Annotated in this window: 50 protein-coding genes and 1 pseudogene (1 of these 51 cut by a window edge); 19 read left to right on the top strand and 32 right to left on the bottom strand. The window is 71.3% G+C overall.

What is annotated here, in order from left to right; all coding sequences use genetic code 11:
• Together B082_RS0104160 and B082_RS0104165 are read left to right on the top strand one after the other, a co-directional pair.
• Positions 1-407, top strand: partial view of an MOSC domain-containing protein gene (locus B082_RS0104160; RefSeq protein WP_018550559.1) — the 3' portion only. It extends 274 nt beyond the left edge of the window; only the last 407 of its 681 coding nucleotides appear in the window; the start codon falls outside the window, past its left edge; it ends in the stop codon at positions 405-407.
• 60 nt (positions 408-467) lie between these two features.
• A complete protein-coding gene (locus tag B082_RS0104165; protein ID WP_018550560.1) occupies positions 468-1,241 on the top strand; it encodes an SDR family NAD(P)-dependent oxidoreductase in 774 nt (257 codons plus the stop codon).
• A gap of 55 nt (positions 1,242-1,296) precedes the next feature.
• Here B082_RS0104165 and groL read toward each other — a convergent pair whose 3' ends face one another.
• The 10 genes and pseudogenes from groL to tsaB form a co-directional block, all read right to left on the bottom strand.
• Entirely contained in the window at positions 1,297-2,919 is a 1,623-nt protein-coding gene (groL, locus tag B082_RS0104170) for a chaperonin GroEL (RefSeq protein WP_018550561.1), read from the bottom strand.
• A gap of 102 nt (positions 2,920-3,021) precedes the next feature.
• Positions 3,022-3,330 (bottom strand): co-chaperone GroES, encoded by a 309-nt coding sequence (gene groES / locus B082_RS0104175; protein WP_018101172.1) that lies wholly within the window; start codon positions 3,328-3,330, stop codon positions 3,022-3,024.
• A 217-nt stretch (positions 3,331-3,547) separates the two neighbouring features.
• Positions 3,548-4,567 carry a polysaccharide deacetylase family protein gene (locus B082_RS0104180; protein ID WP_420707666.1) on the bottom strand — a complete coding sequence of 340 codons (1,020 nt, stop codon included), beginning with the start codon at positions 4,565-4,567 and terminating at the stop codon, positions 3,548-3,550.
• 101 nt (positions 4,568-4,668) lie between these two features.
• A complete protein-coding gene (locus B082_RS0104185; protein WP_018550563.1) occupies positions 4,669-5,034 on the bottom strand; it encodes a hypothetical protein in 366 nt (121 codons plus the stop codon).
• Positions 5,035-5,131: 97 nt separating this feature from the next.
• Positions 5,132-5,797, bottom strand: coding sequence for a hypothetical protein (locus tag B082_RS0104190; RefSeq protein ID WP_018550564.1), 666 nt, complete (start codon positions 5,795-5,797; stop codon positions 5,132-5,134).
• 43 nt (positions 5,798-5,840) lie between these two features.
• Positions 5,841-6,313: pseudogene (locus B082_RS37755) on the bottom strand (VOC family protein).
• A 63-nt stretch (positions 6,314-6,376) separates the two neighbouring features.
• A complete protein-coding gene (locus B082_RS0104200; protein WP_018550565.1) occupies positions 6,377-6,661 on the bottom strand; it encodes a hypothetical protein in 285 nt (94 codons plus the stop codon).
• Positions 6,658-7,764 carry a tRNA (adenosine(37)-N6)-threonylcarbamoyltransferase complex transferase subunit TsaD gene (tsaD, locus tag B082_RS0104205; protein ID WP_018550566.1) on the bottom strand — a complete coding sequence of 369 codons (1,107 nt, stop codon included), beginning with the start codon at positions 7,762-7,764 and terminating at the stop codon, positions 6,658-6,660. The genes B082_RS0104200 and tsaD overlap by 4 nt, the downstream gene beginning before the upstream one ends.
• Positions 7,764-8,315, bottom strand: coding sequence for a ribosomal protein S18-alanine N-acetyltransferase (gene rimI, locus B082_RS0104210; RefSeq protein ID WP_018550567.1), 552 nt, complete (start codon positions 8,313-8,315; stop codon positions 7,764-7,766). The genes tsaD and rimI overlap by 1 nt, the downstream gene beginning before the upstream one ends.
• Positions 8,312-8,959 carry a tRNA (adenosine(37)-N6)-threonylcarbamoyltransferase complex dimerization subunit type 1 TsaB gene (gene tsaB / locus B082_RS0104215; protein WP_018550568.1) on the bottom strand — a complete coding sequence of 216 codons (648 nt, stop codon included), beginning with the start codon at positions 8,957-8,959 and terminating at the stop codon, positions 8,312-8,314. Before tsaB ends, rimI begins: the two co-directional genes overlap by 4 nt.
• Before the next feature lie 206 nt (positions 8,960-9,165).
• Here tsaB and B082_RS0104220 point away from each other — a divergent pair, with 206 nt between their 5' ends.
• Positions 9,166-9,708, top strand: a complete 543-nt coding sequence (locus B082_RS0104220) for a hypothetical protein (protein ID WP_018550569.1) — start codon at positions 9,166-9,168, stop codon at positions 9,706-9,708.
• 65 nt (positions 9,709-9,773) lie between these two features.
• On the opposite strand, the gene B082_RS38790 is transcribed toward B082_RS0104220, so the two are convergent.
• The 9 genes from B082_RS38790 to B082_RS0104265 all read right to left on the bottom strand — a co-directional run bounded on the left by B082_RS38790 (position 9,774) and on the right by B082_RS0104265 (position 19,004).
• Entirely contained in the window at positions 9,774-9,983 is a 210-nt protein-coding gene (locus B082_RS38790) for a hypothetical protein (RefSeq protein WP_106435457.1), read from the bottom strand.
• 130 nt (positions 9,984-10,113) lie between these two features.
• Positions 10,114-10,662: a tRNA (adenosine(37)-N6)-threonylcarbamoyltransferase complex ATPase subunit type 1 TsaE gene (gene tsaE / locus B082_RS0104230; RefSeq protein WP_018550571.1), complete on the bottom strand. Its 549-nt coding sequence runs from the start codon at positions 10,660-10,662 to the stop codon at positions 10,114-10,116.
• Positions 10,663-10,688: 26 nt separating this feature from the next.
• Positions 10,689-11,897 carry an alpha/beta fold hydrolase gene (locus tag B082_RS0104235; protein ID WP_018550572.1) on the bottom strand — a complete coding sequence of 403 codons (1,209 nt, stop codon included), beginning with the start codon at positions 11,895-11,897 and terminating at the stop codon, positions 10,689-10,691.
• A gap of 67 nt (positions 11,898-11,964) precedes the next feature.
• On the bottom strand, positions 11,965-13,128 hold the full coding sequence (alr, locus tag B082_RS0104240; RefSeq protein WP_018550573.1) for an alanine racemase: 1,164 nt from the start codon (positions 13,126-13,128) through the stop codon (positions 11,965-11,967).
• An 85-nt stretch (positions 13,129-13,213) separates the two neighbouring features.
• The gene (locus B082_RS0104245) at positions 13,214-13,600 is read right to left on the bottom strand and encodes a DUF488 domain-containing protein (RefSeq protein ID WP_018550574.1); all 387 of its coding nucleotides are present in this window, start codon (positions 13,598-13,600) and stop codon (positions 13,214-13,216) included.
• A 42-nt stretch (positions 13,601-13,642) separates the two neighbouring features.
• Positions 13,643-15,109, bottom strand: coding sequence for a bifunctional ADP-dependent NAD(P)H-hydrate dehydratase/NAD(P)H-hydrate epimerase (locus tag B082_RS0104250; RefSeq protein ID WP_018550575.1), 1,467 nt, complete (start codon positions 15,107-15,109; stop codon positions 13,643-13,645).
• Between the two features lie 47 nt (positions 15,110-15,156).
• The gene (locus B082_RS0104255) at positions 15,157-15,525 is read right to left on the bottom strand and encodes a holo-ACP synthase (protein ID WP_018550576.1); all 369 of its coding nucleotides are present in this window, start codon (positions 15,523-15,525) and stop codon (positions 15,157-15,159) included.
• Positions 15,526-15,553: 28 nt separating this feature from the next.
• Positions 15,554-17,401 (bottom strand): glutamine--fructose-6-phosphate transaminase (isomerizing), encoded by a 1,848-nt coding sequence (gene glmS, locus B082_RS0104260; protein WP_018550577.1) that lies wholly within the window; start codon positions 17,399-17,401, stop codon positions 15,554-15,556.
• Positions 17,402-17,522: 121 nt separating this feature from the next.
• Entirely contained in the window at positions 17,523-19,004 is a 1,482-nt protein-coding gene (locus B082_RS0104265) for an MFS transporter (RefSeq protein ID WP_018550578.1), read from the bottom strand.
• A gap of 125 nt (positions 19,005-19,129) precedes the next feature.
• Between B082_RS0104265 and B082_RS0104270 the strand changes: the two genes are divergently transcribed.
• The 8 genes from B082_RS0104270 (at position 19,130) to B082_RS0104305 (ending at position 27,267) form a co-directional block, all read left to right on the top strand.
• Entirely contained in the window at positions 19,130-20,113 is a 984-nt protein-coding gene (locus B082_RS0104270) for an Lrp/AsnC family transcriptional regulator (RefSeq protein WP_018550579.1), read from the top strand.
• A 316-nt stretch (positions 20,114-20,429) separates the two neighbouring features.
• The gene (locus tag B082_RS0104275) at positions 20,430-21,224 is read left to right on the top strand and encodes a cupin domain-containing protein (protein WP_018550580.1); all 795 of its coding nucleotides are present in this window, start codon (positions 20,430-20,432) and stop codon (positions 21,222-21,224) included.
• A gap of 49 nt (positions 21,225-21,273) precedes the next feature.
• Complete coding sequence (locus tag B082_RS0104280; protein ID WP_018550581.1) at positions 21,274-21,828, top strand: DJ-1/PfpI family protein; 555 nt, start codon at positions 21,274-21,276, stop codon at positions 21,826-21,828.
• A complete protein-coding gene (locus B082_RS0104285; protein WP_018550582.1) occupies positions 21,828-22,583 on the top strand; it encodes an HAD family hydrolase in 756 nt (251 codons plus the stop codon). Before B082_RS0104280 ends, B082_RS0104285 begins: the two co-directional genes overlap by 1 nt.
• Before the next feature lie 162 nt (positions 22,584-22,745).
• Positions 22,746-23,963: an MFS transporter gene (locus B082_RS35560; RefSeq protein ID WP_018550583.1), complete on the top strand. Its 1,218-nt coding sequence runs from the start codon at positions 22,746-22,748 to the stop codon at positions 23,961-23,963.
• A 35-nt stretch (positions 23,964-23,998) separates the two neighbouring features.
• On the top strand, positions 23,999-24,982 hold the full coding sequence (locus tag B082_RS0104295) for a hypothetical protein (RefSeq protein ID WP_018550584.1): 984 nt from the start codon (positions 23,999-24,001) through the stop codon (positions 24,980-24,982).
• A 16-nt stretch (positions 24,983-24,998) separates the two neighbouring features.
• Complete coding sequence (gene zwf, locus B082_RS0104300) at positions 24,999-26,510, top strand: glucose-6-phosphate dehydrogenase (protein ID WP_018550585.1); 1,512 nt, start codon at positions 24,999-25,001, stop codon at positions 26,508-26,510.
• Positions 26,511-26,580: 70 nt separating this feature from the next.
• Positions 26,581-27,267, top strand: coding sequence for a type 1 glutamine amidotransferase domain-containing protein (locus B082_RS0104305; protein WP_018550586.1), 687 nt, complete (start codon positions 26,581-26,583; stop codon positions 27,265-27,267).
• Positions 27,268-27,339: 72 nt separating this feature from the next.
• Here the strand turns inward: B082_RS0104305 and B082_RS0104310 are convergent, their stop codons facing one another.
• Both B082_RS0104310 and B082_RS35565 read right to left on the bottom strand, forming a co-directional pair.
• The gene (locus B082_RS0104310) at positions 27,340-27,636 is read right to left on the bottom strand and encodes a putative quinol monooxygenase (protein ID WP_037709443.1); all 297 of its coding nucleotides are present in this window, start codon (positions 27,634-27,636) and stop codon (positions 27,340-27,342) included.
• Between the two features lie 329 nt (positions 27,637-27,965).
• On the bottom strand, positions 27,966-28,688 hold the full coding sequence (locus tag B082_RS35565; protein ID WP_018550588.1) for a type 1 glutamine amidotransferase domain-containing protein: 723 nt from the start codon (positions 28,686-28,688) through the stop codon (positions 27,966-27,968).
• Between the two features lie 319 nt (positions 28,689-29,007).
• Here B082_RS35565 and B082_RS0104320 point away from each other — a divergent pair, with 319 nt between their 5' ends.
• The 3 genes from B082_RS0104320 (at position 29,008) to B082_RS0104330 (ending at position 31,692) form a co-directional block, all read left to right on the top strand.
• Positions 29,008-29,685, top strand: coding sequence for a type 1 glutamine amidotransferase domain-containing protein (locus B082_RS0104320; RefSeq protein ID WP_018550589.1), 678 nt, complete (start codon positions 29,008-29,010; stop codon positions 29,683-29,685).
• A gap of 167 nt (positions 29,686-29,852) precedes the next feature.
• Positions 29,853-30,755, top strand: a complete 903-nt coding sequence (locus B082_RS0104325; protein ID WP_026249420.1) for a LysR family transcriptional regulator — start codon at positions 29,853-29,855, stop codon at positions 30,753-30,755.
• A 289-nt stretch (positions 30,756-31,044) separates the two neighbouring features.
• A complete protein-coding gene (locus tag B082_RS0104330; protein ID WP_018550591.1) occupies positions 31,045-31,692 on the top strand; it encodes a dihydrofolate reductase family protein in 648 nt (215 codons plus the stop codon).
• 24 nt (positions 31,693-31,716) lie between these two features.
• Here B082_RS0104330 and B082_RS0104335 read toward each other — a convergent pair whose 3' ends face one another.
• Positions 31,717-32,217, bottom strand: a complete 501-nt coding sequence (locus B082_RS0104335; protein WP_018550592.1) for a DUF4396 domain-containing protein — start codon at positions 32,215-32,217, stop codon at positions 31,717-31,719.
• Positions 32,218-32,377: 160 nt separating this feature from the next.
• On the opposite strand from B082_RS0104335, the gene argG reads away from it, so the two are divergent.
• Positions 32,378-33,823, top strand: coding sequence for an argininosuccinate synthase (gene argG, locus B082_RS0104340; RefSeq protein WP_018550593.1), 1,446 nt, complete (start codon positions 32,378-32,380; stop codon positions 33,821-33,823).
• Positions 33,824-33,939: 116 nt separating this feature from the next.
• On the opposite strand, the gene B082_RS0104345 is transcribed toward argG, so the two are convergent.
• Positions 33,940-34,551 (bottom strand): hypothetical protein, encoded by a 612-nt coding sequence (locus tag B082_RS0104345; RefSeq protein WP_158688855.1) that lies wholly within the window; start codon positions 34,549-34,551, stop codon positions 33,940-33,942.
• Entirely contained in the window at positions 34,539-42,305 is a 7,767-nt protein-coding gene (locus tag B082_RS0104350) for a polymorphic toxin-type HINT domain-containing protein (protein WP_018550595.1), read from the bottom strand. Before B082_RS0104350 ends, B082_RS0104345 begins: the two co-directional genes overlap by 13 nt.
• 519 nt (positions 42,306-42,824) lie before the next feature.
• On the opposite strand from B082_RS0104350, the gene B082_RS0104355 reads away from it, so the two are divergent.
• The 3 genes from B082_RS0104355 to B082_RS0104365 all read left to right on the top strand — a co-directional run bounded on the left by B082_RS0104355 (position 42,825) and on the right by B082_RS0104365 (position 48,154).
• The gene (locus B082_RS0104355; protein WP_018550596.1) at positions 42,825-45,995 is read left to right on the top strand and encodes an FG-GAP-like repeat-containing protein; all 3,171 of its coding nucleotides are present in this window, start codon (positions 42,825-42,827) and stop codon (positions 45,993-45,995) included.
• A gap of 167 nt (positions 45,996-46,162) precedes the next feature.
• A complete protein-coding gene (coaA, locus tag B082_RS0104360; RefSeq protein WP_018550597.1) occupies positions 46,163-47,158 on the top strand; it encodes a type I pantothenate kinase in 996 nt (331 codons plus the stop codon).
• Positions 47,159-47,185: 27 nt separating this feature from the next.
• Positions 47,186-48,154: a DUF389 domain-containing protein gene (locus B082_RS0104365; RefSeq protein WP_018550598.1), complete on the top strand. Its 969-nt coding sequence runs from the start codon at positions 47,186-47,188 to the stop codon at positions 48,152-48,154.
• A 39-nt stretch (positions 48,155-48,193) separates the two neighbouring features.
• On the opposite strand, the gene glmM is transcribed toward B082_RS0104365, so the two are convergent.
• The 4 genes from glmM to B082_RS0104385 all read right to left on the bottom strand — a co-directional run bounded on the left by glmM (position 48,194) and on the right by B082_RS0104385 (position 52,892).
• Entirely contained in the window at positions 48,194-49,552 is a 1,359-nt protein-coding gene (gene glmM, locus B082_RS0104370) for a phosphoglucosamine mutase (RefSeq protein WP_018550599.1), read from the bottom strand.
• A gap of 164 nt (positions 49,553-49,716) precedes the next feature.
• Positions 49,717-50,244: a 30S ribosomal protein S9 gene (rpsI, locus tag B082_RS0104375; protein WP_018550600.1), complete on the bottom strand. Its 528-nt coding sequence runs from the start codon at positions 50,242-50,244 to the stop codon at positions 49,717-49,719.
• Between the two features lie 45 nt (positions 50,245-50,289).
• On the bottom strand, positions 50,290-50,733 hold the full coding sequence (gene rplM / locus B082_RS0104380) for a 50S ribosomal protein L13 (RefSeq protein WP_018550601.1): 444 nt from the start codon (positions 50,731-50,733) through the stop codon (positions 50,290-50,292).
• Positions 50,734-51,263: 530 nt separating this feature from the next.
• The gene (locus B082_RS0104385; RefSeq protein WP_026249421.1) at positions 51,264-52,892 is read right to left on the bottom strand and encodes an ABC-F family ATP-binding cassette domain-containing protein; all 1,629 of its coding nucleotides are present in this window, start codon (positions 52,890-52,892) and stop codon (positions 51,264-51,266) included.
• Positions 52,893-52,950: 58 nt separating this feature from the next.
• Between B082_RS0104385 and B082_RS0104390 the strand changes: the two genes are divergently transcribed.
• A complete protein-coding gene (locus B082_RS0104390; RefSeq protein WP_018550603.1) occupies positions 52,951-53,814 on the top strand; it encodes a hypothetical protein in 864 nt (287 codons plus the stop codon).
• A gap of 10 nt (positions 53,815-53,824) precedes the next feature.
• Here the strand turns inward: B082_RS0104390 and truA are convergent, their stop codons facing one another.
• The 4 genes from truA to rpsK form a co-directional block, all read right to left on the bottom strand.
• Positions 53,825-54,679, bottom strand: a complete 855-nt coding sequence (gene truA, locus B082_RS0104395; protein ID WP_018550604.1) for a tRNA pseudouridine(38-40) synthase TruA — start codon at positions 54,677-54,679, stop codon at positions 53,825-53,827.
• Positions 54,680-54,767: 88 nt separating this feature from the next.
• Positions 54,768-55,244, bottom strand: a complete 477-nt coding sequence (gene rplQ, locus B082_RS0104400) for a 50S ribosomal protein L17 (RefSeq protein ID WP_018550605.1) — start codon at positions 55,242-55,244, stop codon at positions 54,768-54,770.
• 250 nt (positions 55,245-55,494) lie between these two features.
• Positions 55,495-56,517: a DNA-directed RNA polymerase subunit alpha gene (locus B082_RS0104405; protein ID WP_003966937.1), complete on the bottom strand. Its 1,023-nt coding sequence runs from the start codon at positions 56,515-56,517 to the stop codon at positions 55,495-55,497.
• A gap of 138 nt (positions 56,518-56,655) precedes the next feature.
• Positions 56,656-57,060: a 30S ribosomal protein S11 gene (gene rpsK / locus B082_RS0104410; RefSeq protein ID WP_003956432.1), complete on the bottom strand. Its 405-nt coding sequence runs from the start codon at positions 57,058-57,060 to the stop codon at positions 56,656-56,658.
• Positions 57,061-57,108 lie beyond the last annotated feature (48 nt).

Consider the following 57,108-nt stretch of genomic DNA (forward strand, 5'->3'; position numbering starts at 1 on the left):
ACGGCTCGTTCGGCGAGAACCTGACCACGGCCGGACTGCGGGTCAGCGGCGCGCTGATCGGTGAGCGCTGGCGGATCGGTGCCGACCTGGTCCTGGAGGTCACATCGGGCCGGATTCCGTGCCGTACGTTCGCCGGCCACATCGGCGAGGCGCGCTGGCTCAAGCGGTTCACGCAGGCGGCGGCCCCCGGGGCGTACTTCCGGGTCGTCACCCCGGGCTCCGTCCGGGCCGGGGACCCGGTCGAGATCGTGCACCGGCCGGACCACGGGGTGACGGTGGAGCTCCAGTTCCGGGCGGTGACGACCCGGCGCGACCTGCTGCCGCTGCTCCTGCCGGCCGGCGACGCGCTGCACCCCGAGGCGCTGCGGAAGGCGCGCGCCTACGAGGCGGAGCCGGCCGCTTCCTGAGTGCGCGGGGCGGCGAGAGCGCCGTGAACAGCCGATTCCGGATGCTCTAACGTGCCGCGTATGACGACTGCACTGATTACGGGCGCGACCGCGGGCATCGGGGCCGCCTTCGCACGGCGGCTCGCGGCCGACGGGCACAACCTCGTCCTGGTGGCCCGCGACACCGGCCGGCTGCGGGAGCAGGCCACCGAGCTGCACGACCGGCACGGCATCGAGGCCGAGGTGCTGACCGCCGACCTGTCCACGGACCAGGGGATCGGCGCGGTCGAGGACCGGATCGGTGACCGCCTCCAGCCGGTCGATCTCCTGGTCAACAACGCCGGGTTCGGCAACAAGGGCAGCTTCCTCGACGTGCCCATGGCCGACGAGCTGACGATGCTGAAGGTGCACTGCGAGGCGGTCCTGCGGCTGACCTCGGCGGCCGCGGCCGGCATGAAGGAACGCGGCAGGGGCGGGATCGTCAACGTGGCCTCGGTCGCGGCGTTCGTGCCGCGCGGTACGTACGGGGCGTCCAAGGCGTGGGTCGTGCAGTTCACCCAGGGCGCGGCGAGGGACCTGGCGGGTTCGGGGGTGCGGATGATGGCGCTCTGCCCCGGCTTCGTACGGACGGAGTTCCACCAGCGGGCCGGGATGGGCACGGGCAACATCCCGGGCTGGATGTGGCTCGACGCCGACAAGCTGGTGGCCACGGCGCTCGCGGACCTGGCCCGCGGCAAGTCCCTGTCCATCCCCGATCCCCGCTACAAGGCGCTGATGGGGCTGGTGAAGGTGGCCCCGCGCGGGCTGCTCGGAGGCGTGACCTCCCGGACGGGCCGCAAGTACGGGCCCCAGTGACCCACACACGAAAGGCCCGGCACCCCACGAGGGGTACCGGGCCTTTCGCTGTGTACTAGTGGGAGTGGCCGTGGCTGTGACCGGCCTCCGGCTCCTCCTCGGCCGGCTTCTCGACGACCAGGGTCTCGGTCGTGAGCAGCAGCGACGCGATGGAGGCGGCGTTCTCCAGGGCGGAGCGGGTGACCTTGACCGGGTCGATGACGCCGGCCTTCACCAGGTCGCCGTACTCGCCGGTCGCGGCGTTGAAGCCCTGGCCCTTGTCCAGCTCGGCGACCTTGGAGGTGATGACGTAGCCCTCCAGGCCCGCGTTCTCCGCGATCCAGCGGAGCGGCTCGACGGCGGCGCGGCGCACGACCGCGACACCGGTGGCCTCGTCGCCGGTCTTGTCGAGGTTGCCCTCCAGGACCTTGACGGCGTGGACGAGAGCGGAGCCACCACCGGAGACGATGCCCTCCTCGACCGCGGCGCGGGTCGCGGAGATGGCGTCCTCCAGACGGTGCTTCTTCTCCTTGAGCTCCACCTCGGTGGCGGCACCGACGCGGATCACGCAGACACCGCCGGCCAGCTTCGCCAGGCGCTCCTGGAGCTTCTCGCGGTCCCAGTCGGAGTCCGTGGCGTCGATCTCGGCCTTGATCTGGTTGACCCGGCCGGCGACCTCGTCGGACTTGCCGCCACCGTCGACGATGGTGGTGTCGTCCTTGGAGACGGTCACGCGGCGGGCGGTGCCCAGCACGTCCAGGCCGGCCTGGTCGAGCTTGAGGCCGACCTCCTCGGCGATGACGGTCGCACCGGTGAGGGTGGCGATGTCACCGAGCATGGCCTTGCGGCGGTCACCGAAGCCGGGGGCCTTCACGGCGACGGCGTTGAACGTGCCGCGGATCTTGTTGACGACCAGGGTCGACAGCGCCTCGCCCTCGACGTCCTCGGCGATGATCAGCAGCGGCTTGGAGCCACCGGCCTGGATGACCTTCTCCAGGAGCGGCAGCAGCTCCTGGATCGAGCCGATCTTGCCCTGGTGGATCAGGATGTACGGGTCGTCGAGGACGGCCTCCATACGCTCCTGGTCGGTCACCATGTACGGCGACAGGTAGCCCTTGTCGAAGGCCATGCCCTCGGTGAAGTCGAGGTCCAGACCGAAGGTGTTGGACTCCTCGACGGTGATGACACCGTCCTTGCCGACCTTGTCCATCGCGTCCGCGATGAGCTCGCCGACCTGGGCGTCCTGCGCGGAGAGCGCGGCGACGGCGGCGATGTCGGACTTGTCGTCGATCGGGCGGGCGGTCGCGAGGAGCTCCTCGGAGACGGCCTTGACCGCGGCGTCGATGCCCTTCTTCAGGGCGGCCGGGGAGGCACCTGCGGCGACGTTGCGCAGACCCTCGCGGACGAGCGCCTGGGCGAGCACGGTGGCGGTGGTCGTACCGTCACCGGCCACGTCGTTGGTCTTGGTCGCCACCTCCTTCACCAGCTGCGCACCGAGGTTCTCGTACGGGTCGTCCAGCTCGACCTCGCGCGCGATGGTGACACCGTCGTTGGTGATGGTGGGAGCACCGAACTTCTTGTCGATGACGACGTTGCGGCCCTTGGGGCCGATCGTCACCTTCACCGTGTCGGCAAGCTTGTTGACGCCGCGCTCAAGGGCGCGACGGGCGTCCTCGTCGAACTTCAGGATCTTCGCCATGGAGCTGAACTGTCCTCTCGAAACAAGAACTGCGCCCCTGCCGCCCGGCTAGTCATCTCGCTGGGGGCCAGGGGCGCAGAACAGAAGCAAACGGTGAGTGAACTACTTCTCGATGATCGCGAGCACGTCGCGAGCCGAGAGGACGAGGTACTCCTCGCCGTTGTACTTCACCTCGGTGCCGCCGTACTTGCTGTACAGCACGACATCGCCGGTCTTGACGTCGAGCGGAAGGCGCTCGCCGTTCTCGAAGCGGCCCGGACCCACGGCCAGGACGACGCCCTCCTGGGGCTTCTCCTTCGCGGTGTCCGGAATAACCAGGCCGGAGGCCGTGGTCTGCTCGGCGTCGAGCGGCTGGACCACAATGCGGTCCTCAAGCGGCTTGATCGCAACCTTGGAGCTGGCGGTCGACACGATCCGGTCTCCCCCTTCGGAGATCTCACGGGGTTTAACAGTCTTTGGATGGCGACCAGGTGAGCCCGTCGTCGCGGGTGCCGGACCTGCCGGTCGCACAGTACTGCTGGCACTCTCCAGTGGGGAGTGCCAGCACTGAGACTATGACCGTGATTAGCACTCGGTCAAGCGGAGTGCCAATTCACGCCTCTCGTGGCGGATCCGGGCCACGCCCTTCTCACACGTAGTCCTCCAGCCGGGCCACCGCGTACCCCTTGTCCGTGACGGTCTTCATGACGGACCGGATCAGGTCGGGCATGCTGCCCTTCCAGTCCTTCTTGCCCCGGAAGTGGGTGAGGATGATGTCGCCGGGGTGCAGGTCGAGGTCCTCCTCGCGCCACTCCATGTGGTCGGGGAACGCCTCCTCGGCCCAGAGCGGCACGGCGGTGATGCCGCAGGACTTGGCGATCTTCAGGGTGTCGGTGTTGTAGTTGCCGTACGGCGGGCGGAAGAGCCGGGGCCGCTTGCCGAACTGCTTCTCGATGATGTTCTGCTGGTCGCAGATCTCGCGCTTCTGCTCCCCGTAGGAGAGACCGGGCATGTAGCGGTGGTTGAGCGTGTGGTTGTTGAGCGTGACCCCGCGCGCCTCGGCGTCCTTGAAGTACGTGTAGTTGTCGCGCACCAGGTAGTCGCTGAGGAAGGCGCTGTACGGGATGTTCAGCTCCGACATCATCTTCAGCAGCTCGGGGTCCTTGTCGTCACCGTCGTCCATGGTGAGGAAGACGACCTTGTCCTTGGTGGGGACCGTGGTGAAGACCGGCGGCAGCGAGTCGTCCTGGCCCTCGACCTCGAAGCCCTTGCGGGTGGTGATGTGCGGCTTCACGGCGGGCGGTGCGGGCGGCGCGAGCGGGGTGCTCGCCAGGCCCCACTTCTTGGCGGCGACCGCGCGGGCGGCCTGGGCGAGCTTGGCCCGCTCCGCCTGCGCGGCGCGGGTGCCCAGCGCTCCGGCGGCCGGGGCGTCGGCGGGCGCGCCCGGCTGCCCGGCCTGGAGCTTCGCGCCCTGCCCGGTCCCCGTGTCGCCGGCCTCGGCCGCGCAGCCGGAGGCGGCTGCGACGACCAGGAGCGCGGCCAGGACCGCGTGGCCCGGCCGGCGCCGCAGGTGGCCCCGTCCCCGTCGCCCCCGTTGCCGCCCGCCCGTCACCGCACCCGGTCTGCGCCCATTCATGGCCAATTTGTCCTTTTGTCGTACTGGCTGCATGGCGCCGCATATTGCCAGGACGTGAAAGGGCATCGGGCCCGACACCGCCGCCGGGTCCGCACGGTCCCCCCGGGTGGCTCACACGGGGGCGGCCGAATGCGTCACGCGAGATCGGTCAGGTCCTCGGCGTACACCTGGGAGAGGGGCTGAGGGCCGACGTACTGCTGGCAGTTGCACCGGCCCGATTCGAAGCGGACGGGCTTCTTCTGCTCGTCCCAGGCGGTCGGCAGCTCGACCCGCTCATGGCACTTGCCCTGCTTGTCGTGCTTGGCGAGGTGGTGCGTGCAGCCGCAGACGGGCTCGGGCGGCTTGTTGGCGGCCTCGACCGCGAGCCGTTCCTGCCGCCCGGCCTCCAGCAGCTCCAGCCTGCGGGTGTGCCGGTTGCGCAGCGCGGTGCGGATGTTGTCGGCGAGCCAGCCGAAGCCGCCCGTCCAGAAGATGATGAGCACCCACCAGTACCACTCCATGAAACGCCCTCCCCCTGCATCACGTCGGACACGGCGCTATCCGTGTACACGCCAAGACTAGTGCTGCCCGACGCGGCACTGGATCGGATGCCGGGGCTCAGCGGTGTGCGCCGCCGCCCGCGGAGATCAGTGGTCCCGGCGCGGTGCCCCCGGCCAGCGTCCGGAGAATCCAGCGCCGGTGCCAGAAGGCCTTGACGATGCCGATGAGGCCGACGATCCAGGTGAGGAATCCGAGGCCCATGATCAGCGCCATCAGCCCGTAGGTGTCCTGGCCCCGGACCGCTCCGGCGGGCACGACGACGCAGGCGTACAGCCCGAGCGCGCACAGCACGAAGGACGGCAGCAGCCACACCAGGCTCGTGCCCGGCAGCCGGAGCAGGGCGTCCCGGGCCGGGTCCCGGTCCAGCTCGCCCCACCGCTCCAGCAGCCGGCGCACCGCCGTGTCGCGGCGCACCCCGGCCGCGACCAGGACCACCGCGGGCACCAGGCAGGCGGCGCCCATGGCGAACAGGACCACGCCGAAGACGGCGCTGAAGAAGTCGTAGGTGTCCTCGAACGCGATGAGGGCCGTCCCGATCAGTGACCACCCGAGCGCGCCGAGCAGCCCCCACAGCCACAGCAGCCCGAGCCGGCCGGGGCCGATGTGCATCCTGACCAGTACGCCGAGCAGATAGGCCCGGTCGGCGAGCAGCGCCTCGCGGTCGGGCCAGGCGCGTATCTCCACGGGCGGCGGGGGCGGCGGCAGCGCCGAGCGAGGGGGCATGGCCCCGACCCTATCGAGCGTCCCCCCAACTGCCGCGCGGGGTTCAGGCGTTGCGCAGGGCCTCGACGTCGATCCGCTTCATGGCGAGCATCGCCTTCATCGCGCGGGCCGCCTTCTCCGGGTCCGGGTCGGTCAGTGCCTCGCCCAGGCCCGGCGGGACGATCTGCCAGGAGACGCCGAAGCGGTCCTTGAGCCAGCCGCACTGGCTCTCCTGCCCGCCGTCCGAGGTGAGCGTGGTCCACAGCCGGTCCGCCTCCTCCTGCGATTCGCACTCGACGGAGAGGGAGACCGCCTCGGAGAAGGGGAACTCGGGCCCCCGCCGTCGAACGCGACGTACTCGGCGCCTTCGAGCTGGAACCGTACGGTCATCACCGTCCCCTCCTCGCCGGGGGACGCGGCGGTCCAGCGGGTCACCTCCAGCACGCGGGAGTCGCCGCCGATGACGGAGATGTAGTAGTCGGCCGCTTCTTCGGCCCGGTTCTTGTCGAACCACAGGAACGTGGTGACCTTCTGCATGGTCTTCTCCTCACCGAATGGTGCAAAGTGCCGTGCAGGGTAGACCGCGGGCGGGCCCGGAACTCATCGGCCGGGCGCCACCGGACCCAGCGACTCGAAGCGCCAGCGGTGCACCGGGCGGGTGATCAGGGACGCGTCCGGCTCCGGCAGCTCCGGCAGCTCGTCGCCGTACGCCCCGTCCCACCAGGTGATGACCAGGACCCGGTCCTGCGGGGCGCGCAGGAGCTCGCCGCGCAGCGGGGGCCGGGGCAGCTCGGCGGCGCGGGCGCGGGCCCACTCCAGCAGCTCGGCGCCCCGGCCCTCGGTGGCGCGGGCCTCCCACATCAGGGCGGTGGCCGGGGCGCTCATGAGTACAGGTTGTCCTTGCTGACCTCGTGCACGTGGTCGTGGTCGTGGGTGTGGGCGTGGGCGCCGGGGACGTGGGTCTCGGTGACCGGCAGCGAGGAGTCGGCGGACAGGTCCAGGTCGGAGGCGGGCCGGTTGCGGGCCACCATCTCGGCGCCGAGCGCGGCGACCATCGCCCCGTTGTCGGTGCACAGCTTGGGGCGCGGCACGCGCAGCCGGATGCCGGCCCGCTCGCACCGCTCCTCGGCGAGCGCCCGCAGCCGCGAGTTGGCCGCGACGCCACCGCCGATCATCAGGTGGTCGACGCCCTCGTCCTTGCAGGCGCGGACGGCCTTGCGGGTGAGCACGTCCACCACCGCCTCCTGGAAGGACGCGGCCACGTCCCGTACCGGCACGTCCTCGCCGGCCGCGCGCTTCGCCTCGATCCAGCGGGCGACGGAGGTCTTCAGGCCGGAGAAGGAGAAGTCGTACGCGGGGTCGCGCGAGCCGGTGAGGCCGCGCGGGAAGGCGATGGCGGCCGGGTCGCCCTCCCTGGCGAGCCGGTCGATGACCGGGCCGCCGGGGAAGCCGAGGTCCAGCACCCGGGCGATCTTGTCGAAGGCCTCGCCCGCCGCGTCGTCGATGGTCGCCCCCAGGGGCCGCACGTCGTTGGTGATGTCGGGCGCCAGGAGCAGCGAGGAGTGCCCGCCGCTGACCAGGAGCGCCATGGTGGGCTCGGGCAGCGGGCCGTGCTCCAGCTGGTCGACGCAGATGTGCGAGGCGAGGTGGTTGACCCCGTACAGCGGCTTGTTCAGCGCGTACGCGTACGCCTTGGCCGCCGAGACGCCGACGAGCAGGGCTCCCGCGAGGCCGGGGCCCGCGGTGACGGCGATGCCGTCGAGGTCCCGGCCGCTGACGCCGGCCTCCTTCAGGGCGCGCTCGATGGTGGGGACCATCGCCTCCAGGTGTGCCCGGGAGGCGATCTCCGGGACGACGCCGCCGAAGCGGGCGTGCGTGTCGACGCTGGAGGCGACGGCGTCCGCGAGGAGCGTCGTGCCCCGGACGATCCCGACGCCGGTTTCGTCGCAGGAGGTCTCGATGCCGAGTACGAGCGGTTCGTCAGCCATCAGTCAGTCTCTGTTTCTCGTACGTCTTCTCGTACGTCTTCTCGTACGTCTTCTCGTACGTCTTCGTGTACGTCTTCGTGTACGTGGAGGCGCATGACGAGCGCGTCGATGTTGCCCGGCTGGTAGTAGCCGCGGCGGAAGCCGATCGGTTCGAAGCCGAAGCGGGCGTACAGCTTCTGGGCCCGGGTGTTGTCGACGCGGACCTCCAGCAGCACTTCGGCGCACTCGAAGGCCGTGGCGTGCTTGAGCAGGTCGGTCAGCAGCTCGGAGCCGAGTCCGCCGCCCCAGTGGCCGCGGGTGACACCGATCGTCTGTACGTCGGCGAGGTCACCGGCGGCGGCGAGGCCCGCGTACCCGACGATCCGGCCGGTGCCCGGCTCCTCGGCGACGACGTAGCGGCGGGTGGCCCCCGGTCCACGCGCGTGCGCCAGCTCGGACCAGAACATGCCGGCCGACCAGGCGTCGTCCGGGAACAGCTCGTGCTCCAGCTCCAGCACGGCGTCGATGTCCCACCAGCGCATCTCACGCAGCACTGCGGTCGTGGCGGTCACTGCGGGGTGACCACCTTGTAGTTCTTCGGGACCTGCGCGTCGGGCCTGCGGAGGTAGAGCGGCTGCGGCGGGAGCAGTTCGGCGCCGGCCGCGAGGCGTTCGGCGGCGAGGCCGGCGAGGGCGCCCGCCGCGAGGTGTTCGGGGCCGCGGGCGTCCGGGAAGGCGTCGGGGTAGAGCACCGCCCCCGCCCCGACGACGGGGAGGCCCGCGAGCCGCTCGGCGATGTCGGCCGGCCGGTCCACGGCGGGGCCTTCGGTCCGGGTGCGGGCGTCCTCGTACCGCGCCCAGTAGACCTCCTTGCGGCGGGCGTCCGTGGCGACGGCGAAGGGCCCTTCGAGCCCGTCGAGACCTGCGGCGTACGCGAGGCCGTCCAGGGTGCACAGCCCGTGCACCGGCACGGACAGCGCAGAACCGAACGTCGCGGCCGTCACGAGGCCGACCCGCAGCCCGGTGTACGGTCCGGGGCCGACGCCGACGACGACGTCCGTCACGGCGTCGAGTTTCACCCCGGCGTCCGCGAGGACCCGGTCGACGGCGGGCAGCAGCAGCTCCCCGTGCCTGCGCGCGTCGACCCGGGCGGACTCGGCGACGACGCGGGTCCCGTCGTGCAGGGCGACGGTGACGGCGGGGGTGGCGGTATCCATTGCGAGCAAGAGCACGCAAACAGCCTACGGCTCCGGCGAGGTCCGCCCCGCGCCCCGTACGGCTTCCCGTTCCGGGCGACCCCGGCTGCTACCGTCACCGGTTGTACGCGGAGTACGTGTAAACGCTTGTACGACTTACGGCACTCGCCTTACGGCACACGACAGCGAAAGAGGCACGCACGGTGGCAAGGGGCAGCTCGGGAATCGTGGCCGCGCTCACCGCGGCGGCCGTCGCCGTGGTCGGCTTCCTGGCCTACCAGGCCTCCGCCAACGTGCCGGACGATCTGGGCGCGAAGCCGAAGGCGTCGAACAGCGCCTCGGCTCCGGCCGGCGCCGGGCACTCCGAGCCGAAGGCGAAGAAGGACCCGCTCGCCGTCCCCGCCGACTCCGGCACCGGGATGCGCGTCGTGTACGCCCTGAGTGACCGCCGGGTCTGGCTGGTGGACGCGAAGGGCAAGGCGTCCCGGACGTTCAAGGTCATGCCGAGCGCGGTGACGGCCGTGCCGGGCACCTACACGGTGACCTCGCGCTCCGGCACCGTGCAGGGCTCCGACGGGGTGCCGATCGAGCACGTGGTGCGGTTCGCCTCGGTGGACGACGTGGCCATCGGCTTCAGCGCGGCCCAGGACGGCTCGATGGAGGAGCCGGACCCGACCCTGAAGGCGGGCGGCGTACGGATGACCCGCGAGGACGGCAACGCGATGTGGACGTTCGCCACGGTGAGCGTGAAGGTGGTCGTGGTTCCGTAAGCCCGGCCGGGCGGTGCCCGCGGGGGCGGGGCCGCGTGCCGCCGCCGGACCCGTCGGAGGCGTCCTCAGCCGCCGGACGGGCCGGGATTCGCCGGGCGCCCGGATTTCGCCGGGCCGGGCTTCCGCTTGCCGCCGTTCCCGGGGCGGTCGGGGGCTTCGTCGCCCGCCGGGGTCTTCGGTGGGGTGGATACCGCGTTCGCCGCCGCTCCCGCGGCCAGCAGGGCGCTCATCGATACCGCGCGCGGCGGCTGCGCTTCATGCTCGGATGCCGGCATGGACGCCTCCTGGTACTCCGGTGGAAGGCATGGTTAGGCAGACCTAACCTGCTCTCGTCCTCCATGTGACCATGCCTGCCCCGTCCGGCGCAACATTTTACCGACACCGCGTCGGAAACAACGGCTCCGCTCAGGCCCAGGGTGCCCAGGACTCGTTGCGCAGCCCCGCCCACCTGGCACCCACCCCCCGCAGCGTCACCGAGCGCCGCTCGTCGTCCGTGTCCCCGACCGCGCGGTCGATGAGCACCTGGAGCCGGTCCTCCGACAGCTCCTCGACCTTGCCGTCGCCCCACTCCACGACGACCACCGAATCCGGCAGCGACACATCCAGGTCCAGGTCCTCCATCTCGTCCAGACCGCCGCCCAGCCGGTACGCGTCGACGTGGACCAGCGCGGGCCCGTCCCCGAGCGGGGGGTGGACCCGGGCGATCACGAAGGTGGGGGACGTGACGGCGCCGCGCACCCCCAGGCCCTCGCCGAGTCCCCGGGTCAGGGTCGTCTTGCCCGCGCCCAGCTCGCCGGTAAGCATCACGAGGTCGCCGGGGCGCAGCACGGAGGCGAGCCTGCGGCCCAGGGCCCCCATCTGTTCGGGGGAGTCGACCGCCAGTTCCACGGTGACGGCGGACGGGGTGTTCTCGGCGGTCCCGGCGGCCGCCGGGCTGTTCTGCGCTGCTTCCATGTCCGGAAACGATACGGGCGCGGCCGTCAGGATTCCGGTACGGCTCCCGCCCGCACCAGCAGGTCGGCGAGCCGGTCGGTCACCGTCTCCGGGTGTTCCAGCATCACGAGATGGCCGGCGTCCGGGACGACGACCAGTTCCGCTTCGGGCAGCCGGTCCGCGATGGCCTCGCTGTGCGAGCTGGGCGTCACCAGGTCCTTGTCGCCGGCCAGGATGAGGACCGGCAGATCGCGGAAGAGGGACAGGGCCGCGCTCTGGTCGTGTTCGGCGAAGGCGGGGTAGAACTCGGCGACCACGTCGATCGGGGTGGCCTCGATGAGCCGCTCGGCGAACCGCGCGACCGCCGGGTCCACGTCCCGCGAGCCGAACGAGTACCGCTTGATCAGCCCGGCGAACAGGTCGGCGGTCGCCCGCCGTCCCCGCTCCACCAGCTCCGCCTGCGAACCGAGCGCCCTCAGCACCCCGGGCAGCACCCGGCGCACCGCGTTGACGCCCGCGACCGGCAGCCCGAAGCTGACCTCGTCGAGCTTCCCGCCCGACGTGCCGACGAACGCGACGGCGGCGACCCGGTCGCGGATCAGCTCCGGGTACCGGTCGGCGAGCGCCATGATCGTCATGCCGCCCATGGAGTGGCCGACCAGGACGAGCGGACCCTCTGGGGCGGCCGCGTCGATGACCGCCTTGAGGTCGCGGCCGAGCTGGTCGATGCCGACCGGCACCCCGCCGCCGGCGCGGGCCTGGGCACGGCCGCGCTCGGAGCGGCCGTGGCTGCGCTGGTCCCAGTGGACGGTACGCACGATGCCGCGCAGGGCGGCCCGCTGGAAGTGCCAGGAATCCTGGCTGAGGCAGTAGCCGTGGCTGAAGACGACCGTGACCGGGGCGGGCGCCTTGCGTCCGAAGAGCCGGCGCCTGCGGGGGCCCGCGCCCGCGGCGGAGGACGCGGTGCCGTCGGGCCCCGCCCCGTCGATCTCGTCCACCTCGTAGAACAGCTCGGTGCCGTCGTCGGCCGTGGCCCGGCCCGGCACCCCGCGCAGCGAGCCGTACGGTCCGGTGGCGTCCAGGGCCAGCCGGGCACGCTTGCGCATGGACCGGCCGACCGTCAGCCGCTCGACCGCGACTCCGGCCGCCGCCCCGGCGGCGAGCACGCCTATGGCGGCGCCGGCGACTCCCGCCCGGCGCCAGCCGGCCGCGGAAGCGGCCGTCGCCACCGCGTCACCCGCGCTGATCTCGCTCACCGTGCCGCGCTCCTCCTCGCTCGTGTCGGTCCGTCCCGGCCCGCGGGCGTCTTTGGACCGTGCCCGGTCAGACCCCGGCCGGGGCCCCGTCCTCGGCGCCCCGGTGGACGCGCGGCACCCGGCCGCCGATCCGGGTGACGATCTCGTACGCGATCGTGCCGGCCGCCTCGGCCCAGTCCTCGGCGCTCGGCTCGCCCCGGTCGCCGGGGCCGAACAGCACCGCCTCGCTGCCGGCCGCCACCTCGTCGCCGTCCAGGTCCACGACGAACTGGTCCATGGCCACCCGGCCCGCGATCGTCCGCCGCACCCCGCCGACCAGGACGGGGCCCCGGCCGGACGCGTGGCGCGGGATGCCGTCGGCGTAACCGAGCGGCACCAGGCCGAGCGTGGTCTCCGCTGCCGTCGTGTAGTGGTGGCCGTAGCTGATGCCGTGGCCGGCCGGTACGTGCTTGACCAGGGCGACGGACGCGGCGAGCGTCATGACGGGGCGCAGCCCGAAGTCGGCGGCGGTGCCCAGTTCGGGCCCCGGCGAGATGCCGTACATGGCGATGCCGGTGCGCACGAGGTCGAAGTGGGACTCGGGGAGGGTCAGGGTGGCCGGGGAGTTGGCGATGTGCCGCACCTCGGGCTCCACGCCGGCCTTCTCCGCGTACGCCACCATGTCGCGGAAGGTGTCCAGCTGGGCGGTGATCGAGGGGTGGCCCGGCTCGTCGGCGCAGGCGAAGTGGGACCACAGGCCGGTGACGCGGACCGTGCCCGCCTGCTCGGCGGTGCGGGCGGCGGCGACCAGTTCCGGCCAGTCGGCGGGCTGGCAGCCGGCCCGGCCGAGGCCGGTGTCGGCCTTGAGGTGGATACGGGCGGGCCGCCCGGCCTCCGTGGCGGCGGCGGTCACCTCGTCGAGCGCCCACATGCCGCTCACCGACACGTCGACGCCGGCCTCGATCGTCTCGCGCCAGGGCCCGCCCGGCGTCCACAGCCAGCACATCATCGGCGCTTCGAGCCCGGCCGCGCGCAGGGCCAGGGCCTCCTGCGGGGTCGCGGTGCCCAGCCAGGCGGCGCCGGCCTCCAGCGCGGCGCGCGCGCAGGGCACCGCGCCGTGCCCGTAGGCGTCGGCCTTGACCACGGCCATGAGCCGCGCCCCGGACGCCCGAGCACGCAGCACGCGCACATTGGCGCGGAGTGCGGCGAGGTCGATCTCGGCACGGGCTCTGAGGGACGCTGTCTCGTTCATATCGCGCCCAGTGTCTCAGAGCCGTACGGCCCGGCCTGCGGGACACCGGGCCCGGCGGGGCGCGCCTTTCCGCTCCGTGGGCAGGTCAGGCGTGGTGCAGTTCGTGTTCCAGGTGGTCGGCGAGGACCGGTACGTGGCTGTGCGGGACGTCCTTGACCGCCGTGACGAGCGTCACCGGTCCGCCCTCGCGGACCAGCCCCACCAGTTCGTCCACGGCCGCCGTGTGCACCGGGTCGGCGAGTTCGGCGCGGTAGCGGTCCACGAAGGCGTCGTAGCGCGTCTCGGAGCGGTCCTCGTGGTACCAGGAGCGCAGTTCGTCCGACGGGGTGAGGTCCTTGAGCCACCGGTCGATCGCGGCCCGCTCCTTGGAGACCCCGCGCGGCCACAGCCGGTCGACCAGGACCCTCGTTCCGTCGCCGTCCTCCGCGGGGTCGTACACCCGGCGTACGCGCACGTCGTCGCTGCTGCTCACGGCCGATCGCCTCTCGTGTGAGGTTGCTGCCTCCAGCGTCTCTCAGGCGCGGACGTCCCGCCAGGCCGCGGGGATGGCGTCGGCGACGTCCAGCGCGGCGAGCGGGGAGCCGTCCGCGGCGCGGCGGGCCGCGAGGCCGTGCAGGTAGGCGCCGGCGGAGGCCGCGTCGAGCGGGGCGAGGCCGGCGGCGAGCAGGGAGCCGGTGAGGCCGGAGAGCACGTCGCCGCTGCCGGCGGTCGCCAGCCACCCGGTGCCCGTCGGGTTGACCCGGACCGGGGTGTGCGGGGTGTCGGTGGCGATGAGGGTGGTCGACCCCTTGAGCAGAACCGTGGCACCGAACCGGGCGGCCAGTTCGCGTACGGCGGCGAGCCGCCCCGCCTCGACCTCCTCGCGGCGGGCGCCGAGCAGCGCCGCGGCCTCCCCGGCGTGCGGGGTGAGGACGGTGGGCGCGGTGCGGGCCCGGACCACCTCGGCGTCCAGCAGCCGCAGCCCGTCCGCGTCGACCAGCACCGGCACATCGGTGGCCAGGATGTCGGAGACGGCCGCGACAGCGTCCGTGCCGTCGCCGAGTCCCGGCCCGACGACCCACGCCTGCACCCGCCCGGCCCGCGCGGGGCGGCCCGCGTGGACCAGGGTCTCGGGATGCCGGGCGATGACGGCCGCGCCGCCGGGGCCCGCGTAGCGCACGGCCCCCGCCCCGCCGCGCAGCGCCCCGGAGACGGCCAGCACGGCGGCGCCCGGGTAGCGGGCCGACCCGGCGGCGATGCCGACGACCCCGCGCCGGTACTTGTCGCTCTCGGCGGCGGGCACGGGCAGCAGCGCCGCCACGTCCGCGTACTGGAGGGCCTCCAGGTCGGGCACGCCGGGGAGTTCGGCGCCGAGCCCGATGTCCACGAGGCGCAGCGCCCCGGCCCGTTCGGCGGCCGGGTCCACGAGCAGCGCCGGTTTGTACGCCCCGAAGGTGACGGTCGCGTCCGCGCGCACCGCTTCGCCGGGCACCTCGCCGGTGTCGGCCTCGACGCCGCTCGGCAGGTCGACGGCGACGACGGGCGCGCCGTGCGCGGTGTAGCGCCTGACCAGTCCGGCCGCGTCGGGCCGCAGTCCGCCGCGTCCGCCGATGCCGGTGATGGCGTCCACGACGAGGTCGATGCGCCCGGCCCAGTCCTGGTGGGCGGTGCTCTCCCCGCCGTCCACGACGCGCCCGCCCGCCGCGAGCAGGGCCGCGCTGCCGCCCTCGTGGGCCCGGCCGTGGACGGCCCGTACGGCCACCACCCCGGCCCCGCGCCGGGCGAGCCGGGCGCCGGCGTACAGGGCGTCGCCCCCGTTGTCGCCGGTGCCGACGAGGAGGACGACGCGGGAGCCGTAGACCCGGCCCGCCCGGCGCAGCAGGTCGGCACAGGCGGCGGCGAGTCCGGCGGCGGCGCGCTGCATCAGCGCGCCTTCGGGAAGCCGGGCCATGAGGGCCTGTTCGGCGGCCCGTACGGTCTCAACGCTGTAGGCGGTACGCATGCCACCCAACGTACGCAGGAACCGCCGGGGGCGCGCCGCGTAGCGCGCTACCCCTCCGCGATCACCACCGCCGACGCCACCCCGGCGTCATGACTGAGCGACACGTGCCACTGCCTTACGCCCAGTTCGGCGGCGCGGGCGGCGACCGTGCCGCTCACCCGGAGCCGGGGCCGGCCGCTGTCCTCGACGTACACCTCGGCGTCTGTCCACAGCAGTCCGGCGGGGGCGCCGAGCGCCTTGGCGAGGGCCTCCTTGGCGGCGAACCTGGCGGCCAGCGAGGCGATGCCGCGCCGCTCCCCGTCGGGCAGCAGCAGTTCCGCCTCCACGAAGAGGCGCGCGGCCAGCAGCGGTGTGCGCCGCATCGCCGCGTCGAACCGTTCGATCTCCGCCACGTCGATGCCGACCCCGATGATCACGTACCCGCCCTCACTTCCGACCGCCGGTTCACTCCACCGTGACGGACTTCGCCAGGTTGCGCGGCTGGTCGACCTCGTTGCCGCGGGCCGTCGCCAGTTCGCAGGCGAAGACCTGCAACGGCACGGTGGCGACCAGCGGCTGAAGCAGCGTAGGCGTTGCCGGGACGCGGATGAGGTGGTCGGCGTACGGGACGACCTCGTCGTCGCCCTCCTCGGCGATGACGACGGTCAGGGCGCCGCGGGCCCGGATCTCCTGGATGTTCGACACGATCTTGCCGTGCAGCACCGAGCGCCCGGCCGGGGACGGCACCACGACGACGACCGGGAGGCCGTCCTCGATGAGCGCGATCGGCCCGTGCTTGAGCTCTCCGGCGGCGAACCCCTCGGCGTGCATGTACGCGAGTTCCTTCAGCTTCAGCGCGCCCTCCAGGGCGACCGGGTAGCCGACGTGCCGGCCGAGGAAGAGCACGGTGTCGTGGCCGGCCAGCGACCGGGCCAGCTCGCGGACCGGTCCCATGGTCTCCAGGACCCGGTCGACCGAGCCGGAGATCTCGGAGAGCTGCCGGATGACGGTACGGATCTCGTCGCCCCACTTGGTGCCGCGCACCTGGCCGAGGTAGAGGGCGACGAGGTAGCAGGCGACGAGCTGGGTGAGGAACGCCTTGGTGGAGGCGACGGCGACCTCGGGCCCGGCGTGCGTGTAGAGGACGGCGTCGGACTCGCGGGGGATGGTGGAGCCGTTGGTGTTGCAGATGGCGAGCACCTTCGCACCCTGTTCGCGGGCGTGCCGCAGGGCCATCAGGGTGTCCATGGTCTCGCCGGACTGGGAGATGGCGACGACCAGGGTGTGCGGGTCCAGGATCGGGTCGCGGTAGCGGAATTCGCTGGCCAGCTCGGTCTCGCAGGGGATGCGGGTCCAGTGCTCGATGGCGTACTTGGCGATCATCCCGGCGTGGAACGCGGTCCCGCAGGCGACGATCACCACCTTGTCGACCTCCCGCAGCTCGCCGCGCGTGATGCGCACCTCGTCCAGGTGGAGCGTGCCCTCGGGGTCGATGCGGCCGAGGAGGGTGTCGGTGACGGCCTTGGGCTGCTCGGCGATCTCCTTGAGCATGAAGGAGGCGTAGCCGCCCTTCTCGGCGGCGGACGCGTCCCAGTCCACGTGGTACGCGCGGACGTCGGCCGGCTCCCCGTCGAAGCCGGTGACGACGACGCCCTCCCGGCGCAGCTCCACCACCTGGTCCTGGCCCAGCTCGATCGCGGACCTGGTGTGCGCGATGAACGCGGCGACGTCGGAGGCGAGGAACGACTCGTCCTCCCCCACCCCGACGACGAGCGGCGAGTTGCGGCGGGCGCCGACCACGGCGTCGGGCGCGTCCGCGAAGACGGCGACGAGCGTGAACGCCCCTTCGAGCCGCCGGCACACCTGCCGCATCGCCTCGGCCGGCTCCCCGCTCCGGCTGTACGCCTCGGCGAGGAGGTGGGCGACGACCTCGGTGTCGGTCTCGGAGAGCAGGTCGTGGCCGCGTTCGCAGAGTTCGGCACGCAGGGCGGCGAAGTTCTCGATGATCCCGTTGTGGACGACGGCGACGCGGCCCGCGTTGTCGAGGTGCGGGTGGGCGTTGACGTCGGTGGGGCCGCCGTGGGTGGCCCACCGGGTGTGCCCGATCCCGGCGCTCCCGGCCGGCAGCGGGCGCTCGCTCAGCGCCTTCTCCAGGTTGACGAGCTTCCCGGCCTTCTTCGCGGCGGCCAGCCCGCCGTCGGCGAGGACGGCGATGCCGGCGGAGTCGTACCCCCGGTACTCCAGCCGCTTGAGGCCCGCGACGACGACGTCCTGCGCCGACTGCCCACCGACGTAACCCACGATTCCGCACATAGTGGTCCTTTCCTGGTCACCAGCCCCTATTCTTCGCATAGTCGCAGAAGTAGACATCATTTCGGGGCCAACGGGGCGGCTGCGCCGGACCGGCCCTACCCGGCACGCACCGGCACAGGCCCTACCCGGCGCGCACCGGCACCGGCTCCCGCCCGGCCGGTGCGGCGGCCGTCTTCCCGCCCTTGACGAGCAGCAGCACCGCCGCCCCCGCGACGATCCCCACCGCACCGGCCACCACGGCCGCCACATTCAGCCCCGAGGCGAACGCCGCCCGCAGCGCGTGCTCCGGGACCCCGGCGGCGCGCAGCCCGTCCGCGCCGCCGCCCGCGAGCGCGTGGGACTGGCCCTCGCCCAGGCTCTCCCCCATCCGGGAGGTCAGCACCGTCCCGAGCACGGCGACCCCGAAGGCGTATCCGAGCTGGCGGAAGGTGTTGACCGCGCCGCCCGCCATGCCGGCCCGCTCCGGCTCCACGGCGGCCAGCGCGGCGCCCGCGATGGCCGGGGAGACCAGGCCGGTGCCGATGCCCGCGACGACCAGGCCCGGTATCAGCGCGGGCCACGAGGAGCCCGCGCCGAGCACGGCCTGACCGAGGGTGCCGGCGCCGATGAGGACGAGCCCGACGCCGATGGTCAGGCGCGGCTGCGCCCCGTGCAGCAGGCGCCCGCCCGCGGCCGCCACCAGGAACGCGGTCGCGGCCAGCGGCAGGACCGCCAGACCGCCCTGGACCGGGCTCAGCCCGAGGACCGTCTGCAACCAGATCGAGGTGTACGGCAGCACGCCGAAGGCCGCCATGTTGAAGGCGAGGGACCCGGCCATCACGCCCGTGAAGGCGGAGGTCCTGAACAGCGAGAGGTCGAGCAGCGGGTGGGCGACGCGCAGTTCCACGACGACGAAGCAGAGCAGGGCGAGCACGGCGAGAGCGAAGGTGAGAAGCGTCTGCCCGGAGGTCCAGCCGACGCTGCCCGCCCGTACGACGGCGTACGTCGCGGCCCCCGCGAACACCGCGAAGGCGGCGGTCCCCGCCCAGTCGGTGCGCCGGTCGCGCGCCCCGTGCGACTCGGGCACGGTCCTGAGGGTCAGCCAGATGGCGGCCACGCTGACCGGCAGGTTCACGAAGAAGATCCAGCGCCAGCCGGGCCCCTCGGTCAGCAGCCCGCCGACCACCGGCCCGATCGCGGCGGCGCCCCCGCTCACCGCGCCCCACAGCCCGAGCGCCACGGACCGGTCCTTGCCCCGGTACACCGAGGCGAGCAGCGGCAGCGTGGTCGCGAACATCGCGGCGGCGCCCACCCCCTGGACCCCGCGCGCGGCGACCAGTACGGCCGGCGACGAGGCGAGGCCGCAGGCCAGCGAGGCGACGGCGAAGAGCACGACGCCCGCGACATGGACCCGGCGCCGCCCGAGCCGGTCGGCCGCGGCGCCCGTGCCGAGCAGCAGCGCGGCGAGCGCGAGGGCGTAGCCGTCGATGACCCATTGCAGGTCGGAGAGCGACGCGTGCAGCACCCGCGCCATGTCGGGCAGTGCCACGATGACGATCGTGACGTCCAGCAGCAGCATGAACGTCCCCAGACAGACCGCGGTGAGCGGCCCCCACTTACGCATGTCGTTCTCCTCGCAAGGCTTCGGTGTGACCGGCGGCCACCCCCGTACGATCGGACGGCCGCGTCCCGAATCCCCAGCCAGTGACCGGCCGGCGGCGGAATCCGACATGGAAGGGGCCCGAATCAGTGGAATCACCCACCCGGGGAGACGCCCTCGACCTGCGCATCCTGCACGCCCTGGAGCTGGACGCCCGCGCGCCCTTCAGCCGGATCGCCGCCGTGCTCGGGGTCTCCGACCAGACGGTGGCGCGCCGCTTCCGCAGGCTTCGGGCGGAGGCCGGTCTGCGGGTCGTGGGGGTGCGGTGCGCGGCCTCGGAGGAGTCGTTCGAGCACTGGCTGCTGCGGGTGCGCTGCGCGCCCGACGGCGCCATGGCCATCGCGGAGGCCCTGGCCAAACGCTCCGACACCTCGTGGATCGGTCTGACCTCGGGCGGTACGGAGGTGACGTGCACGGTCAACGTCCGCAGCCGGGACGCCGCCGACGACCTGCTCATCGGCAAGCTCCCGCGCACCCCGCACATCGTGGACATCCGCGCCCACCAACTGCTGCACCGCTTCTACGGGGGCCCCGCCGGCTGGCTCCACAAGAGCGGCGCGCTGACCCCCGGGGAGACGGCCGCCCTCGTCCCGCCCCCCGCCGCCGCCCCGCCCGGCCCCGCCGTCATCACCTCCGACGACGAGCCCCTGGTCGCCGCGCTGGAACGGGACGGCCGGGCCACGTACCCCGAACTCCAGCGGGCGACCGGCCGATCCGAATCCTCGGTCAAGCGCCGCCTGGCCCGCCTCGTCGCCACCGGCGCGCTGTACGTGGACGTGGAGTTCGACTCCGCCCACCTGGGCTTCCGCAACGCCAGCATGCTGTGCGTCACGGCCGCCCCCCGCGCCCTGCACACGGTGGGCGAGGCACTGGCGACCGACCGCGAGGTGGCCTACGCGGCGGCCACCACGGGCCCGTCCAACCTGGTGACGGTCGTCATCACCCGCGACTCGGCCCACCTCTACCGTTACCTCAGCGAACGCCTGGGCCGGCTCGACGGCGTCGAGCACGTGGAGTCGATGCCGCTGCTGCGCCGCGTGAAGCAGCTGACGTACCGGCCGTTCGGGGGGTAGCGGGGGCCGAGGGTTCAAGCCGTTCTCGCCCGCTCGGGAACAGACGCGCGTTCCTCTGCCGGCGCCGGGGCATTCTTTCCATGCGCACGTCAGAACACACGCGCATGGAAAGCGGAGGAACAGGACCTTCCGAATCCGGACGATTCCCGCACGGCCCTCCGGAGGCACCTCTGACCAGGCGCCACAAATTCCGTTATGGGACTTCAAGGTACTTCTATTTGAGCATCCCCACCCCTCGCTGATTGAGTCTGCGACGACGCCGGGCGGTAAACGCCCCGGAAGTCGAAAAGGCGAATTCAAGCCACTGGGGGATGACATGACGGTAACCGAGGCCATCGGAACCCTGCCCGGAAAGCACTCGAACCGGGCGGATTTCCTGCCGCTGCGGGTGGACGCCGGCCGGGCCGATATCGCGAAGCTGACCCGGCTGCTGCGCGACGGCGCACGCCCGGCCAACGAGCAGTTCGACCAGGACGAGCACCTGGACGAGGTGATCCCCAAGCCCTGGGGCTACGAGTACCGGGCCTACGTGGACGACTTCTTCGACTTCTGGTCCCTGCACATCGACGGCGGGCACAGCACATCGGTCCATGTGCACCCGCGGAAGCTGACCTACCTGCTGTGCCTGGGCGGCCAGGGGGTGACCACCGGTCTCGACCGGGAGGAGATCCCCGTCCGCGAGGGGGCGATCCTGCGCATCGCGCCCGGCGCGTTCCACGGGACGCGCAGCACGGGCACCGAACCGCTGGAACTCATCGAGGTCGAGGTGCCGCGCAACAAGTTCGACCTGATCCGGCTGCACGACGACTACAACCGGGCCGGCACCGCATACGAGAGCGCCTCCATCGAGGAACCCATGCACCGAATGCGGAAGGTGCCCTCACTCCCCCACGCGAAAATGCGGGACCGGACTCCGGACCGGCGATTCCGGTTCGACCTGCGTACCGGAATGGATATTTTCTACCGGCCGCAGGAGACGGACCTTTTTTACATCCCCCTGCATATTTCCGGAGTGGTCCGCAGCGACTGCGAAATCCTGACCGGCCACCCCGACGACCGCCGCCGGCCGCAGACCGACAAGCAGTACCTCTGCATCAGCAAGAACGTCTGAACCAGACCGCCGGTCTTTGGCCGGCCACCCACAGCGAAGGAGTTCCCTCATGTCCCGCAACGCCGTCATCATCACCGGCCCCGGCTTCCAGGACCACGATGTCGTCTTCACGTACTACCGCCTCATGGAGGAGGGCTGGAACGTGGACGTGGCCACCAAGAACGCCGACGCCGTCAACGGCAAGTACGGCATCCCGCTGCCCATGGACAAGACGGCCCGCCCGCTGATCGCCTTCGAGGACCTCGCGGTCGACCAGTACGACGTCGTCATACTCACCGGCGGCCACGAGGCCCCCGACCGCGTCCGCCAGGACCGCGGCGTCCTCGACTTCGTCGCCGGCATGGACCGGGCGGGCAAGGTCGTCGCCGGCCTGTGCCACGGTCCCTGGATCATGGTCAGCGCGGGCGTGCTCAAGGGCCGCAAGGCGTGCGCCTACATCGGCCTGCGCGACGACGTGATCAACGCCGGGGCCGACGTGGTCGACAGCGACGTGATCGTCGACGGCAACATCATCACCTGTTCCTACTACGGCTACATGGGCACGTTCATGCGGTCCGTCTTCGAGACCGCCGAGAAGATCGCGGCCGGGAAGCAGGCCGCCTGATGGCCGGGCGCCCCACCCTCCTGGCGCTCGACTTCGACGGCGTCATCTGCGACGCCCTGGAGGAGTGCGCGCTGGTCACCTGGCTCGGCGTCCAGCCGCACGACCGGACGATCCCGGGCCCGGAGCAACTTCGCCTGGTACCACGCGAGTTCATCGACCGGTTCCGTACCGTACGCGACTACGCCCGGACCCTGGACCACTTCGTGGTCGCCCACCTCCCCGAGGCCGCCGCCCTCGGCGGCCAGGCGGACTTCGACCGGCTGTACGAGGCCCTGCCCTCGTCCTACGTGCAGAAGTTCACCGACGCGGCCAACGCCGCCAGGCAGTGGTTCCGCACCCGGGAGACCGAATTCTGGCTGGACCTGCACACCCTGTACCCGGGCGTGCCGGAGCTGCTGCGCCGGCACAGCGGATCGGTCGCGATCGTCACCGCGAAGGACGAGGGCTCGGTCCACGCCATCCTCGGCCGGCACGGTCTGGACGAGACCGTATCGGCGGTGTTCGGCGAGTGCGGCCGCAAGGCGGAGGCGATCGAGGAGATCAGCGCCCGGTGGGGCGTCGACCTGAAGGACGTGACCTTCGTCGACGACAACCTCACCAACGCGGTGCGGGTCGCCCGGACCGGGGCGGTGTCCCGGTGGGCCCAATGGGGTTACCAGACCCCCGAGCACCGCGCGCAGAACGCGGAGTGGGGCGTGGCCCCGCTCCACCTGGAGGACCTCGCCGGCCTGGGGCCCGTCCCCGCCGGGGTCTGAGCCGGCCCGCACCTCAACACCGCACCGCACGACACCGCACCGCACCGCATCTCAACACCGCACCGACGAGGACGGGGCCCTTCCCACCCGGGCCGGGCCCCGTCCTCGTCATGCCCACCCGTGCCCGTGCCCGTGCCCGCCCTTCCGACCGGAGAGACAGCCATGTCCGCGCCCTCATCGCCGCCCGCCGTCCGGACCGGCCGCGGGCCGGCCCCGCTCCCGCCCGGTGCGCCGTCCGCCGCGCAACTCGGTCTGCTGACCGTGCTCGCGGTGGCCGTCCCGGCCCAGCTCTACCTCGCCATCCCGATGGCCCCCCGCTTCCAGGAAGCCTTCGGCGTCGGCCCCGGGGCCGCCGCCTGGGCGGGGAGCTGCTTCTCGCTGTTCTACGCCCTCGGCTTCCTGGTGTTCGGCCCCCTCGCCGACCGGACCGGCCACCGCCCCGTCCTCTCCTGGGGGACGGCTGCGACGGCCCTGACCACGGCGGCGCTCTGCCTCGCCCCCGGCTACGGCTGGTTCCTGGCCCTGCGCGCCGCCCAGGGCCTGGCCGCCGCCTCCTTCGCCCCCGTGGCCCTCGCCTACATCGCCCGCCACACGGCGGACGCCCGCCGCCCGGCGGCCCTCTCGGTGCTCACCACAGGGCTGCTCGGCGCCGGCGTCGCCGGCCAGGTGCTCGGCCAGGGCGTCGGCGGCCACGGCCACTGGCAGGCCGCGTTCTGGCTGCCGGCCGTCCTGTACGCGGGCGCGGCGGCCGGCCTGCGGATCCTGCTGCGCCCGCCGGTGGCCGACCCCACCGTCTCCGTCCGCTCGACCTCGGGCGTGCTGCGCGGGCTGCTGCGCGACCGCCGGGCGCTCGCCGTCTTCGCCTCCGCGCTCACGGTGTTCGGCAGCTTCGTGGCGCTGTACGCCGTGCTGAACCCGCACCTCGCCGACGCCCACGGCCTGAGCGGCGGTCAGGTCCTGGCCGTCCAGGCCGTCGGCGCGGCCGGGCTGCTGGCGGCTCCGGTTATCCACCGCTTCGCGGGCGGCCGGGGCCCCCGCGGCCCGGCGGTCGCCGGGTTCCTCACCGCGGGGGCCGGGCTGCTGGTGGCCCAGCTGACCCCGGTCCTGCCGCTGCTGGTCCTGGGGAGCGTCGTCTTCGTCGCCGGGATCGGCCTCACCGTCCCCAGCCTGGTCGGCATGTTGCACCGGATCGCCCCGGCCACCGCCACTACCGCCGTCGCCTTCAACACCTTCCTGCTGTTCGTCGGGGCGTCGGCGGGCCAGCTCGTCGCCGCGTACTGCGGATACCGGACGACGCTCGGGATCTGCTGCGCCGCCTTGCTCGCCGCCGCCCGCGCGGTGGCCGCCGCGGGCCGCCCACCCGCCGCCCCCGCCCCGTAACCCCGTTCCCACCCACGTCCAAGGAGTCCACTCGCATGCGTACCCGTCGTGTCCTCGTTCCGCTTCTCGCCCTCCCGATCGCCGCCACGGCGGTGACGGGCGCTCCCGCCCAGGCCCTCGCGCACGGCGGACCTCCGCACCACAACGACCCGCACCACAACGACCGTCCCACGCTCATCCCCCTGGATCTGGCCGGCGGGCAGCAGCCGGAGAACCTCACCCCGCTGCCCTCGGGGGCCTCGGCCGTCACGTTCGCCCTGACCGGCCAGGTGGCGGAGGTGTCCCGCAGCGGAAAGGTGCGGCTCATCGCCCAGCTCCCGGTACCGGCAAGGGGCGACACCCCCGTCCTGCACGGCAAGGCGTTCGCCGCGGGGATCGCCCGCGCCCACGACGGCACGCTCTACGTCGCCCTGAGCACCGGCACCGCCGCGCACACCGGCATCTGGCGCGTCCCCCGCCACGGCCGCCCGTCCCGGATCGCGGCGCTGCCCGCGGACAGCCTGCTCAACGGGATCGCCCTGGACGAACGGCGCCACCGCCTCTACGTGGCCGACTCGACCGGCTCCGCGGTATGGACCGTGAGCCTGCGCGGCGGAGCACCGAAGCGCTGGGCGTCCGGCAAGGCGTTCGCCCCCACGGCCGGGTTCCTCGGGGCGAACGGGCTGCGGTTGCACGACGGCGCCGTCTGGGTCTCCAACCTGGACGCCGGCACCCTGCTGCGCGTACCCGTCGGGGCCGACGGCCGGGCCGGTGCCGTGCGCCGGGTCATCGGCGGCCTCGGCTCGGTGGACGACTTCGCCTTCACGGGCCGGGGTGACGAGGTCCTCGTCACCGACATCAAGGCCGACACCCTGACGAGGGTCGCGCCGGGGAAGCGCCGCACCACCGTGCTCAACGGCTCGGACGGGCTTTCCAGCCCCACCGCCGTGAGCGTGCGCGGCCGACGGATCACCGTCACCAGCGCCGCGTACTTCACGGAGCGCGGCCCCAATGTCCTCAGCGCGACGATCGCCCGGTGACGCCATGACGGGGGAAATGGCAACCGCACGCTCCGTGCCCGGCCCGGTCCGCACCGCCGCGCGGGTGGCCGGGCCCTCGGGTCTGGTCCTCTTCGGCGTCACCGGGGACCTGGCCCGCAAGAAGCTGGTGCCCGCGGTGTACGACCTGGCCAACCGCGGGCTGCTGCCGCCGGACTTCGCCCTCGTCGGGGTGGCCCTGCCGCGCCGGGAGGGGGAGGACTTCGCGGGGGTGCTCCGGAAGTCGGTCGGGGAGCACGCCCGCACCCCCTTCCGTGAGGAGGTCTGGCAGCGGCTCGCACGCTCGATGAGCTTCGTCCAGGGCGACCTGGAGCAGGACGACGTCTTCGAGATCCTGGCCAAGGAGCTGGACCGGGCGCGGGGTGCGCACGGGAACTTCGCCTTCTACCTCTCCGTACCGCCGGTGCTGTTCCCCTCCGTCGTGCGGCAGTTGGGGAGGCACGGCCTGGCCCGCCCGCCCGAGGGGTCCTGGCGCCGGGCGGTCATCGAGAAGCCGTTCGGCCGCGACCTGGAGTCGGCGCGCGAGCTGGACTCCGTCGTCCATGGCGCCTTCGCCCCGGAGCAGGTCTTCCGCATCGACCACTACCTCGGCAAGGAGACCGTCCAGAACATCCTGGCGCTGCGCTTCGCCAACCAGATGTTCGAACCGATCTGGAACCGGAACCACGTCGACCACGTTCAGATCACGATGGCCGAGGACATCGGCATCGGCGGCCGGGCCGGCTACTACGACGGCATCGGCGCGGCCCGTGACGTCATCCAGAACCACCTGCTCCAACTGCTGGCGCTGACCGCCATGGAGGAGCCGGCCACCTTCGAGCCGGGAGCCCTGGTCGCGGAGAAGGTCAAGGTGCTCAACGCCGTCCGGCTCCCCGCCGACCTGTCCACCGGCACGGTACGCGGACAGTACGCGGCCGGCCGGCAGGGCGGTGCGGAGGTCGTCGGCTACCTGGAGGAGGCCGGAGTCGGCTCCGGATCGCGGACCGACACGTACGCCGCGATCAAGGTGGGGGTCGATACGCGCCGCTGGGCGGGCGTGCCGTTCTACCTGCGCACCGGCAAGCGGCTGGGGCGCCGGGTCACCGAGGTCGCGGTCGTCTTCCGGCGCGCCCCGCACTCCCCGTTCGCGCCCGCCGCGACCGAGGAGCTGGGGCAGAACGCGATCGTCGTCCGCGTCCAGCCGGAGGAGGGCATCACGGTCCGTTTCGGCTCCAAGGCGCCCGGTCCGACGATGGACATACGTGACGTGTCGATGGACTTCGCGTACGGGACCTCGTTCGCCGAGTCCTGCCCCGGGGCCTACGAGCGGCTCGTCCTCGACGTCCTGCTCGGCGACTCGGGACTCTTCCCGTGCACCGCGGAGGTCGAGCGCTGCTGGGAGATCCTCGACCCGGTCGAGCGGCACTGGGACGCGCACGGCTCCCCCGCTCCGTACGCGGCGGGCAGTTGGGGGCCGTCCGAGGCGGACGAGCTGCTCGCGCGGGACGGAAGGAGCTGGCGACGGCCGTGAGAACCGACCGTGCCACGTATGGCACAGCACCTCTTTCCGAATTCAACGATTCCGTACGTCTGGAGGCGCCATGAAGCCGACCGCCGGCAGGACCGCCCTGTTCGTCCTCACCAGCCACGCGGAACTCGGCACCACCGGCCGGCCGACGGGCTTTCACCTGGGCGAGACATACGAACCCTGGGAGATCCTGAGAGAAGCGGGCCACCACGTGGAGTTCGTCTCGGTCGAGGGCGGCATGCCGCCGATGATCGGTCACGATTCAGCCGACGAGGGCCATACGGCATTCCTTTCCCACCCCGAAGGGGGTGGGCTCATCGAGGCCGCGCCGCGCCCGCAGGACGTGGACCCCGGCCGGTACGACGCGGTGTACTTCGTCGGCGGCCACGGCACCATGTGGGACTTCCGGGGCCACCCCGCCCTGGAGGAGATCGGCCGGACGGTCTTCGAGAGCGGCGGCGTGGTGGCTGCCCTGTGCCACGGACCGGCCGCCCTGGTGGACCTGCGCCTGGGTACGGGACGGCACCTGATCGACGGTCACCGGATCACCTCGTTCTCCCACGAGGGCGAGACCGCCCGCGGTCTGGACACCGTGGTGCCGTTCCCGCTCCAGGGCGCCCTGGAGGAGCGGGGCGCCGTCTACAGCTGCGCCCCCGGCCGGGAACCGCACGTGGTGGTCAGCGGCCGTCTGGTCACCGGCCAGAATCCGGCGTCGGCACGCGGTCTCGGGAACGCGGTCGCCGCACTCCTGGCCTCCTGAGCCGGGGCACGCCGTACGCCGAGGGGCCCGGGGAGACGTCTCCCCGGGCCCCTCGGCGTACCAGCGGCGCGTTCAGGCGGCCCGCAGCGCGGTGTACCGGCCCACGTGCCGCTCGGCCAGGAGGGGCACCACTTCGCCCAGGACCAGGTCGCGGTAGTGGTCCGACGCCTGGTGCCGCTCCAGCGCACCGGCGTCCGCGTACTCCTCGATCAGCACGAACTCCAGGTCGCTCCCGGCGGCCCGGTAACCGCTGTAGGCAAGGCACCCGGGTTCCGCGAGGCTCCTCTCCGTGATGTCGGCGAGCAGCTTCTCGATGGTGTCTCCATGACCCTCGCCGGCGACCCAGCGGGCCACTACCGTAACGGGCACGACGTTTCTCCTCACCTCGAACACCCGACCGCATGCATTTCATGCGACAGTCGCGCAGAATCCTTATCGAATTCCGCACGCAACTCAGAGGATCACGCGGAACCGACCTCCGGCAAATAGCCGGGAGGACCACCGGAATAAGATCTTCTATCGGAACACCGATACCGCACCCGAGCCACCGCACCAGGCACACATCAAGCATTCATAAGGAATGCACGAGGAATCCCCAAGGGGTTTTCGAGGGCTTTTCCAGGGTTTCTCAAGGGCCTTCCGAAGCATGGCCCAGGGCCCTCCGACTGCTTTCGGCACACCGGAAGGCCCTGACGGCCCTACCGGGCGGCGACGGGTGCCGAGCGGCGCAGCCAGTGCCGGGGAAGGGGACGGCCGGAGGCCAGCTCCACGGCCGTTCGGGCGAGGTCGGCGGTGGAGGCCGGGTTCTGTCCGGTGATCAGCCGGCCGTCGGCGACCACATGGCTGCGGAAGGCGTCCCCGGCCTCGTACCGGGCCCCGCGCTCGGCCAGGGCCTCGCCGAGGAAGTACGGGACGATCCGGTCGAGGCCGACCGCCCGCTCCTCCTCCTGGGTGAACGCCGTCATCCGGCGCCCGGACACCAGCGGGGTCCCGTCCGGGCCCGGCACGTCGAGCAGGGCCGCGACTCCGTGGCACACGGCGGCGATCACCGCGGAATCCCGGCCGGCCCAGTAGTCGGCGAGGAAGCGGACCAGCCGCGCGTCCCCGGGCAGGTCGATGATCGCGCCATGGCCGCCCGCGACGAAGACGATGCCGTAGTCGTCGGGGGAGAGCAGGTCCGGGGTGCGCGTGTTCTCCAGGCGGTCCTGGACGACCGGGTCCTCCAGGAACATGCGCTGCGGCGGGTCCGACCGGTCGACCCCGCCCGCGGGCGGCCGCCCGGCGCGGGTGCTGGTGAACTCGAAGTCCCATCCGGCGGCCAGCAGCGCCCGCCACGGGTAGGCGGCCTCGGGCAGCCAGAAGCCGGCGGACCGGCCGCCGGGGAGGCGCTCGGTGCTGCTGAGGACGATGAGCCCTTTCAAGGAATGTGCGGGCACCTTTGCCTCACTTTCGCCGGAGAGTGGCTGTTTCTCTGCGGCCGATGCCGTCGGGGGGTAACGGGAAGCAGCACCATAGCCCATCTCCCTGTTCTTACCGCAAGAAGAAGGACGCATTTTCAATGGGATATAGGACTGCTTATGTGGGTCATGAGTTCGTCTATTTGCCGGGGCTGCCCGCGGTCTCTAAATTTCTGGGTGTCGGCAACACGGTAATGCGGCCGGCCACCGGGACACCCGTCCCGCCCCCTGCGACGCCGCAGCCCCTGCCCCTCATCCATGACCCCGTCCGGGAGATTCCGCCATGTCCACGAAGGTTCTGTTCGCCCTCACCAGTCACGACGCACTCGGCGCGACCGGCCGTAGGACCGGTTTCTATGTGCCCGAGGTCGCCCACCCGGCGGCCGTGTTCCGCAGGGCCGGTTACGAGATCGACTACGTCTCCGTGCGCGGCGGGGCCGCTCCGCAGGACGGCATCAGCCCGGACGACACCGTCGTCGCCGAGTTCCTCGCGGACCCGGCGACCACGAAGGCGCTGGCCACGACACCCGCCGCGGGTGACGTGAAGGCCGAGGAGTACGACGCGATCTACTTCGCGGGCGGCCACGGCACGATGTGGGACTTCCCCGAGTCCGAGGAGCTGGCCGCGCTGGCCGCCGCGATCTACGAGCGGGGCGGTGCGGTCGCGGCCGTCTGCCACGGTCCGGCCGGCCTGGTGAACATCAAGCTCTCGGACGGCAGCCACCTGGTGGACGGCAAGCAGGTCTCGGCCTTCACCAACGAGGAGGAGGAGGCGGTGGGCCTGACCGGCGTCGTTCCTTTCCTGCTGGAGAGCACCCTGGCCGAGCGTGGCGCCAAGATCACCAAGACCGGCAACTTCGCCCCGCACGCGGTGGCCGACCAGCGGCTGGTGACCGGCCAGAACCCGGCGTCCGCCGCGAAGGTCGCCGAGCTCGTCGTCGAACAGCTCGCCGCCCGCTGACCGCGCCGGGCAGCGCACGCCTCGTGGGTGGGTGACCGCCGAAGCCCCCGGCGGCCACCCGCCCACGGCGGCCGCCCGGCCCGACGGTCACCACCCGATCGCGTAGTGTCAGGTACACCGCCGGTTCGGCAGGCACCGGACCGGGACACAGCTTCCGGGGGGATGGCTTGTCCGTACAACTTGGCTGGGTGCGTACGTTCGTCGCGGTCTACCGGCTCGGGTCCTTCACCAAGGCCGCCCACCAGCTCGGCCTGTCCCAGCCCGCGGTCACCCATCAGATCCGCAACCTGGAGCAGGCGATGGGGCGCCCGCTCTTCGAACGGCTCCCCCACGGCGCCCAGCCCACCCAGGCCGCCGACGGCCTCATCCGTGAGGTCCAGGGCCCGATCGACCTCCTGAGCCACGCCGTCGACCGCGCCTTCGGCGACGACCCCGCGGCCCGCCCGCTGACGGTGGCGGGCCCCGTCGAGCTGACGACGACCCGGGTGATCCCCGCGATCAGCGACCTCGCTTCGGACGGCATGCGCCTGAACTTCACCTTCGGCCTCGCCGACGACCTGCTCGACCGCCTGGAGGACGACGAGTTCGACCTCGTCATCTCGACCGTCCGCCCGCGCGGCCGCCGCGTCACCGCGACCCCGCTGGTCGACGAGGAATTCGTCCTGGTCGCCTCCGCGGAGCTGGCCGGACAGCTCCCACTGGACCGGCTCGCCACCGAGGGCCCGGACGTCCTCGGCGACATCCCGATGATCAGCTACGCGGAGTCCCTGCCGATCATCCGCCGCTACTGGCACACGGTCTTCGACCGCTCCCTCACCACTCCGCCCGCCCTGGTCATCCCCGACCTGCGCGGCGCCCTGGCCGCGGTCAAGTCCTCGGCCGGCATCTCGGTCCTGCCCACGTACCTGTGCGCGGAGGAGCTGGCCGACGGCGGCATCACCCCGCTCATCGAGCCGGAGATCCCGCCCCTGAACACCTTCTACCTGGCCACCCGCCGAGGCAGCCCCCCACACCCGGACCTGACGCTGCTGCACGGGCACCTGCTGATGAAGGCGCAGCTGTGGATCTGAGTCCGCGGGTGCCCCGGCGGGACGGTGACCCGGCGGACGGTCACCCGGCGGGACGGTGGCCCGGCGGGACGGTCACCCGGCGGGACGGTGGCCCGGCGGGACGGTCACCCGGCGGGACGGTGGCCCGGCGGGAGCGCCGGCGCCCGTCCGCCGGGCCACGCACACCGCCGGCTCCGCCGTCCCGGTGCGTGCTGACGGTGGAGTGACAATTCCCGTCCGACGCGGCGATGAGTTTGCCCCGTGCGGGGAGTCACTCCATCGTTGTCACCCCAACACCCGGAGGAACCACGTGACTCAACTGCTGCGGGTCCAGAATTTCACCGTCTCCGAGGACGGCGTCGCCGCCGGCGAGGACCAGACCCTGGAGCGGCCCTTCGGCGGCCATGTGGACCCGGGCCGGCTGTTCTCCTGGGCCGGGGCCACGGCGAGCTGGCCCAACCGGACCGACCCGGGCGGGAGCCGGGGGCTGGACGACTACATGACGCGGGACTTCGCGCACAACATCGGCGCCGAGATCATGGGCCGCAACAAGTTCGGTCCGCAGCGCGGCCCCTGGACGGACCACGAGTGGCAGGGCTGGTGGGGCGACGAACCGCCCTTCCACACCCCGGTGTTCGTCCTGACCCACCACGAGCGCCCGTCGATCACGCTCTCCGACACCACGTTCCACTTCGTGGACGGCGACCCGGCCGCGGTCCTCGGACAGGCGCGGGAGGCCGCGCGGGGCAAGGACGTCCGGCTCGGCGGCGGGGCGACGACCATCAAGGAGTTCCTGGACGCCGACCTGGTGGACACCCTGCACGTGGCGGTCGCGCCGGTGGAGCTGGGGACGGGCATCCGGCTCTGGGACTCCCCGGACGACCTTCGCGACCGGTTCCACCTGGACGTCGTACCGAGCCCGAGCGGGGTGACGCACCACCTGTTCTGGCGGAAGTAGTCCCACGCCGCGGTCCATGCCCGCTCAGTGGTAGGCGTGGACCACGGCGTGGCCCTTGCCGCGCCCGATCATCCAACGGTTCACCGGCGTCGTGATGACGAAGGCGAGGACCAGGGAGCCGGCCAGCGCGCCCCAGAAGAGGACGTCGGCCAGGCCCGCGTCCATGGCGCCGGGGATGGTCACCATGACGGTGTTGTCGATGACCTCCATGACGGCGATCGACAGCGTGTCCGCGGCCAGGGCCACCTTCAGGGCCCGGCGCAGGGGCACGCCCGCGCGCAGGACGCCGCGCATGGTCAGCGCGTAGCCGAAGACGAAGGCCAGGGCGATGGACAGGGCCACGGTGGCCCCGTTGTGCAGGCCGGCCGCCGTGCCGATCACCATGCCGAGTACCTCACCGATGGCGCAGCCGGTGAGGCAGTGCAGGGTGGCCTGCGCGGCCATGCGCCAGGAGGCGTGGCCGCCGTGGGCGGTGTGGTCGGTGTGCCCGGGGCGGTGGTCGTGGGGGCCGTGTGCGTGGTCCATCGTGCGCTCCCTCCGTCGTGCCGTACGGGGCGGGTCTCCACGGTGTCCTCCCGCCCCCACGACCGTAACCGTATACCCGGTGGGGGTATTCCAGCCCCACCCCGCGCCGGGACCACGGATCGACATTGCATGATCATGCGAGATGATGCATAATCTTCCTATGTCCAAGGTCCTCACCTCCCTGCCCGCCGGCGAACGCGTCGGCATCGCCTTCTCGGGCGGCCTCGACACCTCGGTCGCGGTCGCCTGGATGCGTGACAAGGGCGCAGTCCCGTGCACCTACACCGCCGACATCGGCCAGTACGACGAGCCCGACATCGCGTCGGTGCCGGGCCGCGCCAAGGCGTACGGCGCCGAGCTGGCCCGCCTGGTCGACTGCCGCGCCGCGCTCGTCGAGGAGGGCCTGGCCGCGCTGACGTGCGGGGCGTTCCACATCCGCTCGGGCGGCCGGGCGTACTTCAACACCACACCGCTGGGCCGCGCGGTCACCGGCACGCTCCTGGTCCGGGCGATGCTTGAGGACGACGTGCAGATCTGGGGCGACGGCTCCACCTTCAAGGGCAACGACATCGAGCGGTTCTACCGCTACGGCCTGCTGGCCAACCCGCACCTGCGGATCTACAAGCCCTGGCTGGACGCGGACTTCGTGACGGAGCTCGGCGGCCGCAAGGAGATGTCGGAGTGGCTGGTCGCCCACGGCCTGCCCTACCGCGACAGCACCGAGAAGGCGTACTCCACCGACGCCAACATCTGGGGCGCCACCCACGAGGCCAAGACCCTGGAGCACCTGAACACCGGGGTGGAGACCGTCGAGCCGATCATGGGCGTGCGGTTCTGGGACCCGTCGGTCGAGATCGAGACCGAGGACGTCACGATCGGCTTCGACCAGGGCCGGCCGCTCACGATCAACGGCGAGAAGTTCGAGACCGCCGTCGACCTGGTGATGAGGGCCAACGCCATCGGCGGCCGCCACGGCATGGGCATGTCCGACCAGATCGAGAACCGGATCATCGAGGCCAAGAGCCGCGGCATCTACGAGGCCCCGGGCATGGCCCTGCTGCACGCCGCGTACGAGCGCCTGGTCAACGCCATCCACAACGAGGACACCCTCGCCCAGTACCACAACGAGGGCCGCCGCCTCGGCCGGCTGATGTACGAGGGCCGCTGGCTGGACCCGCAGGCGCTGATGGTCCGCGAGTCGATCCAGCGCTGGGTCGGTACGGCCGTCACCGGCGAGGTCACGCTGCGGCTGCGGCGCGGCGAGGACTACTCGATCCTCGACACCACGGGCCCGGCGTTCAGCTACCACCCGGACAAGCTCTCCATGGAGCGCACCGAGGACTCCGCGTTCGGCCCGGTCGACCGCATCGGCCAGCTCACCATGCGCAACCTCGACATCGCCGACTCCCGCGCGAAGCTGGAGCAGTACGCGGGCCTCGGCATGATCGGCAACGCCAACCCGGCCATCGGCGCGGCCCAGGCCGCCGCGACCGGCCTGATCGGCTCCCTCCCCGAGGGCGGCGCCGAGGCGATCGCCTCCCGCGGCGAGGTCTCCGACGCGGACGAGATGCTGGACCGCGCGGCGATGGAGTCCGGGACGGACTAAGTCCCGTCCGGCGGGAACGCGAAAGGCCGGGCGCCCCTCGATCGAGGGGCGCCCGGCCTTTCGTCGGCAGTGGAGATCACGGCTGGTGGCGCATGACGCGAGCCGGTGGGACGTCGCTACGCCCCGCCCTCAAGAATCTGCTCCAAGGACGCGGCAACCCGCGCCTTGCCGGCCTCAACGATTCCCACCACGTCCATATCGTTCGCCTGCGACCTGTGACGGAGAAGACGCAGAATGCGCACCTGGTCCTCAAGTTCGCACGCCTGGAGTTCGGTCAGATCCGGATACTGCCCAGCCGGGTAGAAACGCGGCTCCTGATCCGCCTCCTCGACCAGGGCATCGAAAGCCTGATGCACGTCCAGACACAGCGACGAACACCAGTCGGACCAGCGCGAGATCTCGAAGTCCTCAGCAAACGCCCTGAGCACCATTTCGGAGGTCATGGCGAAGATCTCCTCGATCTCCTCGTCCTCCTCAGCGAGTTCCTCGTCCGTTCCCACGTCCAGTCCTGCACGCAGCACCTCGAGAATCGGGAAGATCTCACCCGCCACCATGGCGGGAGACCATGTTCCCGCCGGGACCGCAGAGGTGGCGCCGGACCCGATCCGCCTCTCCAGGACAGGCAGCACCCTGTAGACACACATCGCTGCCGCGATCCTGTGCGACTCGGGGCTTGCCTCGCCCAGTTCCCGCACCAGTGCCTCGTGTGAGAAATCTACTTCTTCCAAAACATTCTCCAGGGGGAGTTGTTCTTGCTGCTTCCGAATTCAGGTCCCCCCACGGTCACACCACTGGATGTCAGCCTGGGGTGACAGATCCCCCAGCAGACACCGGTAGATGTGCCGCCTTCGATGATTTCCCAACCATCACCGACATCAAGGGCTTCCATAATGGAGTCCTCCGCGTGCCCCTTGAGCTGGATGAAGGTCTCCCCCGGATTCAGCGAGTTGTTCTTCCGCCAGTTCGTCGGCAGATACGTCTTGTTGCTGGCCACCCAGGTCTCGATCCGGTCCGGATCGGCCAGGCTTCGTACACGGGCCACGGCTGTCGTCCCGCTCCAGCCGACCTGGTTCTGAAGATCCTCAGCCCGCTGCTGAAGGCCGGACGCACCACACTCGGTACCACCACTGTTGTGAACGAGTACCGGAGTGGCGCCCGCCAGCACATAGTACGTGTGGGTGTCACGGACGGTGAGGTTGTGGACGGTTTCGCCCGCTGCGGTCCAGCGTGCGACCGCGGTGATCTGGACGTGGGTGCCGGCGCTGGTGCGGAGCCATTCGCCGGCCTTGAGGTCGGTGGCGTCGATCCAGGCGCCGAGTTCCTCGACCCAGAAGGGGTGGCCGTCGGTCGCGGTGACCGAGGCTGTCTCGTCGCCCCGGTCGCCGTCGGTGTCGACGGTGACCTCGACCAGGTGCTTGAGGCCCTCGCCCTTGATCTCGGCGGTGACGGTCCGGACCGTCGTCCTCCCGGTCTCCGGGTCGGTGACCAGGACCTTGTCGCCGACCTTGACGTCCTCGATGGCCTTCGTCGAGCCGTCGGCCATCACGACCTTGGTACCGGGAACGAAGCTGTTGCCGACCGGGCAGCTCCCGCCGGCCTTGCCGGAGCCGCTGTCGCCGCTGCTGCCGCCCTTGTTCCGCGAGGAACCACCGGCGGCGCCACCGGGCTTGTCGGCGCCGGCCTTGGCGCCGCCCGAGCTCCGGTGGGTGGCCGAGGCCGAGGAGACCTTCGGTGCCGAATTGGCCTGGGCCTGTTTCTGGACCGAGTTCCCGGTTTTCTTGGTCTCGTTGACGGCCTTGTTGCTGGTCGTCTGTTTCTTCTCCGCCGCCTTCTTCTTCGCGGCCTGCGCCGCTTTCTTGGCCTTCTCGATCGCCGCCTTCTTCGCGGCGAGCGCCTTCCTCTCCGCGGCCTTGGCCGCGGCGATGACCTTCTCTGCCTTCTTCTTCGCCTTGTTGAGCGCCTGGATGGCGCCGGCCGTGCGCTTGACGGCCTTGATGAGGGAGGGGATCCGGCCGAGCTTGCCCCAGGGAACCGCGCCGACGACGAGGCTGATGCAGGACATCACGCTGCCGCCGAAGCAGCCCATGGCGTCGTCGAGGCCGATGAAGCCCTTCAACTGGTCCCAGGCGACCGAAAGGATCACCGAGGTGATGGTCTTGCCCATGGTCGAGTGGGCCTGGGAGACCTGCGCCGCCGACAGACCCGCGCCGGCCAGCGCCGCCGCCGTCTCCGACGCCGTCAGGGAGACCGCCAGACCCGTCGGGTCGGACAGCGTCACGGGGTTGTTGTGGGCGTAGGCGTACCCGTTGGCCTGCATCGGGTCCGCGACGTCCAGCACCGGGTCCGCCGACAGGAAGCGCCCGACAGCCGGGTCGTACATGCGGGCACCCAGCTGGGTGTAGCCGGAGGAATCGTCCGGGGTCATGCCCAGGAACGCCGCATGGGTCCGCAGACCCGTACCGGAGGCGGCGGCGCCGCGCTCGTTGCCGAACGGGTCCTGCTTACGGACCCGCACCGGCATCCCGTCGGTCATGGCGACCTCGGCGTACGTACTGCCCTGGTGGTCACCGACCTCGGCGACCAGCGTGCTGGTCTTCTGGTAGCCGTACTGGTAGCGCAGCACGCTGCCGCCGGGCGCGCCGTAACTGCGCTGGGTGGAGACCAGCTTGCCGGCCGCCTGCGTGGTGACCTCGGTCTCCCCCAGGTGCAGTGTGGCCTGCTTGCCCTGAACGGTCAGCAGACGGCTGCCGTCCGGACCGTAGAGGTAACGGGTCTCGTTCTGCGCCTCCCACTTCTGCGCGGCCGAGGAGGCCGAGCAGGCGGCGAGGACGGTGGAGGTGCTGTCGGCGGTGGCGCCGTCCTTGACCGCGACGCACAGGCCGGTGCCGACGTGCACCAGCTGGCCCGAGGCGTTGCGCTTGATCTTCTGGCCGGCGGAGCCGTCGCACCTGTGGAGCTGCAGACCGGCCCCCTCGGCGGACGAGCCGGGCGTGACGCACCACGTGTCGTCGTAGAAGGTCATCGTGCCCAGGTCCGGGTCCGGCTGGCCCGGCTCCACCTGGAAGGACCACTTCTGGCTGGCCGTCCCGTTGCAGGCGTACAGGTTGACCGGCGTGTTCTGGACCCTCTTGCCGCCGCTCAGGTCCAGGCACTTGTCGGCGAGGCCGACGTAGGAGGTCCTGCCGCCGCTGCCCTGGCCGGTGAGGCGCTCCACCTGGCCGTCCCAGGTCCAGCTGATGTCCTGGGTGTCGCCGTTCTCCAGCGAGGTGACCTGCTTGGTGTCACCCGTGAGCTCGTAGAGCCGCTCGGCCTCCGCGGTGACCTGGGCGCCGGCCGGGGTGGTGTACTTCTTGGTCACCTTGGTCAGGGTGTGCGGCTGGGAGCCGTCCGCCTTGCCGTAGGCGTAGGTCGTCACCGCGTCCTTGGCGGTGGCGCCGGTGAGGTCCTTCTCGGTGAGCTTCTTGCGGTTGCCGAGGAGGTCGTACTCGTATTGCTGCCAGTAGCCGGAGTCGTCCGGGCCGGCCGTCACGTTGAGCGCCCCGCCCTCCTTGACCGGGCCGTCGGCGCAGTGGCCGAGGTCGGCGGAGGTCCACGCCTCGGTCAGCTGGCCGATCGGGTCGTAGGTGAAGCACTGGCGTTCCTGGATGCCGGTCGAACGCTCCCGGATGCCGGTGACGTTGCCCGCGTTGTCGTACCAGTACGACCGGTGGGAGGCGAGCTTGCCGCCGACCAGTGAGGTGTCGCCGTTCTGCTCCCGGTACACCTGCTGGTCGGTGAGGGCCCCGGAGGCGTCGTCGAAGCTGGAGAGCGCCCACACCCGGTGGGGCTGAGCACCCAGCGTGGAGCGCAGCAGCTCACCGTACGGGGAGTACATGGCCTCGGAGCCGTACCAGTCCTTGCCGGAGACCGAGAGCGGCAGCCCCTCCTCGTTGTAGCGGACGACCAGCTTCTCGCTGTCGAACGCGCCCGCCGCGGGGATGGTGCCGTCCAGCAGGAGGCCGGTGTCGCTGTAGTTGTACGTGGAGGTGTAGGACTTCCGCAGGCCCCAGGTGGTGGCGAGGGAGTCCGGCAGCGACAGCGTGGTGGAGAGCGGCTGGTAGTCGGCGGTGTAGCCGCCCACCGACATCGTGTACTCCTGGCCGTCGGTGACCCGGACCGTGCCGGCCGGCAGGCCCTTGCCGCCCGGCACGGTGTCGTACGTGCTCCGGGAGAGCAGGTCGCCGGTGGAACCGTCGAGGCGCTGCTCGGTGGGCCGGGACAGCTCGTCGTACTTCGTCCAGACGGTGATCCCGCGCGCGTCGGTCGTGGTGAGGGGCCGGTCGCGGTGGTCGTACGTCGTGGTGGTGGTTCCGGCGTCCGGGTCGGTGGCGGAGACCATCCGGCCGCGCCCGTCGTACTTCCAGGTCCAGGTGCGCGCGGAGTCCTGTGCGCTGTACGCCTTCACGAGCTGCCCGAGGGCGTCGAACTCGTACTTCACCGAGGTGTACTCGGTGCGTTCGGCGTCGGTGAAGGTGTCGACCTGGGTGGTGCGGCCCATCGAGTCGGACCGGACGCGGTAGGAGGCCGCACCGGAGGGGTTGATGACCGTGGACCAGTCCGCGCCGTACTCGTAGCGGGTCGAACGGGCCGGCATCTCGCTGCCGCTGAGGATCGGCAGTTCCTTCACCACGCGGCCCAGGCCGTCGTAGGTGTAGCGGGTCGCGTTCGGCACGGCGGTGTCGGCGAGCGGGGTGAAGAGCTGGCCGCTCGGCTTGCCGGTGGCCAGGTAGGCGTTGTTGGTCTGCCAGACCTCGCCCGAGCTGTTGTACAGCGTGTCGGTGATCAGCCGGCCGCCGCCGGTCGCCTCCTGCTGCGCCTGACGCTCACGGCCCAGACCGTCGTAGATCGTGACGGAGGTCTCGACACGGTCCTTGTGCCCGCGGCCCTTGGTGACCACGTACGGCGGAAGGCGGTCCGGTTCGCCCGGGTCGTTCTTCGATATGTGGTACTCGACGGCGAAGTCCGGCACGGCGGACGTCGACGGGGTGCGGCCGGGGGCCCAGGCCTGGACGAGCCGGCCCAGCGGGTCGAACACGGACCGGGAGACGTGTCCGTTGGCGTCGGTGCTCGTCGTGGTGGTGCCGCGGCCGGGCTCGACCTCCTGGGTGGAGGTGTGGCCCAGCGAGTTGGTCTCGGTGATGCCGAACGTCTGGCCGTTCGTCATGGCGTAGGCCGTGGTGGACGACTTGCCGTCCGGGTCGGTGGCCTTCACCACCCGGCCCAGGGAGTCGAACCCGACGGTGCCGTCGGACTGGAAGCCCGAGCCGTCGGCCTTCAGCGACCAGGTCTGGGTGACCAGACCCCGGGTGGAGCCGGTCAGCGCGGCACCGTACGCGCCCTCGTCGTAGGCGATACGGGAGCCGGAGGCGAGCTTCTTCAGGTCGGTGAAGTCCGCCGTGGCGCACGGGGTGGCGGTGCTCAGGGTCTGCTTGGTCAGACCGATGAGGTTCTTGTCCGTGTGGTGGACGTACTCCAGCTCGGTGCAGGAGACGTCACCGACGAGACCGGGGTCTGCCTTGTCCTGGAGGGTCTCGATCCGGACCGGCAGGCCGTACTTCGACTCGTGGGTGGTCTTCGTCTCCGACGTGTGGACGGTTCCCTCGCCGTCCTTGCTGTAGGCCAGCTGGCGGGGTTCGGTGACCCGCCATGCCTTCAGCGGGTCGAGGCCGTCGCCCCGGGTGCGGGAGGCCAGTTCGGTGGCCTCCGGAACCGTGACGGAACGGGTCAGCCAGTCGGTGTCCGCGTCGGTGGCCTCGGCGTAGGTGAGCTCCTCGGCTATGCGTCCGGCGAACGGCTCACGGTCGTACGCGATGTGCGTGCCGGTGATGTCCTTGACCGGCACGCTGTCGCCCATGCCGCGGAAGAACCGGGTGACGGCCTTGGTCTTCTTGCTGCCGATCGCCTTGTCGTCGGCGCCCGTGATCACGGTGGTCCGGTCGAATCCGGCGAACTGCGAGTACGTCCGCGTGGACTTCTTCGTGAACTCCTGCTCGGCCATCCTCCAGCCGGCGGTGCCGTAGCCGTACTTGGTGCTGGTCGAGTAGGCGCCGTTGACGTTGGGGAGTTCCTCGATCTCCTGGACCACGTACTTGTGGAACCAGTCGATGTCCTCCTTCTCCGGGTCCGGGTGCCAGAAGGACGGGTAGCACAGACGCGTGTTGCTCTTCAGCTCGGCCTTGTCGGCCTTGCCGGGCAGGCCCTGGCCGGTGGCGCACTGTCCTTCCGGCTGCTTGTAGGTGACGACGGTCTCGCCGCCGTACTCGTTGATCACCCGGCCGATGCGCAGGCGGGAGAAGCCCGGACGGGGGTCGTTGTCGCCCCGCATCACGCGGTTGGGCATGTCGTCCACGTTCGCCTCGAACCGGACCGGGTTGAGCTTCACGCTCGCGTCGGTGGAACCCTTGCGGGCGTAGCCGGTGCGGGTGACGGTCTCCAGCCACAGGGCGGTGTTCGGGCCGGTGCGCAGGGAGGGGAAGGACTGCTGGAGTTCGTAGCGGTCCACCACCTGACGGGCCGTGGTGTCGGTGCGCCGCTGCGCGGACGTCTGGATCGAGTCCAGGCGCTTGGTGGACCAGAACGACGGTGAGGCGTTCCAGCACATCTTGCCGGACGCGCACCGCAGGTCGGCCGGGGTGTCGTACCAGATGCGGTACTTGCCGGGGTCCTTGGAGGTGAAGTTGGCCTCGTCGCACTTGAGGGAGCCTTCGGCGTAGCACCGCTCCTCGACGTTGAAGGTGACGCGGCCGGGGGCCTGCGCGGAGAAGACGGTGTTCTTGCGCTGGCCGTAGTCGATGTGCGCGAGGTAGCCGTCGCGGTCGTACTTGACCGGGGCCTTCCAGTTGAAGTTCCGCGCGTAGTAGTTGGGGTCCTTCTTCCACCACAGGGACATGGCGTTGCCGTGGACGTCCTCGACGTAGTCGAGGTTCCAGCGCCATGCCTGCGCGCAGTCGGAGCCCTTCCAGTCGCCGGCCTTGTAGCAGGGCTCGCCCGCGTGGTTGCCGAAGACCGGGACGGTCAGGACCGAGTTGGTGACCGGGTCGCCCTTGGACCAGCCCGGCAGGTGGTTCAGGCCGAAGTGGTACTTGGTGCCGTCGCGGGTGGTGACGATCCAGTACTCGCCGTCGGCGTCCTTGTTGTCCTTGGATGTGTCCTTGACGATCTGGATCCGGGAGCCGTCACCGTTGGCGGTGAACCACTCCTTCTGGTCCGCGTCCCAGACCAGTTCGGTCGTCGCTCCGCCGAGCGTCAGGGTCGCGTTGTCCGAGCCCCAGCACAGGTCGCCCGTCTTGTGGGTGGCGTTGTTGGCGCCCGCCTTCTTGGCGTCCTCGCGGCAGGAGGCGTAGGTGCGGGTGATGGAGCCGGCGTTGTAGTCCCAGCCGTCACCGATCCAGGAGGCCTGGTTGTTGGTGGCCGACGTCCGGCCGTCCACCGACTGGGAGGAGTAGGACAGTGCCACCTGGGGGGTCAGGCCGGCGGCCGCCTCGGGGACCTGCACCTGGTAGCCGTAGGTGAAGGCGCCGGAGGACGAACCGGCCGCCCAGGAGCCGGACGACTGGAGCGGGGTGGCGGTGAAGTCGCCCGCCGCCGAGGCTCCGGTGTCCAGTACGCCGACGGCGCGGGAGCCGGTCCCGTCCGACGCGGCCGCCCGCATGGCGCCGGACGCCTTCGATCCGGCACCGGACCACAGGAGTTCGGACACCGGGACGGTGGCGGAGACGACCCGGCGGGTCCGCAGGGTCTCGCCCTCGTTCTCGGCTGCGGCGCGCAGCTTGGCGGTGGTCTTCGGGTGGACCACCTCGATCTCGCTGGCCAGCGGCTGCACCGACGCCGTCACGCCGTCGCCGTCCGCCGGCTCGTCGGTCGGCGCCTCGGGGGCGCACTCGCCCTCGGTCGGCGCGTCGATCACACAGTTGGGCAGCAGGACGACGCCGAACCGGTCGGCGGCCTGCGGGCCGTACAGATCGGCGAACGACGTGTAGTCGACCCCGACGGTGACCTCGGCCTCCGGGTCGGCGGTGGCCGGCGGGGTGATCTCCATCAGCAGGCCGTCGACCTCGGCGGCCTGCGAGTCCGCCGGCGCCTTCAGGTCGACGGTCCACTCACCGGCCAGCGCGGCCGGATCGCCTTCCTCGGGTACGCCGAGCGAGACCGTCGGTACGTTCTCGACCGGGACCGTCCGCCCCGGCGCCACGTCCGTCAGGTCGGCGGTGCCCACACCCGGTGACCACTCCTCCACGGCCTGCGGGGTGTAGGGGGTGGTGGCCTCCTCGGGCGCGGTCGTCAGATGCTTCTCGGCACTGTCGTCCTGCTCCGTCCGCGCGCTCTCCGGCAGGTCGGGGAGCTGGACCGCCATCTCCTCGCGGGGCTTCGGCGCGATGGCCGCCGCCTCAAGCGTCAGGCTGCCCCAGGTGAGCGCCGACGCCAACGAGACGATCACTGTCATACGGAGATGCCGGCGTCGTTGCCGGCTTCTTCCGGACAAGGCCGGCCGGCGAGGCCCCAGCCAGGACCCCGGACCTGCTGCACGCATGCGTCGACTCCCACCTTGCGCAAAGGACGGCGAACATTGGAAACGCCAAGCAGCGCCCCCGATGTGGGCGCGCGCGCCGGGAATCTTCACAGGAAATACAGAGAATGATCAAGAAACGCAGCGTGACCGCCGCGGGTCGAAAGTGATCTGCGTCACGGGCGAAATTGATCTTGAACCCACCCAATGGACCGAAGTGGTTCTTCCGCCCATATCGCGTTATCCAGGGGCGTTTCACCCCGAAAGGCCATTGATAACAAGGGGGTTCCGCTCCTGCCTCCATCACGCTGAGCTTTGATCACAAATCAATAAGTTTTGACTTTTGGGTAGTTGACTCGAACACATGCGATCGTGCGGGCGCCTGTATCCCGCGGTCACAGAGCGGGGCCTGGCCTATCGACCCGCCCATCCTTCCGGTCCCCTCGGAGAAGCCCCGTGACCGTGCCACGCCCGCTCAGACCGTTCGTGCGCAGCCGCACACGGCTGTCCGTCACCCTCGGCCTGCTCGTGGCCGCGCTCACCGCGTCCCTGCTGCCGTGGCTCACCGGCTGGCCCGGCGACCAGGACGCCACATCACAGGCCCGAGGCGGCAGCGCGCAGGCGTCCCCGGCCGGTGACCACCCGCGGACCGAGGCGGAGGCCATCGACGCGGCCCACCGCACCGGCAAGAAGGTCCTCGTCGAGGCGGCCACCACCGCCACCACGCTCACCTGGGCGCTGCCCGACGGAAAGATGCGTCAGCAGATCCACGCCACCCCGCAGCGGGCGCGGAACGCCGACGGTGAGTGGGCGCGGATCGACACCCGTCTGCGCCGCACCAAGGACGGCATCACCCCGGTGAACGCCGTGACACCGGTCCGTTTCTCGGCCGGCGGCCCTCCGGCGGACCGCGCCGACCGCGGCTTCCGCCGGACCACGCCCGCGGCCGGGGACAGCGTCCTGGCCGAGGTCGAGCTGGAAGGTCACACCGTGGCCTACACCTGGCCCGCGCCGCTGCCGGAACCGGTGCTCGACGGCCCGCGGGCGCTGTACCAGGAGGTCTTTCCGGGCGTCGACATGCTGCTCGTCGCCCGCGAGGAGGGCGGCTTCGCCCAGCTGATGATCATCAAGACGCCCGAGGCCGCGCAGAACGAGGAGCTGAAGACCCTCACGTTCGGCCTGCGGTCCGAGACGGCACGGTTCGAGCACAACCCCACGACCGACACGGTCCGCGTGCTGGACTCGCAGGGGGGCAGGATGATCGGTTCCGTGCCCACCCCGTTCGCCTGGGACTCCTCGGGCCAGGACCCCGAGCTGGCACCCGGCACCGAGGTGCGCACCGGCACCGCTACCGCCGAGGACGTGCTGGCGCTCTCCGGTCTCAGCGGCATCGAACCCGGCGCGCAGAGCAGCCCGTTGCGGACCGGCGTGGACGAGGACGGCAACGGGGTACGCCTCACCCTGGACGTGGCCGGCGCCGGTCTGCTGCAGAGCGACGACGTCCGCTACCCGCTGTTCGTCGACCCGTCGATCAAGCCCGCCTGGAAGTCGTGGACCGTGGCCTACAAGCCCTACCCGAACTCCAGCTTCTACAACGGCACCAACTTCAGCTCCGGAACCTCCGACGCCCGCGTCGGCTACGAGAGCGACACCAAGGGCCTGGCACGCTCGTTCTGGACGATGGGCTTCTCCAGCAGCCTGAAGGGCGCCACCGTCACCAAGGCGCAGTTCAAGGTGCTCAACAACCACTCGTGGTCGTGCGAGACCCGGCAGTTCCACCTCTACCGGACCGGGGCCATCTCCTCCGGCACCACGTGGAACAAGCAGCCGGGCTGGTCGTCGCTGCTCCAGTCGCAGTCGTTCGCCCACGGCTACAACAGTTCCTGTTCCGACGAGTACGTGCTGTGGAACGTGAAGGCCGGCGCCCAGTACGCGGCCGACGCCGGCGCGTCGACCCTCACCCTGGGCATGCGGGCCAACACCGAGACCAGCACCTACACCTGGCGCAAGTTCCGTGCCACGTCGGCCGCCCTGGAGGTGGACTACAACCGCAAGCCCAACGAGCCGACCGGCGGCACCACCACCCCGGGCGGCGCCTGTCTGGCCGCCCCGTCCAGCCGTCCCGTCGCCAAGACGAACATCGTGCTCTCCGCGACCGCGACCGACCCGGACAAGAACCTTTCCAAGCTGCGTTTCCGCTGGTGGAAGTCGGGCGCCAGCGCCCCCTCGGGCACCCTGGTCACCCCCAACAGCGGCGGCAAGGCGACGCTGACGATCCCGTCCAGCAGCCTCGCCGACAAGACCACCTACAAGTGGGACGTCCGCTCGGAGGACACCGCGGGTGCCGTCTCCACCTACTTCCCGCCCGGTGACCAGCCCTGCCAGTTCACCGTCGACGGCTCCGCGCCGCCCGCGCCCGACGTGACCAGCGTGGACTTCCCGGAGGCCACCGCGGACGGCCTGACCTGGTCAGAGAAGAAGTTCGGCGCGACCGGCGTCTTCACCTTCAGCGCCCCCGGCGCCACCAAGTTCTCCTACACGCTCACCGGCGCCGGCTACACCGAGAAGGCGGCCACCACCGGCACGGACGAGTCCGGCAACACCGTCGGGCTGCTCTCCCTCACCCTGGCCCCGCCCAGCGCCGGACCGAACAGCATGCGCGTGTACTCCTTCGACGCGGTCGGCAACAAGTCGAAGGAGTACACCGACTACGCCTTCTACGTGCCGCCCCGGGACACCGCGGACGCTCCGGGCGACCTCGGCGGTGACGGACGCGCCGACCTGCTGACCATCAACGCGAGCGGCAACCTCCGTTCCTACGCCGGCCTGCCCGACGGCGAGCTCTACACCTCCCTCGCCGCCGGCTACGCCTCCAACGGGAAGCTGAACCCCACCGGCCACTGGTACGACCCCGCCACCGGCAAGGCCGCGTTGATCACCCATTACGCCGACGCCTACCCGGGTGACGGCGTCACCGACCTGTTCGCCCGCACCCCCGACGGCGGGTTCTGGCTCTACCCGGGCGACGGTTACGGCAGCTTCGACGTCGGCAAGCGCCTGGAGGTCCGCCTGCCCCCGGGCGCCCCCGACCCGGCGAGCTGGGTCCAGCTCAAGGCCGTCGGCGACATCACCGGTGACCAGCGGCCCGAGGTCTTCCTGCGCACCGGTGACGCGTTCTGGGTGCTGCTCGGCTACACCGGCGGCGCCTTCCAGGAGGCGGTCCGGCTGAGCGCCAGCGCGTGGGAGATCCGCGACATCGTCAACGTCGCCGACATCGACCTGGACGGCACCCCCGACCTGCTCTGGCGGAACACCTCCAACGGGAACATGTACGTCCGGCACGGCAAGCCCGGCACGGCCACCGGCAGCGTGGACCTGAACTCACTGAAGACGGCCGCGGCCTCCCGGGAGGGCAAGGACACCTCGTACGGCACGGGGTGGACCAGCGCCAAGATCGACACCGTGATCGGTATCCCGGACGTCAACGGTGACCGCGTCCCCGACATCTGGGCGCGTTTCACCGCCGACGGATCGGTGAAGGTCTACCACCCCTCCACCACCAACACGAACGCCCCCGCGATGACCGTGATCTCCAGCGGCTGGGGGGACGTCAAGGCCTTCGGCTGACGCCCCCCGCTCCGAACGGGCCGGCGGTCCGGCGCCGACACGCGCCCGGACCGCCGGCCCGTTCCCCGTACGGCCGTCACAGCGGTCGGGCGCCGCCGGCCCCACGTGACCGAGCCCACCCTCCACCCCCGTTCGTACTCCCGTCGAACTCCCGCAACAATGTTCCCGTGATCACTTCGCCGACCCGGAGCACGAACCGACGCGCCGAGCACGCCGCGACGCCGTACGTCGACCTGACCCGGGCGGAGTGGAGCGCGCTGCGCGACAAGACGCCCCTGCCGCTGACCGCCGACGAGGTGGAGCGGCTGCGGGGGCTCGGGGACGTCATCGACCTCGACGAGGTGCGGGACGTCTATCTGCCGCTCTCCCGCCTCCTCAACCTCTACGTGCAGGCCACGTCCGGGCTGCGCGGCGCCCTGAACACCTTCCTCGGGGACGCGGGCAACGGGCAGGGCGCGCAGCGCGGGACGCCGTTCGTCATAGGGGTCGCGGGCAGCGTCGCCGTGGGCAAGTCCACCACCGCCCGGATCCTGCGGGCGCTGCTGGCCCGGTGGCCGGAGCACCCGAGGGTCGAGCTGGTGACCACCGACGGCTTCCTGCTCCCGATGAAGGAGCTCCACGCGCGCGGCCTCATGTCGCGCAAGGGGTTCCCGGAGTCGTACGACCGGCGCGCCCTGACCCGTTTCGTCGCCGACATCAAGGCGGGCAAGGACGAGGTCACCGCCCCCGTCTACTCCCACCTGATCTACGACATCGTGCCGGGCGAGCGGCTCACCGTACGGCGTCCGGACATCCTGATCGTGGAGGGGCTGAACGTCCTCCAGCCGGCCCTGCCCGGCAAGGACGGCCGCACCCGGGTGGGGCTCGCCGACTACTTCGACTTCAGCGTGTACGTGGACGCCCGGCCGGAGGACATCGAGACCTGGTACCTCAGCCGGTTCCGCAAGCTGCGCGAGACGGCGTTCCAGGACCCTTCCTCGTACTTCCGCAAGTACACGCAGGTCTCCGAGGCGGAGGCGATGGAGTACGCCGCCACCATGTGGCGGACCATCAACCGGCCGAACCTCGTGGAGAACGTGGCGCCGACCCGTGGGCGTGCCACGCTGGTGCTGCGCAAGGGGCCCGATCACAAGGTGCAGCGGCTGTCCCTGCGCAAGCTCTGAGCCGTTCGAGCCTCCACGAGGAGCGTTGTGCTGCATCTGCGCCTGATCGTGCCCGCCGACCGTACGGACGAGGTGACGGGCCTGCTGGAGCGGACCGCCGGCACCGCCCACCTCGTGGTGCTGCCCGGGGTCGCCCGGGACCCCGCGGGCGACGTGGTGCTGTGCGACGTGGCGCGCGAGGCGGGCGACGAGCTGATCGGGGCGCTGCGGCGGCTCGGGGTCGACCGGTACGGGGCGGTCACCGTCGCCGGCCTGGACCTCACGCTCTCGGCGTGCGCCGAGGAGGCGGAGCGGGCCGCGCCGGGCGAGGGCGCGGACGCGGTGCTGTGGGAGGAGCTGTCCGAGGCCACCCACGAGGAGTCCACGTTCAGCATCACCTACCTGGCGTTCCTCGCCGTGGCGACGATGCTCGCGGCCTGCGGGGTGATGCTCGACAACGCGGTCCTGATCGTGGGCGCGATGGCGGTCGGCCCGGAGTTCGGGCCGCTGGCCGGGATCTCCACCGCCCTGGTGCAGCGCGCCCCGCACCTCGTGTGGCGCTCGCTGTGGGCGCTCGTCGGCGGTTTCGCGGCGGCCATGGTGCTGACGTCCGGGTTCTCCTGGCTGATGGACCTCTTCGGACTGTTCGACCGGGGCATGATCGAGGCCGACCGGCCCAACACCGCGTTCGTCTGGCAGCCGGACTGGCTCTCGTTCGTCGTCGCGTTCCTCGCGGGCATCGCCGGGACGCTGTCGCTCACCTCGGCGAAGTCCGGGGCGCTGATCGGGGTCGCCATCTCGGTGACGACCGTGCCGGCCGCCGCCAACGCGGCGGTGGCCTTCAGCTACAGCGACTACGCCCAGATGTCCGGCTCCGCGCGCCAGCTCCTGGAGAACCTCGGCGGGATCGTGCTCGCGGGCACACTGACGCTGATCACCCAGAAGGCGCTGTGGCGCGCGGCCCAGCGCCGGCAGCGCGCCCAGGAGCCCCCGGCGGCGGCCGAGGGCAGCGGCTGAGGGGGCGGGGTACGAAAGGCCCGCCCCGCCCCCGGAGAATCAGCCCAGCGCCGACTTCACGACGTCCGCCAGCTGCCCGGCCACCGTGCGCGCCTGCTCGATGTCCGCGGCCTCGACCATGACCCGTACGAGCGGCTCCGTGCCCGAGGGGCGCAGCAGCACGCGGCCGGTCGCGCCCAGCTCGCGCTCGGCGTCGGCGACGGCCGCGGCGACCTCCTGCGAGGTGTGCACGCGGGACTTGTCGACGTCCGGGACGTTGACGAGGACCTGCGGCAGCCGCTCCATCACACCGGCCAGCTCCGCCAGCGGCCGGCCGGTCGCGGCGACGCGGGCCGCCAGCATCAGCCCGGTCAGCGTGCCGTCGCCGGTCGTGGCGTGGTCCAGGACGATGACGTGGCCGGACTGCTCGCCGCCCAGCGCGTAGCCCTCAGCCTTCATCGACTCCAGGACGTAGCGGTCGCCGACGGCGGTCTGGACGAGCTGGATGCCCTCGCGCTCCATGGCGATCTTGAAGCCGAGGTTCGACATGACGGTGCCGACGACGGTGTCCCCGCGCAGCTGTCCGGCCTCGCGCAGGGCAAGGGCCAGCACGGCCAGGATCTGGTCGCCGTCGACCTCCTCGCCCGCCGCGTCGACGGCCAGGCAGCGGTCGGCGTCGCCGTCGTGCGCGATGCCGAGGTGGGCGCCGTGCTCGACGACGGCGGTGCGCAGCAGCTCCAGGTGCGTGGAGCCGCAGCCGTCGTTGATGTTCAGCCCGTCCGGCTCGGCGCCGATCGTGATGACCTCGGCCCCGGCGCGGGCGAATGCCTCGGGCGAGACGCGGGCGGCTGCGCCGTGGGCCTCGTCCAGGACGACCTTCAGGCCGTCGAGCCGGTTGGGGAGGACGCCGATGAGGTGGGCGACGTAGCGGTCGAAGCCCTCGGCGTAGTCGGTGACCCGGCCGACGCCGGAGCCGGTCGGGCGGGACCACGGCGCACCGGTGCGGTGCTGCTCGTAGACCGTCTCGATGCGGTCCTCCAGCTCGTCGGCCAGCTTGTGGCCGCCGCGCGCGAAGAACTTGACACCGTTGTCCGGCATGGCGTTGTGGCTGGCCGAGAGCATGACCCCGATGTCGGCGCCCAGGGCGCCGGTGAGGTAGGCCACGGCCGGGGTCGGCAGCACGCCGACGCGCAGGACGTCGACGCCCGCGCTGGCGAGGCCGGCCACGACGGCGGCCTCCAGGAACTCTCCGGAGGCGCGTGGGTCACGGCCCACCACGGCCGTGGGCCGATGGCCCTCGAAGGTGCCCGCCTCGGCCAGTACGTGTGCCGCGGCCACCGAGAGCCCGAGCGCGAGCTCGGCCGTCAGGTCCGCATTGGCGACACCGCGCACGCCGTCCGTGCCGAAGAGTCGTCCCACTGGTGTCCTCCGAAAGTGCTCCGAAACGCAAAGATCTGATCAAGTACCCAACAAGCCTATGAACGCCTTATGCCGTTATATGCCCGAGGATGTCGATAAACGAACGCCCCGGCAGCACGAGGTGTGCCGCCGGGGCGAACGTGTAACGCGGGTGAGCAGGCGGTTTAGCGCTTGCTGTACTGCGGGGCCTTGCGGGCCTTCTTCAGACCGGCCTTCTTGCGCTCGACCGCACGGTCGTCACGGGAGAGGAAGCCGGCCTTCTTCAGCGTCGCGCGGTTGTTGTCCACGTCCGCCTCGTTCAGCGCACGGGCCACGCCCAGGCGCAGGGCGCCGGCCTGACCCGAGACGCCGCCACCCGAGATGCGGGCGATGACGTCGTAGCGGTTGTCCAGCTCAAGCACCTTGAAGGGCTCGTTGACTTCCTGCTGGTGCACCTTGTTCGGGAAGTAGCCCTCAAGGGTGCGGCCGTTGATCTTCCACTTGCCGGTGCCCGGGACGATCCGGACGCGGGCGATGGCGTTCTTGCGACGGCCGAGGCCGGCGGCGGGCTGCGGGTCGCCGAAGCGGCCGGCGAGCGACTCGGAGGTGTACTCACCCTCGACGGGGACCTCGGACTCGAAGGTGGTCACCTCGGCGAAGGTCTCCTCGCCCTCGGTGCCCTCGACAGGGGTCTCAACAGTGGTCTCGGCCACGATGCTCCTCAGATCTTTCTTTACGTCTTTGGGGGGAGGCCGGAACTACTGCGCGACCTGGGTGATCTCGTACGGGACCGGCTGCTGCGCAGCGTGCGGGTGCTGGTCGCCCGCGTAGACCTTCAGCTTCGAGATCATCTGACGGCCCAGGGTGTTCTTGGGGATCATGCCCTTGATGGCCTTCTCGACGGCCTTCTCGGGGTTCTTCGCGAGCAGCTCGTCGTAACGAACGGAGCGGAGACCACCCGGGAACCCGGAGTGGCGGTACGCCATCTTCTGGGTCTTCTTGTTGCCGGACAGGTGAACCTTGTCGGCGTTGATGATGATGACGAAGTCGCCCATGTCCATGTGGGGGGCGTAGATCGCCTTGTGCTTGCCTCGGAGGAGGTTCGCAGCCGTGGTGGCCAGACGGCCGAGGACGATGTCCTGGGCGTCGATGATGTGCCACTGGCGAGTGACATCGCCGGGCTTGGGGCTGTACGTACGCACTTCGTAGCCTTCGCTTCTTCAGTGGATGGGGTCCAGACACACGGCACCCCTGAAGCGATATGCAGCTGGGGCGCACAATGCCGGGGACGCTGCCCGTATGCGAGCCACTGGTAACTGCTCCAGGGAACCTACGTAAGGGCCCTTCGCGTGAGAACGACGCAGCCAATACGTATAACAATCGTCGACAGTACCCGTCCGCCCCCGGACGGGTCAAAACGGGGCCCTTGGGCGGGCGGCACCCCCGGGGGGCCCGCCCCGATCCCGGCCGACCGGTTCCGTCCTCAATCGCCGCATGGGCTCAAAAGCACGCCCCCGAACCGGCCGCCGTGCGTCTGCGACAGACGTACCACCGGCGTACAGACGCAGGCGAGAGTGGGTGGGGGCGTGCAGGGCAGTCCCCGCAGAAAATGGCGTACGACCGGGGTCCTCCGCGTCGTCGGGTGAACACGCCATTTTTGAGGAGTCTGCCCGGAGGGACCCCACCCCCACCCACCGGACGGTGGGCGACCCGCACCCCACCAAGGGCCGCGTCACCGCACCCGTTCCACCCGCCGCTCGTCCCACACCGGCTCCGAGGTCTCCCGTACGACCCCGTCCGAGCCGAAGACCAGGAACCGGTCGAAGCTCTTCGCGAACCACCGGTCGTGCGTGACGGCCATCACCGTGCCGTCGTACACCTCCAAACCGTCCTGCAACGCCTCCGCCGACTCCAGGTCCAGGTTGTCCGTCGGCTCGTCCAGCAGCAGCGCGGTCGTGCCGGACAGCTCCAGGAGCAGGATCTGGAGCCGCGCCTGCTGGCCGCCCGACAGCTTCTCGAACGCCTGGTCGCCCTGACGCTCCAGCTCATAGCGCCGCAGCACGGACATCGCCGCGCCCCGGTCCTTGGCGTGCTCCGTCCACAGGATGTCGACCAGCGTCCGGCCCAGCAGCTCCGGATGGGAGTGGGTCTGCGCGAAGTGGCCGGGCACCACCCGCGCGCCGAGCTTCCACTCCCCCGTGTGCGCGACCGGCTCACCCGCCAGCAGCCGCAGGAAGTGGGACTTGCCCGAGCCGTTGGAGCCGAGGACCGCGACCCGTTCCCCGTAGTAGATCTCCAGGTCGAACGGCTTCATCAGGCCGGTCAGCTCCAGATTCGTACAGGTCACCGCCCGCACACCGGTCCGGCCGCCGCGCAGCCGCATCCGGATGTCCTGCTCGCGCGGCGGCTCCGGCGGGGGCCCCGCGTCCTCGAACTTCTTGAAGCGGGTCTGCATCGCGTGGTAGCGGCTCGCCATGTCGGGGCTGTTCGCCGCCTGCTGCCGCAGCCGCAGCACGAGCGCCTTCAGCCGCTTGTGCTCCTCCTCCCAGCGCCGCAGCAGCTCCTCGAAGCGCGCGAACCGCTCCTTGCGGGCCTGGTGGTACGTGTCGAAGCCGGCACCGTGCACCCAGACGTCACTGCCGGCCGGGCTCGGCTCCACGCTGACGATCTTCTGCGCGGCCCGGGACAGCAGCTCGCGGTCGTGGGAGACGAAGAGGACCGTCTTACGGGTCTCCTTCAGCTTCTCCTCCAGCCACCGCTTGCCCGGCACGTCCAGATAGTTGTCCGGCTCGTCCAGCAGCAGCACCTCGTCGGGCCCGCGCAGCAGCGCCTCCAGGACCAGCCGCTTCTGCTCACCGCCGGAGAGCGTGCGCACCTCGCGCCACTGCGCCTTCTCGTACGGGACACCGAGCGCGGCCATCGTGCACATGTCCCAGAGCGTCTCGGCCTCGTACCCGCGCACCTCGGCCCAGTCGCTCAGCGCCTGCGCGTACGCCATCTGCGCGGCCTCGTCGTCCACGGTGAGGATGCGCTCCTCGGCCCGGTCGACGGCGAGCGCGGCCTCCCGGATGCGGGGCTGGGCGACGGAGACCAGCAGGTCGCGGACCGTACGCTCGTCGCGCACGGAGCCGACGAACTGCCGCATCACACCGAGCCCGCCGCTCACCGAGACCGAGCCGCCGTGCGGCTGGAGCTCCCCGGCGAGCAGCCGCAGCAGCGTGGTCTTCCCGGCGCCGTTCGCCCCGACGAGGGCGACCACGGCACCGTCGGCCACCCGGAACGAAGCATCGCCGAGCAGCACCCGCCCGTCCGGTAGGTAGTACTCAAGATGGCCTGCTTCGAGATGTCCCATACCCAGCATTGTCACGGGCCGCGAACCAATGGCCCAACCGGTTTACAGAGGCTCTAAGCTTCGCGGCATGAGCTTTGGGCAAGGGGGGCCCTCCTGGGGGCCGACGGGGCCGGGGAACAACGGGACTCCGGACTGGGAGGCGCTGGCCGAGGCGTCCGAGTCGCGCGCCAGACGCAAGAAGTGGCTGCTGATCGGCGGGGGCGCGCTGGCCACCGCGGCGGTCGCCGCGATCGTGGCGACCGCGGTCATCTCGGCCAACAGCAACCACTCCGACGACGCGGCCGGCAAGGACGCCAGTGAGCTGCCGTCGGCGAGCGCGCTGCCCAGCGAGACCACCGCGCCCGAACCGTCCTTCTCCTCGGTGGCGCCACCGCCCCCGCCGGACCCCAAGGACTACATATCCGACGCGAAGAAGGACCGGCTGCCCATCAGCGTCGACGCCTTCTTCCCCGGCAAGACCCTCACCACCGGCGACCGCGTCCACACCAAGGGCGCCACCCACAGCACCACCCAGTGCGCCACCACCACCCAGGGCGCGCTCGGCTCGATCCTCACCGCCAACGGCTGCGACCGGGTCATCCGGGCCACGTACAGCCTGGACGGCGTGGCGGTCACCGTCGGCATAGCGGTCTTCGAGACCGAGGCCCAGGCCAGGAAGACCGCCCAGCAGGCCAGCGGCGGCCTCGCCTCGCTCAGCGGATCGGGCGTCCCCGTCTTCTGCCGCGACGGCGCGATCTGCCGCCGTACCGCCAACTCCTACGGCCGGTACGCGTACTTCACGGTCGGCGGCTTCACCAACGGCAAGAACGTCACCAAGGCCGACAAGAACGTGTTCGCCGTCGGCGACGACCTGACGAACTTCACGTTCCGTCAGATCCGCCACCGCGGCGAGGTCCAGGCATCGGCCGCGGCGGACATCACCACGACCTGAGCCATCCGGTTCAGCAGCAGCCCGCCCCCGGCAGGGTCCGCACATTACGGGCCTCCACCGCCCGCGCCGCCAGCAACTCATCGGCCGGGTAGGCCACTTCCTCCAGCGTCAGCCCGTGCGGGCGCACCACATGCACCCCCGGGTCGCGCACCCCGGCAGCCAGCACCTCGGCCGGCCACGGGGCGGGGCGCCGCCCGTCGCCCACGAACAGCATCGCCCCCACCAGGGCGCGCACCATGTTGTGGCAGAAGGCGTCGGCCTGCACGGTCCCCGTGATGATCCCGGACGCCTCGTCCCGTACCCAGCGCAGCTTCTGCAAGGTCCGGATGGTCGTCGCGCCCTCGCGCTTCTTGCAGTACGCGGCGAAGTCGTGCTCCCCGGTCATGCGCGCGGCGGCGGCGTTCATCGCGGCCACGTCCAACGGCCGGTCGTGCCACAGCACATGGCCCCGCACCAGCGGGTCGACCCCGCCGGGCCGGTCGGCCACCCGGTAGGCGTACCGGCGCCACAGGGCCGAGAACCGGGCGTTGAACCCCGCCGGGGCCTCCTCGGCCCGCCATACCCGCACATCGGGCGCCATCCGCCCGGCCAGCCGCCGCAGCAGCTTCTCGGCGTGCTCGGCCCACACCTCGGCCGGCAGGTCCACATGGGCCACCTGCCCCCGGGCGTGCACCCCGGCGTCGGTGCGTCCGGCCACCGTCAGGTCGTACGTGCGCGAGGAGCGGGTCACGGTCCGCAGCGCATCCTCGATCTCCCCCTGGACCGTCCGCCGCGCGGTCTGCTTCGCCCAGCCCGAGAAGTCCTTGCCGTCATAGGCCAGGTCCAGCCGCACCCGTACGAAGCCGGGCTCCACCACGTCACTCACCAGCGCATCCTCTCAAGATCCCGCACAGCCGAACGGGCCCGCACCGCCCCGGAGGGTGATGCGGACCCGTTCAGTGGTTCCGGAACGCTCAGGCGTCCTTCGCGTCCTCGACGGACTCGACCGGGGTCTCGTCCTGCTTGGCCGCGTCTTCCTTGACCGCACGCTTGGTGGCGGCCTCGGCCTCACCGGTGGCCTGCTGCGCCACGGTCAGCGCCTCGACCAGCTCGATGACGGCCATCGGGGCGTTGTCGCCACGACGGTTGCCGATCTTGGTGATGCGGGTGTAACCACCGGGGCGGTTCTCGTACCGCGGGGCGATCTCGGTGAAGAGCGTGTGAACGATGCCCTTGTCCGTGATCGACTGCAGCACCAGGCGACGGTTGTGGATGTCGCCCTTCTTCGCCTTGGTGATGAAGCGCTCCGCGACCGGACGCAGGCGGCGGGCCTTGGCCTCGGTCGTGGTGATGCGGCCGTGCTCGAACAGCGACTTCGCGAGGTTGTTCAGCAGAAGCTTCTCGTGCGCTGCGCTGCCGCCCAGACGGGCACCCTTGGCGGGCTTCGGCATGGTTTTCTCCTTGTGTGCTGCACCGGCCGTATCAGGTACCGATGTCAGTTCCCACGCGGCGGTCGCCACGCGGAAGTGTGTGCTGTCGCCGGACCGACTCACTCACGAGTCGGCATCCGCACCCGAAATCTCGGGCCTCAGCCCGAAGATCAAGCCTCAGCCCGAAAATCAAGCCCGTCCGGCGATTGAGGACAGAAGCCCTCGCCGGTCCGGGGCACCCTCCAAGAAGGGCACCCCAGCCGGAGGCGACCTAGTACTGCTCGGTCTCCACGAAGCCCGCATCCGCGTCGTCGTCCGCGCCGAACGCGTCCGCGGCGGCGGTCGGGTCGAAGCCGGGAGGCGAGTCCTTCAGCGCCAGGCCCATACCGGCCAGCTTCGCCTTGACCTCGTCGATCGACTTCGCACCGAAGTTGCGGATGTCGAGCAGGTCCGCCTCGGAGCGGGCCACCAGCTCGCCCACCGAGTGGATGCCCTCGCGCTTGAGGCAGTTGTACGAGCGGACCGTGAGCTCCAGCTCCTCGATCGGCAGCGCCAGGTCCGCCGCGAGCGCGGCGTCCGTCGGCGACGGGCCCATGTCGATGCCCTCGGCGTCGATGTTGAGCTCGCGCGCCAGACCGAACAGCTCGACCAGGGTCTTACCGGCCGACGCCATGGCGTCACGGGGACGCATGGCCTGCTTGGTCTCGACGTCGACGATCAGCTTGTCGAAGTCGGTGCGCTGCTCGACACGGGTCGCCTCGACCTTGTACGTGACCTTGAGCACCGGCGAGTAGATGGAGTCGACCGGGATGCGGCCGATCTCCTGGCCGACCTGCTTGTTCTGGACGGCGGAGACGTAGCCGCGACCGCGCTCGACGGTCAGCTCCATCTCCAGCTTGCCCTTGCCGTTCAGCGTGGCCAGGACCAGGTCCGGGTTGTGCACCTCGACACCGGCCGGCGGGGCGATGTCCGCGGCGGTGACCAGGCCGGGGCCCTGCTTGCGCAGGTACATCACGACCGGCTCGTCGTGCTCCGAGGAGACGACCAGCTGCTTGATGTTGAGGATGAGGTCGGTCACGTCCTCCTTGACGCCCGGCACGGTGGTGAACTCGTGCAGGACACCGTCGATGCGGATGCTGGTGACAGCGGCACCCGGGATCGAGGAGAGGAGCGTGCGGCGCAGGGAGTTGCCGAGCGTGTAGCCGAAGCCGGGCTCCAGCGGCTCGATGACGAACCGCGAGCGGAATTCGTCGACGACCTCTTCGGTCAGCGACGGACGCTGAGCGATCAGCATGATGTGAATCCTTCAGTCGTGGGCGCCCACTATTTGACACCCGACAGATGAAACAAGGATACGGGCGGCACACCCCCGCAGGGGGCATACCGCCCGTACCCACGCTTCTGCCGTACGGCCGTCACCGGCCGTGACGGATCAGACGCGGCGACGCTTCGGCGGACGGCAGCCGTTGTGCGGCGTCGGGGTGACGTCCTGGATCGAACCGACCTCCAGGCCCGTGGCCTGGAGCGAGCGGATCGCGGTCTCGCGGCCGGAGCCCGGACCCTTCACGAAGACGTCGACCTTGCGCATGCCGTGCTCCTGCGCGCGGCGGGCGGCCGACTCGGCGGCCATCTGCGCGGCGAAGGGGGTGGACTTGCGCGAGCCCTTGAAGCCGACGTGGCCGGCCGAGGCCCAGGAGATCACGTTGCCCGAGGGGTCCGTGATCGAGACGATGGTGTTGTTGAACGTGCTCTTGATGTGCGCGTGGCCGTGAGCGACGTTCTTCTTTTCCTTGCGACGCACCTTCTTGGCTGCGCCCTGACGACCCTTGGGGGGCATGTCTTGACTCCAGATGGAGAGGGGAGGTGATCGGTCCTACAGCGAAGA

The organism is Streptomyces sp. ATexAB-D23 (genome assembly GCF_000373645.1).
Lineage (GTDB): Bacteria > Actinomycetota > Actinomycetes > Streptomycetales > Streptomycetaceae > Streptomyces > Streptomyces castrisilvae.

Excerpts from the sequence above, each read along its gene's own strand:
- B082_RS0104165 (WP_018550560.1), top strand. The coding sequence starts at position 468 with ATGACGACTGCACTGATTACGGGCGCGACCGCGGGCATCGGGGCCGCC.
- groL (WP_018550561.1), bottom strand. The coding sequence starts at position 2,919 with ATGGCGAAGATCCTGAAGTTCGACGAGGACGCCCGTCGCGCCCTTGAG.
- B082_RS0104180 (WP_420707666.1), bottom strand. The coding sequence starts at position 4,567 with ATGCAGCCAGTACGACAAAAGGACAAATTGGCCATGAATGGGCGCAGA.
- B082_RS0104185 (WP_018550563.1), bottom strand. The coding sequence starts at position 5,034 with ATGGAGTGGTACTGGTGGGTGCTCATCATCTTCTGGACGGGCGGCTTC.
- B082_RS0104190 (WP_018550564.1), bottom strand. The coding sequence starts at position 5,797 with ATGCCCCCTCGCTCGGCGCTGCCGCCGCCCCCGCCGCCCGTGGAGATA.
- B082_RS0104200 (WP_018550565.1), bottom strand. The coding sequence starts at position 6,661 with ATGAGCGCCCCGGCCACCGCCCTGATGTGGGAGGCCCGCGCCACCGAG.
- tsaD (WP_018550566.1), bottom strand. The coding sequence starts at position 7,764 with ATGGCTGACGAACCGCTCGTACTCGGCATCGAGACCTCCTGCGACGAA.
- tsaB (WP_018550568.1), bottom strand. The coding sequence starts at position 8,959 with ATGGATACCGCCACCCCCGCCGTCACCGTCGCCCTGCACGACGGGACC.
- B082_RS38790 (WP_106435457.1), bottom strand. The coding sequence starts at position 9,983 with ATGCCGGCATCCGAGCATGAAGCGCAGCCGCCGCGCGCGGTATCGATG.
- tsaE (WP_018550571.1), bottom strand. The coding sequence starts at position 10,662 with ATGGAAGCAGCGCAGAACAGCCCGGCGGCCGCCGGGACCGCCGAGAAC.
- alr (WP_018550573.1), bottom strand. The coding sequence starts at position 13,128 with ATGAACGAGACAGCGTCCCTCAGAGCCCGTGCCGAGATCGACCTCGCC.
- B082_RS0104250 (WP_018550575.1), bottom strand. The coding sequence starts at position 15,109 with ATGCGTACCGCCTACAGCGTTGAGACCGTACGGGCCGCCGAACAGGCC.
- glmS (WP_018550577.1), bottom strand. The coding sequence starts at position 17,401 with ATGTGCGGAATCGTGGGTTACGTCGGTGGGCAGTCGGCGCAGGACGTC.
- B082_RS0104265 (WP_018550578.1), bottom strand. The coding sequence starts at position 19,004 with ATGCGTAAGTGGGGGCCGCTCACCGCGGTCTGTCTGGGGACGTTCATG.
- B082_RS0104275 (WP_018550580.1), top strand. The coding sequence starts at position 20,430 with ATGACGGTAACCGAGGCCATCGGAACCCTGCCCGGAAAGCACTCGAAC.
- B082_RS0104280 (WP_018550581.1), top strand. The coding sequence starts at position 21,274 with ATGTCCCGCAACGCCGTCATCATCACCGGCCCCGGCTTCCAGGACCAC.
- B082_RS0104285 (WP_018550582.1), top strand. The coding sequence starts at position 21,828 with ATGGCCGGGCGCCCCACCCTCCTGGCGCTCGACTTCGACGGCGTCATC.
- B082_RS35560 (WP_018550583.1), top strand. The coding sequence starts at position 22,746 with ATGTCCGCGCCCTCATCGCCGCCCGCCGTCCGGACCGGCCGCGGGCCG.
- B082_RS0104295 (WP_018550584.1), top strand. The coding sequence starts at position 23,999 with ATGCGTACCCGTCGTGTCCTCGTTCCGCTTCTCGCCCTCCCGATCGCC.
- zwf (WP_018550585.1), top strand. The coding sequence starts at position 24,999 with ATGGCAACCGCACGCTCCGTGCCCGGCCCGGTCCGCACCGCCGCGCGG.
- B082_RS0104305 (WP_018550586.1), top strand. The coding sequence starts at position 26,581 with ATGAAGCCGACCGCCGGCAGGACCGCCCTGTTCGTCCTCACCAGCCAC.
- B082_RS0104320 (WP_018550589.1), top strand. The coding sequence starts at position 29,008 with ATGTCCACGAAGGTTCTGTTCGCCCTCACCAGTCACGACGCACTCGGC.
- B082_RS0104335 (WP_018550592.1), bottom strand. The coding sequence starts at position 32,217 with ATGGACCACGCACACGGCCCCCACGACCACCGCCCCGGGCACACCGAC.
- argG (WP_018550593.1), top strand. The coding sequence starts at position 32,378 with ATGTCCAAGGTCCTCACCTCCCTGCCCGCCGGCGAACGCGTCGGCATC.
- B082_RS0104350 (WP_018550595.1), bottom strand. The coding sequence starts at position 42,305 with ATGACAGTGATCGTCTCGTTGGCGTCGGCGCTCACCTGGGGCAGCCTG.
- B082_RS0104385 (WP_026249421.1), bottom strand. The coding sequence starts at position 52,892 with ATGCTGGGTATGGGACATCTCGAAGCAGGCCATCTTGAGTACTACCTA.
- B082_RS0104390 (WP_018550603.1), top strand. The coding sequence starts at position 52,951 with ATGAGCTTTGGGCAAGGGGGGCCCTCCTGGGGGCCGACGGGGCCGGGG.
- rplQ (WP_018550605.1), bottom strand. The coding sequence starts at position 55,244 with ATGCCGAAGCCCGCCAAGGGTGCCCGTCTGGGCGGCAGCGCAGCGCAC.
- B082_RS0104405 (WP_003966937.1), bottom strand. The coding sequence starts at position 56,517 with ATGCTGATCGCTCAGCGTCCGTCGCTGACCGAAGAGGTCGTCGACGAA.
- rpsK (WP_003956432.1), bottom strand. The coding sequence starts at position 57,060 with ATGCCCCCCAAGGGTCGTCAGGGCGCAGCCAAGAAGGTGCGTCGCAAG.